At 64.6% G+C, this 54,895-nt stretch carries 60 protein-coding genes and 1 tRNA gene (2 of these 61 cut by a window edge); 33 read left to right on the forward strand and 28 right to left on the reverse strand.

Features of this window, described 5'->3' with window-relative positions:
* Positions 1-1,617 carry the 5' portion of a biosynthetic-type acetolactate synthase large subunit gene (ilvB, locus tag IEW58_RS04960; RefSeq protein WP_188644103.1) on the reverse strand. It extends 132 nt beyond the left edge of the window, so 1,617 of the gene's 1,749 nt are visible here — the first part of the coding sequence; its start codon is at positions 1,615-1,617; its stop codon lies off the left edge, out of view.
* A 119-nt stretch (positions 1,618-1,736) separates the two neighbouring features.
* On the reverse strand, positions 1,737-2,708 hold the full coding sequence (gene miaA / locus IEW58_RS04965; RefSeq protein WP_188644104.1) for a tRNA (adenosine(37)-N6)-dimethylallyltransferase MiaA: 972 nt from the start codon (positions 2,706-2,708) through the stop codon (positions 1,737-1,739).
* Between miaA and serB the strand changes: the two genes are divergently transcribed.
* Both serB and IEW58_RS04975 read left to right on the forward strand, forming a co-directional pair.
* On the forward strand, positions 2,701-3,585 hold the full coding sequence (gene serB, locus IEW58_RS04970; protein WP_229658440.1) for a phosphoserine phosphatase SerB: 885 nt from the start codon (positions 2,701-2,703) through the stop codon (positions 3,583-3,585). The two genes, miaA and serB, sit on opposite strands and share 8 nt — an antisense overlap.
* 61 nt (positions 3,586-3,646) lie before the next feature.
* Positions 3,647-4,486 (forward strand): Coq4 family protein, encoded by an 840-nt coding sequence (locus IEW58_RS04975; RefSeq protein ID WP_188644106.1) that lies wholly within the window; start codon positions 3,647-3,649, stop codon positions 4,484-4,486.
* Here IEW58_RS04975 and purL read toward each other — a convergent pair whose 3' ends face one another.
* Positions 4,487-6,676 carry a phosphoribosylformylglycinamidine synthase subunit PurL gene (gene purL / locus IEW58_RS04980; RefSeq protein WP_188644107.1) on the reverse strand — a complete coding sequence of 730 codons (2,190 nt, stop codon included), beginning with the start codon at positions 6,674-6,676 and terminating at the stop codon, positions 4,487-4,489.
* Between the two features lie 124 nt (positions 6,677-6,800).
* Here purL and IEW58_RS04985 point away from each other — a divergent pair, with 124 nt between their 5' ends.
* The 6 genes from IEW58_RS04985 (at position 6,801) to queA (ending at position 10,863) form a co-directional block, all read left to right on the forward strand.
* Entirely contained in the window at positions 6,801-7,268 is a 468-nt protein-coding gene (locus tag IEW58_RS04985; protein ID WP_188644108.1) for a YbjN domain-containing protein, read from the forward strand.
* A gap of 47 nt (positions 7,269-7,315) precedes the next feature.
* The gene (locus tag IEW58_RS04990; RefSeq protein WP_188644109.1) at positions 7,316-7,567 is read left to right on the forward strand and encodes an exodeoxyribonuclease VII small subunit; all 252 of its coding nucleotides are present in this window, start codon (positions 7,316-7,318) and stop codon (positions 7,565-7,567) included.
* Complete coding sequence (locus tag IEW58_RS04995; RefSeq protein ID WP_188644110.1) at positions 7,560-8,471, forward strand: polyprenyl synthetase family protein; 912 nt, start codon at positions 7,560-7,562, stop codon at positions 8,469-8,471. The genes IEW58_RS04990 and IEW58_RS04995 overlap by 8 nt, the downstream gene beginning before the upstream one ends.
* Before the next feature lies 1 nt (position 8,472).
* The gene (gene coaD / locus IEW58_RS05000; RefSeq protein WP_268237098.1) at positions 8,473-8,994 is read left to right on the forward strand and encodes a pantetheine-phosphate adenylyltransferase; all 522 of its coding nucleotides are present in this window, start codon (positions 8,473-8,475) and stop codon (positions 8,992-8,994) included.
* A gap of 75 nt (positions 8,995-9,069) precedes the next feature.
* Positions 9,070-9,795 carry a peptidylprolyl isomerase gene (locus IEW58_RS05005; protein ID WP_188644112.1) on the forward strand — a complete coding sequence of 242 codons (726 nt, stop codon included), beginning with the start codon at positions 9,070-9,072 and terminating at the stop codon, positions 9,793-9,795.
* 39 nt (positions 9,796-9,834) lie between these two features.
* Complete coding sequence (queA, locus tag IEW58_RS05010) at positions 9,835-10,863, forward strand: tRNA preQ1(34) S-adenosylmethionine ribosyltransferase-isomerase QueA (RefSeq protein WP_188644113.1); 1,029 nt, start codon at positions 9,835-9,837, stop codon at positions 10,861-10,863.
* Here queA and ygiD read toward each other — a convergent pair.
* Positions 10,860-11,711, reverse strand: coding sequence for a 4,5-DOPA-extradiol-dioxygenase (gene ygiD, locus IEW58_RS05015; RefSeq protein ID WP_188644114.1), 852 nt, complete (start codon positions 11,709-11,711; stop codon positions 10,860-10,862). The two genes, queA and ygiD, sit on opposite strands and share 4 nt — an antisense overlap.
* Before the next feature lie 91 nt (positions 11,712-11,802).
* On the opposite strand from ygiD, the gene IEW58_RS05020 reads away from it, so the two are divergent.
* From IEW58_RS05020 to IEW58_RS05040, 5 genes are read left to right on the forward strand one after another with little or no spacing between them, the layout of a single operon-like run.
* Positions 11,803-12,738: an ABC transporter ATP-binding protein gene (locus tag IEW58_RS05020; RefSeq protein WP_188644115.1), complete on the forward strand. Its 936-nt coding sequence runs from the start codon at positions 11,803-11,805 to the stop codon at positions 12,736-12,738.
* Positions 12,735-13,499, forward strand: a complete 765-nt coding sequence (locus IEW58_RS05025; RefSeq protein WP_188644116.1) for an ABC transporter permease — start codon at positions 12,735-12,737, stop codon at positions 13,497-13,499. Before IEW58_RS05020 ends, IEW58_RS05025 begins: the two co-directional genes overlap by 4 nt.
* Positions 13,500-13,542: 43 nt before the next feature.
* Positions 13,543-14,460 (forward strand): DUF481 domain-containing protein, encoded by a 918-nt coding sequence (locus tag IEW58_RS05030; protein ID WP_229658441.1) that lies wholly within the window; start codon positions 13,543-13,545, stop codon positions 14,458-14,460.
* 2 nt (positions 14,461-14,462) lie between these two features.
* The gene (tgt, locus tag IEW58_RS05035; protein WP_188644118.1) at positions 14,463-15,593 is read left to right on the forward strand and encodes a tRNA guanosine(34) transglycosylase Tgt; all 1,131 of its coding nucleotides are present in this window, start codon (positions 14,463-14,465) and stop codon (positions 15,591-15,593) included.
* Positions 15,590-16,285: an SDR family NAD(P)-dependent oxidoreductase gene (locus IEW58_RS05040; RefSeq protein ID WP_188644119.1), complete on the forward strand. Its 696-nt coding sequence runs from the start codon at positions 15,590-15,592 to the stop codon at positions 16,283-16,285. The genes tgt and IEW58_RS05040 overlap by 4 nt, the downstream gene beginning before the upstream one ends.
* 6 nt (positions 16,286-16,291) lie before the next feature.
* On the opposite strand, the gene IEW58_RS05045 is transcribed toward IEW58_RS05040, so the two are convergent.
* Both IEW58_RS05045 and rpsD read right to left on the reverse strand, forming a co-directional pair.
* A complete protein-coding gene (locus IEW58_RS05045; protein WP_188644120.1) occupies positions 16,292-16,462 on the reverse strand; it encodes a hypothetical protein in 171 nt (56 codons plus the stop codon).
* A 126-nt stretch (positions 16,463-16,588) separates the two neighbouring features.
* Positions 16,589-17,203, reverse strand: coding sequence for a 30S ribosomal protein S4 (gene rpsD, locus IEW58_RS05050; protein WP_188644121.1), 615 nt, complete (start codon positions 17,201-17,203; stop codon positions 16,589-16,591).
* Positions 17,204-17,401: 198 nt separating this feature from the next.
* Between rpsD and IEW58_RS05055 the strand changes: the two genes are divergently transcribed.
* Positions 17,402-17,713 (forward strand): chorismate mutase, encoded by a 312-nt coding sequence (locus IEW58_RS05055; RefSeq protein ID WP_188644122.1) that lies wholly within the window; start codon positions 17,402-17,404, stop codon positions 17,711-17,713.
* Here the strand turns inward: IEW58_RS05055 and IEW58_RS05060 are convergent.
* The 11 genes from IEW58_RS05060 to IEW58_RS05110 form a co-directional block, all read right to left on the reverse strand.
* Complete coding sequence (locus IEW58_RS05060) at positions 17,710-18,429, reverse strand: RNA methyltransferase (protein WP_188644123.1); 720 nt, start codon at positions 18,427-18,429, stop codon at positions 17,710-17,712. The genes IEW58_RS05055 and IEW58_RS05060 overlap by 4 nt on opposite strands.
* Positions 18,430-18,457: 28 nt before the next feature.
* Positions 18,458-18,922 carry a transcriptional regulator NrdR gene (nrdR, locus tag IEW58_RS05065; protein ID WP_188644124.1) on the reverse strand — a complete coding sequence of 155 codons (465 nt, stop codon included), beginning with the start codon at positions 18,920-18,922 and terminating at the stop codon, positions 18,458-18,460.
* Between the two features lie 9 nt (positions 18,923-18,931).
* Complete coding sequence (locus tag IEW58_RS05070; protein ID WP_188644125.1) at positions 18,932-19,159, reverse strand: hypothetical protein; 228 nt, start codon at positions 19,157-19,159, stop codon at positions 18,932-18,934.
* A 2-nt stretch (positions 19,160-19,161) separates the two neighbouring features.
* Positions 19,162-20,511, reverse strand: a complete 1,350-nt coding sequence (glyA, locus tag IEW58_RS05075; protein WP_188644126.1) for a serine hydroxymethyltransferase — start codon at positions 20,509-20,511, stop codon at positions 19,162-19,164.
* On the reverse strand, positions 20,508-20,960 hold the full coding sequence (gene rpiB / locus IEW58_RS05080) for a ribose 5-phosphate isomerase B (protein WP_188644127.1): 453 nt from the start codon (positions 20,958-20,960) through the stop codon (positions 20,508-20,510). Before rpiB ends, glyA begins: the two co-directional genes overlap by 4 nt.
* Before the next feature lie 80 nt (positions 20,961-21,040).
* On the reverse strand, positions 21,041-21,397 hold the full coding sequence (locus IEW58_RS05085) for a response regulator (RefSeq protein ID WP_188644128.1): 357 nt from the start codon (positions 21,395-21,397) through the stop codon (positions 21,041-21,043).
* On the reverse strand, positions 21,397-22,845 hold the full coding sequence (locus IEW58_RS05090) for a sensor histidine kinase (RefSeq protein ID WP_188644129.1): 1,449 nt from the start codon (positions 22,843-22,845) through the stop codon (positions 21,397-21,399). Before IEW58_RS05090 ends, IEW58_RS05085 begins: the two co-directional genes overlap by 1 nt.
* Positions 22,846-22,927: 82 nt before the next feature.
* The gene (gene rpoD / locus IEW58_RS05095; RefSeq protein WP_188644130.1) at positions 22,928-24,964 is read right to left on the reverse strand and encodes an RNA polymerase sigma factor RpoD; all 2,037 of its coding nucleotides are present in this window, start codon (positions 24,962-24,964) and stop codon (positions 22,928-22,930) included.
* 11 nt (positions 24,965-24,975) lie between these two features.
* The gene (dnaG, locus tag IEW58_RS05100) at positions 24,976-26,874 is read right to left on the reverse strand and encodes a DNA primase (RefSeq protein WP_188644131.1); all 1,899 of its coding nucleotides are present in this window, start codon (positions 26,872-26,874) and stop codon (positions 24,976-24,978) included.
* Between the two features lie 38 nt (positions 26,875-26,912).
* Entirely contained in the window at positions 26,913-27,635 is a 723-nt protein-coding gene (locus tag IEW58_RS05105) for a hypothetical protein (protein WP_188644132.1), read from the reverse strand.
* Between the two features lie 10 nt (positions 27,636-27,645).
* Positions 27,646-28,098 (reverse strand): GatB/YqeY domain-containing protein, encoded by a 453-nt coding sequence (locus tag IEW58_RS05110; protein ID WP_188644133.1) that lies wholly within the window; start codon positions 28,096-28,098, stop codon positions 27,646-27,648.
* A gap of 150 nt (positions 28,099-28,248) precedes the next feature.
* Between IEW58_RS05110 and carA the strand changes: the two genes are divergently transcribed.
* The 5 genes from carA to IEW58_RS05135 all read left to right on the forward strand — a co-directional run bounded on the left by carA (position 28,249) and on the right by IEW58_RS05135 (position 34,227).
* Positions 28,249-29,427, forward strand: a complete 1,179-nt coding sequence (gene carA, locus IEW58_RS05115) for a glutamine-hydrolyzing carbamoyl-phosphate synthase small subunit (protein ID WP_188644134.1) — start codon at positions 28,249-28,251, stop codon at positions 29,425-29,427.
* Positions 29,424-29,993 (forward strand): DUF6680 family protein, encoded by a 570-nt coding sequence (locus tag IEW58_RS05120; protein ID WP_188644135.1) that lies wholly within the window; start codon positions 29,424-29,426, stop codon positions 29,991-29,993. The genes carA and IEW58_RS05120 overlap by 4 nt, the downstream gene beginning before the upstream one ends.
* On the forward strand, positions 29,993-33,316 hold the full coding sequence (gene carB / locus IEW58_RS05125; protein ID WP_188644136.1) for a carbamoyl-phosphate synthase large subunit: 3,324 nt from the start codon (positions 29,993-29,995) through the stop codon (positions 33,314-33,316). Before IEW58_RS05120 ends, carB begins: the two co-directional genes overlap by 1 nt.
* Positions 33,317-33,423: 107 nt before the next feature.
* Positions 33,424-33,900: a transcription elongation factor GreA gene (gene greA / locus IEW58_RS05130; protein ID WP_188644137.1), complete on the forward strand. Its 477-nt coding sequence runs from the start codon at positions 33,424-33,426 to the stop codon at positions 33,898-33,900.
* A gap of 42 nt (positions 33,901-33,942) precedes the next feature.
* Positions 33,943-34,227: a hypothetical protein gene (locus tag IEW58_RS05135; protein ID WP_188644138.1), complete on the forward strand. Its 285-nt coding sequence runs from the start codon at positions 33,943-33,945 to the stop codon at positions 34,225-34,227.
* Between the two features lie 3 nt (positions 34,228-34,230).
* On the opposite strand, the gene IEW58_RS05140 is transcribed toward IEW58_RS05135, so the two are convergent.
* The 5 genes from IEW58_RS05140 to IEW58_RS05160 form a co-directional block, all read right to left on the reverse strand.
* Positions 34,231-34,464, reverse strand: coding sequence for a DUF4170 domain-containing protein (locus IEW58_RS05140; protein ID WP_188644139.1), 234 nt, complete (start codon positions 34,462-34,464; stop codon positions 34,231-34,233).
* Positions 34,465-34,580: 116 nt separating this feature from the next.
* Positions 34,581-35,075 carry a hypothetical protein gene (locus IEW58_RS05145; RefSeq protein ID WP_188644140.1) on the reverse strand — a complete coding sequence of 165 codons (495 nt, stop codon included), beginning with the start codon at positions 35,073-35,075 and terminating at the stop codon, positions 34,581-34,583.
* Positions 35,076-35,115: 40 nt separating this feature from the next.
* Positions 35,116-35,430, reverse strand: a complete 315-nt coding sequence (locus IEW58_RS05150) for a hypothetical protein (protein ID WP_188644141.1) — start codon at positions 35,428-35,430, stop codon at positions 35,116-35,118.
* A complete protein-coding gene (locus IEW58_RS05155; protein ID WP_188644142.1) occupies positions 35,427-35,831 on the reverse strand; it encodes a phage holin family protein in 405 nt (134 codons plus the stop codon). Before IEW58_RS05155 ends, IEW58_RS05150 begins: the two co-directional genes overlap by 4 nt.
* A gap of 23 nt (positions 35,832-35,854) precedes the next feature.
* Complete coding sequence (locus IEW58_RS05160) at positions 35,855-36,475, reverse strand: hypothetical protein (RefSeq protein ID WP_188644143.1); 621 nt, start codon at positions 36,473-36,475, stop codon at positions 35,855-35,857.
* A 169-nt stretch (positions 36,476-36,644) separates the two neighbouring features.
* On the opposite strand from IEW58_RS05160, the gene eno reads away from it, so the two are divergent.
* Positions 36,645-37,931, forward strand: coding sequence for a phosphopyruvate hydratase (gene eno, locus IEW58_RS05165; protein ID WP_188644144.1), 1,287 nt, complete (start codon positions 36,645-36,647; stop codon positions 37,929-37,931).
* Between the two features lie 115 nt (positions 37,932-38,046).
* Positions 38,047-40,128, forward strand: coding sequence for a M13 family metallopeptidase (locus tag IEW58_RS05170; protein WP_188644145.1), 2,082 nt, complete (start codon positions 38,047-38,049; stop codon positions 40,126-40,128).
* 19 nt (positions 40,129-40,147) lie between these two features.
* On the opposite strand, the gene IEW58_RS05175 is transcribed toward IEW58_RS05170, so the two are convergent.
* On the reverse strand, positions 40,148-40,459 hold the full coding sequence (locus IEW58_RS05175; protein WP_188644146.1) for a hypothetical protein: 312 nt from the start codon (positions 40,457-40,459) through the stop codon (positions 40,148-40,150).
* A 75-nt stretch (positions 40,460-40,534) separates the two neighbouring features.
* On the opposite strand from IEW58_RS05175, the gene IEW58_RS05180 reads away from it, so the two are divergent.
* Entirely contained in the window at positions 40,535-41,611 is a 1,077-nt protein-coding gene (locus IEW58_RS05180) for a phosphotransferase family protein (protein WP_188644147.1), read from the forward strand.
* Positions 41,612-41,613: 2 nt separating this feature from the next.
* On the forward strand, positions 41,614-42,684 hold the full coding sequence (locus IEW58_RS05185; RefSeq protein WP_188644148.1) for an Rv3169 family protein: 1,071 nt from the start codon (positions 41,614-41,616) through the stop codon (positions 42,682-42,684).
* Here the strand turns inward: IEW58_RS05185 and IEW58_RS05190 are convergent.
* The 3 genes from IEW58_RS05190 to IEW58_RS05200 form a co-directional block, all read right to left on the reverse strand.
* A complete protein-coding gene (locus IEW58_RS05190; protein ID WP_188644149.1) occupies positions 42,681-43,607 on the reverse strand; it encodes an aldo/keto reductase in 927 nt (308 codons plus the stop codon). The genes IEW58_RS05185 and IEW58_RS05190 overlap by 4 nt on opposite strands.
* Positions 43,604-44,023 carry a 6,7-dimethyl-8-ribityllumazine synthase gene (ribH, locus tag IEW58_RS05195; protein ID WP_188644150.1) on the reverse strand — a complete coding sequence of 140 codons (420 nt, stop codon included), beginning with the start codon at positions 44,021-44,023 and terminating at the stop codon, positions 43,604-43,606. Before ribH ends, IEW58_RS05190 begins: the two co-directional genes overlap by 4 nt.
* A gap of 20 nt (positions 44,024-44,043) precedes the next feature.
* Positions 44,044-44,133 (reverse strand) — tRNA-Ser (locus IEW58_RS05200).
* Between the two features lie 73 nt (positions 44,134-44,206).
* Between IEW58_RS05200 and IEW58_RS05205 the strand changes: the two genes are divergently transcribed.
* From IEW58_RS05205 to mazG, 10 genes are read left to right on the forward strand one after another with little or no spacing between them, the layout of a single operon-like run.
* Positions 44,207-45,241, forward strand: a complete 1,035-nt coding sequence (locus IEW58_RS05205) for a lytic murein transglycosylase (protein ID WP_188644151.1) — start codon at positions 44,207-44,209, stop codon at positions 45,239-45,241.
* On the forward strand, positions 45,225-46,175 hold the full coding sequence (locus tag IEW58_RS05210) for an SPOR domain-containing protein (RefSeq protein ID WP_188644152.1): 951 nt from the start codon (positions 45,225-45,227) through the stop codon (positions 46,173-46,175). The genes IEW58_RS05205 and IEW58_RS05210 overlap by 17 nt, the downstream gene beginning before the upstream one ends.
* Before the next feature lie 33 nt (positions 46,176-46,208).
* Positions 46,209-47,375 (forward strand): D-alanyl-D-alanine carboxypeptidase family protein, encoded by a 1,167-nt coding sequence (locus IEW58_RS05215; protein WP_229658442.1) that lies wholly within the window; start codon positions 46,209-46,211, stop codon positions 47,373-47,375.
* Positions 47,375-48,013, forward strand: a complete 639-nt coding sequence (tmk, locus tag IEW58_RS05220) for a dTMP kinase (RefSeq protein ID WP_188644153.1) — start codon at positions 47,375-47,377, stop codon at positions 48,011-48,013. Before IEW58_RS05215 ends, tmk begins: the two co-directional genes overlap by 1 nt.
* Positions 48,010-48,972: a DNA polymerase III delta subunit-related protein gene (locus IEW58_RS05225; protein WP_188644154.1), complete on the forward strand. Its 963-nt coding sequence runs from the start codon at positions 48,010-48,012 to the stop codon at positions 48,970-48,972. Before tmk ends, IEW58_RS05225 begins: the two co-directional genes overlap by 4 nt.
* Positions 48,965-50,527: a methionine--tRNA ligase gene (gene metG / locus IEW58_RS05230; protein ID WP_188644155.1), complete on the forward strand. Its 1,563-nt coding sequence runs from the start codon at positions 48,965-48,967 to the stop codon at positions 50,525-50,527. The genes IEW58_RS05225 and metG overlap by 8 nt, the downstream gene beginning before the upstream one ends.
* Positions 50,524-51,303, forward strand: a complete 780-nt coding sequence (locus tag IEW58_RS05235; protein ID WP_188644156.1) for a TatD family hydrolase — start codon at positions 50,524-50,526, stop codon at positions 51,301-51,303. The genes metG and IEW58_RS05235 overlap by 4 nt, the downstream gene beginning before the upstream one ends.
* On the forward strand, positions 51,300-52,067 hold the full coding sequence (locus IEW58_RS05240) for an MBL fold metallo-hydrolase (RefSeq protein ID WP_188644157.1): 768 nt from the start codon (positions 51,300-51,302) through the stop codon (positions 52,065-52,067). Before IEW58_RS05235 ends, IEW58_RS05240 begins: the two co-directional genes overlap by 4 nt.
* On the forward strand, positions 52,064-52,234 hold the full coding sequence (locus tag IEW58_RS05245) for a hypothetical protein (RefSeq protein WP_188644158.1): 171 nt from the start codon (positions 52,064-52,066) through the stop codon (positions 52,232-52,234). Before IEW58_RS05240 ends, IEW58_RS05245 begins: the two co-directional genes overlap by 4 nt.
* Before the next feature lie 49 nt (positions 52,235-52,283).
* Complete coding sequence (gene mazG / locus IEW58_RS05250) at positions 52,284-53,042, forward strand: nucleoside triphosphate pyrophosphohydrolase (RefSeq protein WP_188644159.1); 759 nt, start codon at positions 52,284-52,286, stop codon at positions 53,040-53,042.
* Here the strand turns inward: mazG and hflX are convergent.
* Together hflX and hfq are read right to left on the reverse strand one after the other, a co-directional pair.
* Positions 53,037-54,335, reverse strand: a complete 1,299-nt coding sequence (gene hflX, locus IEW58_RS05255) for a GTPase HflX (RefSeq protein WP_188645677.1) — start codon at positions 54,333-54,335, stop codon at positions 53,037-53,039. The two genes, mazG and hflX, sit on opposite strands and share 6 nt — an antisense overlap.
* A 17-nt stretch (positions 54,336-54,352) precedes the next feature.
* A protein-coding gene (hfq, locus tag IEW58_RS05260; protein WP_188644160.1) for an RNA chaperone Hfq crosses the window boundary here: on the reverse strand, positions 54,353-54,895 show its 3' portion. Its footprint extends 24 nt past the window's final position; only the last 543 of its 567 coding nucleotides appear in the window; its start codon lies beyond the right edge, outside the window; its stop codon occupies positions 54,353-54,355.

A 54,895-nucleotide genomic window follows, 5' to 3' on the forward strand; every position in this document is an offset into this window, starting at 1 on the left:
GATCACCGGTCCATCATGGTCGAGCATCGCCTGAATGCCGGCGTCCAGCCCGGCTTCATCTGAAATGCGGATGCCCTTCCACCCGTACGCTTCCGCCAGCTTCACGAAATCGGGCAGGCTGTCCGAATAGGAATGCGAATAGCGGCTTTCGTAGGTGAGTTCCTGCCACTGGCGAACCATGCCCATGTATTCGTTGTTGAGGATGAACACCTTGACCGGCAACCGGTACTGGCTGGCGGTGGCAAGCTCCTGGATGTTCATCTGGATCGATGCCTCGCCCGCGATGTCGATCACCAGCGCGTCGGGATTGCCGAGCTGGGCACCGATCGCGGCGGGCAGGCCGTAGCCCATCGTGCCTAGCCCGCCGCTCGTCAGCCACTTGTTGGGCGCATCGAAGCCGAAGTACTGCGCCGCCCACATCTGATGCTGGCCGACCTCGGTCGAAACGATCGGCGCGCGGTCGCGGGTGAGTGCGAACAGACGCTCGACCGCGTGCTGCGGCATGATCTCGGTTCGGGAAGGCGGGTAGGCCAGGGATTCCCGTGCCCGCCAGCCGGCGATCCGCGCCTTCCACTCGCCAAGGTCCTTCGCCCGGCGGCGGTCGCCCCAGGCGGTGAGCAACTGCTGGAGCACGGCGGCGCAATCGCCCACTAGCGCGACGTCCACCGGCACGATCTTGTTCACGCTGGCGCGGTCGATATCGATGTGGATCTTCTTGGAGCCCGGGCTGAATGCATCGAGGCGGCCGGTCACCCGGTCGTCGAACCGGGCGCCGATGCAGACCATCACGTCGCACCGGTTCATGGCCATGTTCGCTTCGTAGGTGCCATGCATGCCGAGCATGCCGAGCCAGTCCGGATGGTCGGCGGGGAATGCCCCGAGGCCCATCAGGGTGCTGGTGACCGGCGCGCCCGTGCGATCCTGCAGGACGCGCAGCAGCTCGCTGGCGCGCGGGCCGGAGTTGATCACCCCGCCGCCGGTGTAGAACACCGGCCGCTCGGCAGCCGCGATCAGCTCGATCGCCTGCCGAACCGAATCATCGGGCGCGGTGGTTGGCGGATTGAACCGGGCCGAGGGTAGGGGACCCGCCTCGCCACCGTGCCAGGTTGCCAGCGCCACCTGCACGTCCTTCGGAATGTCCACCAGCACGGGGCCGGGGCGGCCCGTCGTCGCAATGCGGAAGGCTTCCTCGATCGTCGCCTGAAGGCGCGATGGGTCCTTCACCAGGTAATTGTGCTTGGTGCAGTGGCGGGTGATGCCGATCGTGTCGGCTTCCTGGAAAGCGTCCGTTCCGATCAGGGGGGTGGCGACCTGACCGGTGATGATCACCATCGGGATCGAGTCCATGAAGGCATCGGCGATGCCGGTCACCGCGTTTGTCGCGCCGGGGCCGCTGGTGACGAGGACGACACCGGGTTTGCCGGTCGAGCGGGCATAGCCTTCCGCTGCATGGGCGGCGCCCGCTTCGTGACGGACCAGGATGTGGCGAATGCTGCTGTGCGCAAACAACTCGTCGTAGATCGGGAGCACCGCGCCGCCGGGATAGCCGAACACGAACTCGACGCCCTGGTTGACCAGGGTTTCGATCAAGATGTTGGCGCCGCTGCGCTCTTCCACCGCTCAATCCTTTCGTCGGCGGTCTAATCCGCCTCTTTCAAAAAATCGACCCGGCGCGGGGGGAGCGCGCCGAGTCGAAAGATGCTCTCGAGAGCAATCCGCCTATGAGACACATTATGTCATGTCAAGAGGACAAAAGGGAATAAAGTTTCAATTTTGTCGGCCCAACCAGAATCATCAACAGTGAATCTTGGCCAGTCCTCAGGTGGCTGGTTCCGGAACCAAGTGGCCTGCCGCTTGGCATACTGGCGGGTGGCGAGTTGGCCCTTTGCGATAGCCTCCTCCCGCGTGGTCAACCCTTCAAGCCATGCGGCGATCTCCGAAACGCCGATCGCCCGCATCACGGGGAGGGCCGGATCGAGCCTACGTGCCACCAGGGTCTCGACCTCTGCGACTGCCCCGGCATCGACCATGTTGGCAAAGCGCCGATCGCACCGCCCGAAGAGCCATTCTCGCTCGGCAGTGAGGATGACCGGCGAAAGCGTGACCTCGTTCGCTATTCCTCCGGAGCGCCGGGCCTGCCAGTAAGCCAACGTTTTCCCCGTCGACCGCACGACTTCGAGTGCGCGGGCAACGCGCGCGGTGTCATTCGGCGAAAGAACCCCGGCCCGCTCCGGGTCCTCCTGCACCAGGGAGGCATGAGCCTCGCTCACGTGCAATTCCCGGACGCTGGTTCGGACCTCGGGATCGATGGGGGGCACGGGTGCGATGCCTTCGATCAGGGTGCGCAAATACAACCCTGTGCCGCCGACCAGGATCGGAAGCGCCCCCACCGCGTGTGCGGTGGTAATCTCGGCACGCGCGGCGGCCGCCCAGTCGGCGGCGGAGCATGCGGTCGCCCCGTCCCAGGCGCCGAATAGCCGGTGCGCAATGCCTTGCATCTCCTGCTCGGAGGGGCGCGCGCTCAGCACTGCAAGGTCGGCATACACTTGCGCGCTATCCGCATTGATCACCACCGATGCGAGCCCGCGCTTTGCGCGCGCGAGCGCGAGGCCCACTGCCAGATCGCTCTTGCCGCTTGCGGTCGGCCCTGCGATGAGCGCCACCGGCGGTCGCTCGCCGCCCAATTCCGGAGGATTGTCAGTGCTCATCGCGCGGCTGATAGCAGACCCGCTCGACCTGGACATACGGCTCGATGCCGCGATCGCCGCGCTCGAAGGCGAGGGACTGCGGGTAGCAGCTGCGGCGATGCTCGATTTTTGCGGGGACGTGCTGCAGCTCTCACTGCCCGAGGGCGATCCTGCCATTCTGCGCCGGGTGCTGGACGCCCACTTCGCCCCCTCCGATGTGCTAGTTTCGGCGCGCGACATCTGCGTGCCGCGGTTGCTGGTTTCGGACATGGACTCCACCATGATCGGCCAGGAATGCATCGACGAACTGGCCGACTTTGCCGGCTTGCGGGACGAGGTTTCCGCCATCACCGAACGGGCGATGCAGGGCGAACTCGATTTCGCCAGCGCGCTGACCGAGCGCGTGGGCCTCCTCGCCGAGATGGCGGAGGACGTCATCGAGACCTGTTTGACCGACCGGATCCAGCCGATGGAGGGTGCGCGCACGCTCGTCGCCACGCTCAAGTCGAAAGGATGCCGCACGGTGCTGGTGACGGGCGGTTTCCATCACTTCGCCGACCCGGTCGCTGCGCAGCTCGGTTTCGAGCATGTGGTGGCCAACCGCTTGGCGGTGGCGGATGGGCGGCTGACGGGAACGCTCGCCGGGGGGATCACCGACAGTGCGGTCAAGAGGCAAGTGCTGATCGACGAGGCGGCCTTGATCGGGGAGGACGCGCCGACGCTGGCGATGGGTGACGGGGCGAATGACATACCCATGCTGCAAGCGGCGACCTGGGGCGTCGCCTACCATGCCAAGCCCAAAGCGCGGGCCGTGGCCGATGGCTGGATCGACCGGGGCGACCTCACCGCGGTTCTCGAACTTTTCGGCATCCCGCGCGACGAATGGGTTGCGGGGTGAAACCTCTTCCCCTGCGAAGCGATAACGCTATATTGACATAGCTGTCAGTAGAGGCGCCGCGATGACCGACCTGCAACCGCTTCCTTCGTCCGATCCATATCACGCGTGCGCCGCCGACGGCACGCTGTTCCGCAATCCGGCCCGGCGCCAGCCGAAGCGCGATGTGCGCAAGGCGCTGCGCAAGTTCAACGAGCTGATCAAGGACAAGGAGAACACCGCGCTGGTGTTCGAGATTTACGAATCACTGCCTTCGAAAAGCTTCATGCCGCGTGCGCAGGCTCTCACCCTGAGCGAGCGCGGCGAGACGCTTCGCCGCGAGGAGCCGTTCCTGCCGCCGCTGCTCGACGATCATGCGGCACTGCGCAAGCTGCCCAAGGGCTCGGTCGCGCACGCCTATTGCGACTTCATGGAGAGCGAGGGGCTTACCGCCGCAGGACTCGTCGCCGAATCCGAGAAGAACGGCCGTCCGCATTACGATGACCTCATCGAATGGTACGGCTTCCGCCAACGCGACACGCATGACCTGATGCACGTACTGACCGGCTATGGCCGCGACGCCTTGGGCGAACAGTGCGTGTTGCTGTTCACCCACGGCCAGCAGCCGGCGGCGGGGCACCTGCTGCTCGGTTATGCAGGCGCGCTCAACATCGTGAAGACGGTCAAGAGCAAGGCGCCGGTGTTCCGCGCGGTGCGTGAAGCGCATCGCCTGGGCAAGGCGTGCCCGCCGCTGGTGCACATGTCGATCCGCGAGCTGCTGGCGATGGATCTCGCCGAAGCGCGCGCGAAGCTCAACATAACGACGCCGGTCTGGTACCGGCGCTGCCACCAGATCTGGCGCAGCGAGGGCGTCGATCCCTACGACCTGCTGGCGAAGCAGGCCGTGGAAAAGCTGGCGGCCTAGTTACGCCATCCAGTCGCGGAAGAAGCTCTCGCTTGCCTCGCGCAGGTCGCTGAGCGCGACGGCCTGTTCCCCGATGACGAGGGAATCACCGCCAGTGGTTCCGATCCTCTCGAACGGCACCTTTGCGCGATCGAGTTCGACTCCCGGCGCGAGTGTGACGAGATAGCGCCCCTGGCTTTCGTTGAAGGCGAAGGCGCTGGTCATAGCGTCGACAGTCGCGCCGATCCCGCCAGCGAGCGCCATTTCCGCCAACGCAACCAGCAAGCCGCCATCGCTGACGTCGTGAACAGCGGTCACCTTGCCATCGGCGATGAGTTGGCGAACGATCTCTCCGTAAAGCCGCTCGTCCTTCAAATCGACGCGCGGCGGATCTCCGTCCTCGCGGCCGTGGATCTCGCGCAGCCAGAGCGATTGGCCGAGTTCGGGATAGTGGGCACCGATCGCCAGGATCGTTTCGCCTTCGGTCTTAAATGCAATGGTCGCCATCTGCGCGTAATCGGCGATCACGCCGACGCCGCCGATTGCGGGGGTGGGCAGGATCGCGCTCCCGCCACCGGTCGCCTTGCTTTCGTTGTAGAGTGATACGTTGCCGCTCACGATCGGGAAGTCGAGCGCGCGGCAGGCGTCGCCCATGCCCTCGAGGCAACCGGTGAGCTGGGCCATGATCTCCGGCCGCTGCGGATTCGCGAAATTCAGGCAGTTGGTCACCGCCAAGGGCTTCGCGCCGACCGCGCACAGGTTGCGGTATGCCTCCGCGATCGCCTGCTTGCCGCCTTCGTAAGGGTCCGCATAGCAATAGCGCGGGGTGCAGTCGGTCGTCATCGCCAGCGCCTTGCGCGAGCCATGGACGCGGACCACCGCGGCGTCGCCGCCCGATAGCTGAAGCGTGTCCGCGCCGACCTGGCTGTCGTACTGCTCCCAGATCCACCGCCGAGAGGCGAGGTCGGGGCAGGCCATCAGCTTGATGAGGTCGGATGCGATGTCGCCGCCTTCAGGCGCCTCGCCCAGCGGAGCAACCTTGGCCCACGCTTTGTACTCTTCGCGGCTCATGGCCGGGCGGTCATACAGCGGCGCGTCGGCGGCGAGCGGACCCAGGGGGATGTCGCACACGATCTCGCCCTGCCATTCGAGCACCATGTGCCCGGTATCGGTGACCTCGCCGATTACCGCGAAATCGAGTTCCCACTTGCGGAAGATCGCCTCGGCCTCCGCCTCGCGGCCGGGCTTCAGGACCATGAGCATCCGCTCCTGGCTTTCCGACAGCATCATCTCGTACGGCGTCATGCGTTCTTCGCGGCAGGGGACGTTGTCCATCACCAGCCGGATGCCGGCCTTGCCATTGGTCGCCATCTCGACGCTGGAGGAGGTGAGGCCTGCCGCGCCCATGTCCTGAATGGCGACGATCATGTCGGTCGCCATCAGTTCGAGGCAGGCTTCGATCAGCAGCTTCTCGGTAAACGGATCGCCGACCTGCACGGTCGGGCGCTTTGCCTCGGCATCGTCGCCGAAGTCGGCGCTGGCCATAGTCGCGCCGTGAATGCCGTCGCGCCCGGTCTTGGAACCGACATAGACGATCGGATTGCCCACGCCGGTGGCGGCGGAGTAGAAAATGCGGTCGGCATCGGCGACGCCCACCGTCATCGCGTTGACCAGGATGTTGCCGTCATATGCTTTGTGGAAGTTCGTCTCGCCCCCCACGGTCGGCACTCCCACGCAGTTGCCGTAACCGCCGATGCCGGCGACGACGCCCTGGACGAGATGCTTCATCTTCGGGTGGTCGGGCCGTCCGAACCGCAGCGCGTTCATGTTGGCAACGGGGCGCGCGCCCATGGTGAACACGTCGCGCAGGATGCCGCCGACGCCCGTTGCCGCGCCCTGGTACGGCTCGATGTAGCTCGGATGGTTGTGGCTCTCCATCTTGAAGATGGCGGCCTGTCCGTCGCCGATATCGATGACGCCCGCGTTCTCGCCCGGTCCGCATATCACCCACGGAGCCTCGGTTGGCAGCTTCTTCAGGTGGATGCGGCTCGACTTGTAGCTGCAGTGCTCCGACCACATGACCGAGAAAATGCCGAGTTCGACCAGGTTCGGTTCACGCCCCAACGCGTGCAGGACGCGGTCGTATTCCTCGGGGCTGAGCCCGTGCGCTTCGACGACTTCGGGGGTGATGGGGGCGGGGCTGTTCGACATGGCCGCCGCTTAGCGCCAGTGCCGGAAAGGCGCGAGTCCCAATGGCATGTTGCCGATGGATGGATGCGCGCTAGAACAGTTCAGGGGCGCCTGCCGGCAGCGGCACGGAAAAGGGGATTGCACGATGTTCAAACCGGTCTGCGCGCTGCTTGCCGCGCTTGCCTCTGTAGCGGCAATGCCGGCATCCGCGGCCGAGGTTCGCGCGCAGGATGTCGCATCGGTGGTTACGGCGATGAAGAAGGCGGGCTACAAGGCCGACCTGACCCAGGACGGGGTGGGCGACCCGATGATAACCAGCGCGCTCGATGGCACCAAGTTCGTGGTCCTGTTCTACAACTGCACCGAACACGTGGACTGCCGCACGATCCAGTTCAGTACCGGCTACACCGGCTCATCCGCCGATGTGAACGACATGAACAAGTGGAACAGCAGCCAGCGGTTCGGTCGTGCGTATATCGACGATGAGGGCGATCCTGCCCTGCAGATGGATATCGATCTCGACGACGGCGGAATCAGCCAGGCCCTGTTCGAGGACAACCTGGAATTCTGGGCCAGCCTTGTTCCGCGGTTCGAGGACGCTATCGGCAACTGACCGGAGAGCGGCTTGACCCGCGCTGGCGCGGAAGCCAAACCGCGCCAATGGACCAGACCGCAAACGGCATCGACACGCTGACCTTTGAAGACGCGCTTAGAGCGTTGGAGGATGTCGTTCGCAGGCTCGAAAGCGGCGAAGTGCCGCTCGATCAGTCGATAGAACTGTACGAGCGGGGGGAGGCGCTGCGCGCTCACTGCCAGGCGCGGCTCGACGCGGCCCAGGCGCGGATCGAGAAGATCGTCGCCGGGCCCGATGGCCGCGCCAGCCACGCGGTTCCGTTCGACAGCAATGATTGACCGGCTCGACGACGACGGAAGCCGCCTGGCGGACGCCCTGGCGCGCATCCAGCGCGAGGTGGATGCCGCGTTTTCCGGGTTTCTTCCGGTACCCGAGGACGCACGTTCCCGGTTGGTCGAGGCGATGCGCTATGCCGCGATCGGAGGCGGAAAACGCGTCCGCCCGCTGCTCACGGTCGCCACTGCCGCCATGTACGCGGTCCAGCGCGATGCGGCTGTCCGCGCGGGCTGCGCGGTAGAGGCGATCCACGTCTATTCGCTGGTTCACGACGATCTTCCCTGCATGGACGACGACGACCTGCGCCACGGGAAGCCGACGCTGCACAAGGCGTTCGACGAGGCGACCGCCGTGCTCGCCGGCGACTCGCTTCACGCATTGGCATTCGAAATCCTCTCGATGCCCGAGACATCTGCCGATCCCATCGTGCGGGCACAGCTGATCGCCGCGTTGGCGGGGGCAAGCGGCTGGAACGGGATGGCCGGCGGGCAGATGATGGATATCGCCGCCGAGGGGCAGGGATACGATCTGCCGACGATCACGCGGCTGCAGCAACTGAAGACCGGTGCGCTGCTCGGCGCGGCGGTGGAGATGGGTGCAATCCTGGGCCGGGTGCCCGAAGAAGGACGCTCGCACCTGCGCTACTATGCGCGGGACATCGGGCTGGCGTTTCAGATCGCGGACGACCTGCTCGACGTCGAGGGGGACGAGGCGGCCGCGGGCAAGGCGCTGCGCAAGGACGAAGATGCGGGCAAGGCGACTTTCGTCAGCCTGATGGGCGTTGAAGCCGCTCGCACCCAGGCCAATGCGCTAGTGACCCAGGCCGTCGGCCACCTCGCCGCGCATGGGCCCGAAGCCGACCTGCTGCGCGCACTGGCGCGATACATCGTTGAAAGGGACCGCTGAAGTGAACGCCTCAGGATCGCGCGAGCGGGTGGGCATCTACCCGGGCACATTCGACCCGATCACGCTCGGCCACATGGACATTATCGAGCGGGGCGCCACTCTGGTGGACCGGCTGATCGTGGCGGTGACGACCAATATCCAGAAGTCGCCGATGTTCACCGACGACGAGCGCATCGCTATCGTCCGCCGGGAGGTTTCCGCGATCGGCAACATCGAGGTGGTCGGGTTCAATTCGCTGCTGATGGACTTCGCCGAAAGCCAGGGGGCATCGGTGATCATCCGCGGCATCCGCGGCGTGACCGATTTCGAATACGAATATCAGCTGACGGGCATGAACCGGCAGCTCAACGACCGCATCGAGACGGTCTTTCTGATGGCGGACGTCAGCCTGCAACCGATCGCCAGCCGCCTGGTGAAGGAGATCGCCCATTATGGCGGTGACATCGCCAAGTTCGTGAGCCCCGCGGTGCGTCAGGACGTGATCGACCGGGTGGCCAACATGGGCCGCGCCGACCCGCGCTAACCATTCATTGAACCGACAGTCCGTGCCCGCTACAGCGCGGGCCAACTAGACAGCTATCAAAAAGACGGGATCTCCATGCTGAACCGCCTGCTCGCCCCTTCGGCGTTGGCTCCTTTGGCGCTTGCCGCGCTCGCGTTTTCCCTGCCTGCCAATGCGCAGGACGATGCAGCGGCGAGCCCCGCGGCCGATACCGCGGCTCCGGTTGCCGATGCACCGGCGGGACCGCGCACGTATGCGGCGATTGATTACGACATCACCCACGATCCCGAGAACATCCTGCTGCTCGACCTTTCCAACGGTCGCCGCGTCGCCATCCGGCTGATGCCGGACTGGGCCCCGAACCACGTCGAGCGGATCAAGACGCTGACCCGGCAAGGCTTCTATGACGGAGTGAAGTTTCACCGCGTGATCGAAGGTTTCATGGCGCAGACCGGCGACCCGACCGGCACCGGGCGTGGCGGCTCCTCGCTTCCCGACCTCAAGGCCGAATTCAACCCGATGCCGCACCTGCGCGGCACGATCTCGATGGCGCACGCCGCGAGCGACGATTCGGCGAACAGCCAGTTCTTCATCACCTTCTACCCGCGCTTCAGCCTGGACCGGAAGTACACCAACTTCGGACGGGTGATCGCGGGCATGGACGCGATTGACGCCATCCAGCGTGGTGAGCCGCCTGCGAACCCTACGGTCGTGCTCCAGGCTTCTATCGCGGCCGACGGCAAGCCTCAGGCGACCGCTGCTCCGGCCGCTCCGGAAAGCGCGATTACCGCCGACATGCTCAACGCGCCGCAATCGAACTGATCCTCCCCCCGCGCGGATTCCTCTGCTAGCGCGCCGCCGATGCGCGTTGACCTGTTCGATTTCGACCTCCCGCCCGAGCTGATCGCGCTGCGCCCCGCGCGCCCGCGCGATGCGGCGCGCATGCTCGTGGTAGCGGGCGATGCGCCTTTCGAAGACCGGTCGGTGCGCGACCTGCCCGGGCTGCTCCGCGCAGGCGACGTCCTCGTGTTCAACGACACTCGAGTGATCCCCGCGCAACTGGAGGGGATGCGTGGAGAGGCGCGGATCGGAGCGACCCTGCACAAGCGCATCGATCTCAGGCGCTGGCAGGCGTTCGTGCGTAATGCCAAGCGGCTGCGCGAAGGCGATCAGATCGTCTTTGGCGCCGATGTGACGGCAGTCGCCGAGGCGCGCTTTCCCGATGGCTCGTGGACTCTCGCGTTCGCCGGCGATGAGCCCGTCGAGGTACTGCTCGAGCGGGCCGGGCAAATGCCGCTGCCGCCCTACATCGCCGGCAAGCGTCCTACCGACGAGCAGGACCGTAGCGATTACCAGACGATGTTTGCCGCGCGCGACGGTGCGGTCGCCGCGCCGACCGCTGCGCTCCATTTTACGCCCGAACTGATCGCGCGTCTGGATGAGGCCGGCATCGGCCGCGAAACCCTCACGCTCCACGTCGGCGCGGGAACCTTCCTTCCGGTCAAGGCCGAGGACACGGAAGACCATGCGATGCACGCAGAGTGGGGCCGTATCGACGGCGCCACCGCCGATCGCCTCAACGCGGCGCGGGCGGCGGGCGGAAGGGTGATAGCGGTCGGGACAACCTCGCTGCGGCTCATCGAAAGTGCCGCGGACGAAACGGGGACGATCCGCCCGTTCGAGGGCGACACCTCGATCTTCATCACGCCAGGTTACCGCTTCCGCGGCATCGACGGGCTGATGACCAATTTCCACCTGCCCAGGTCGACGTTATTCATGCTGGTGTCAGCGCTCGTTGGACGTGAGCGGATGCAGGCAGCCTATGCCCATGCGATCGGGCGCGGTTACCGCTTCTATTCCTACGGCGATTCTTCGCTGCTGCTGCCTTAGGTGTTGGTCTGGTCCGCCGGTACGTTGGCCGGGATCTCCGCCGCGTCTTCGGGGCAGGTATTCAGCGAGATCGGCGGCCCGACGTTGTATCCGGTCATCGACAGCGAGCCCATCGCATAGCCCTCCAGGATCGGCTGCGCGCCTCCCCCCTCCGCCGCGGCGAGTCCCGCGGTGTAGAGCAGCGGAAGGAAGTGATCGGGGGTGGGCACCGCTCGCGCGTAGTCGGTGTGCTGGGTGAGATCGGCGATCCCGGCCGGATCGCGCCGCATCTGCTCGCGCGCCGCTTCGTCGAACCGGCGCGCCCAGGCGGTCCCCGCAGTCGGCTTGTCCCATTCGATGAGCCGCAAATTGTGCACGACGTTGCCGCTCGAGACGATCAGCACGCCCTTGTCGCGCAAGGCGGCGAGCCGGGCGCCCAGATCGAAATGGTAGGCGAGCGGCTTCGATGCGTTGAGCGAAAGCTGCACCACGGGGACGTCGGCGCGCGGAAAAAGGTGAGCGAGCACGCTCCAGGTGCCGTGGTCGAGACCCCATTGCTCGTGATCGAGGCCAACCCACTCCGGCTTGACCGCCTCGACGATCTCTCCCGCGACTTCCGGTGATCCCGGGGCCGGGTACTCGAAATCGAACAGCTCCTGCGGGAATCCGAAGAAATCGTGGATCGTGCGCGGTCTGGACATGGCGGTCACCGCGGTCGCGCCGATGTACCAATGCGCCGATATCACCAGGATCGCACGGGGCCGGGGCAGCGCCTCGCCAAGCTCGCGCCATGCGCGCGTGTATCCGTTGAGTTCGAGCGTATTCATTGGACTGCCGTGGCCGATGAACAGGGCAGGCAACTTCGTCATGGGCGGGTTCCGATCGCTTGCCCCTCCGACAAGCGATGTGGGACTCACGTTCTTGCTTGGCAAGCGCGCCCGGTGACGCCACTCGCAGATCATGGAGTCTATTCTGCGCACCGAGAAGCTGACCAAGGTCTATCCCAACGGCCTGAAGGCGCTGGACGAGGTCGACCTCGAGATTCGCCGAGGCGAGATCTTCGCGCTGCTGGGGCCGAACGGCGCGGGCAAGACCACCTTGATCGGCGCGGTCTGCGGGCTGGTGCGGGTGACGGGCGGCACAATCACCGCGTTCGGGCAGGACCTGTATCACCATTGGCGCAGCGCGCGGCGCCGCATCGGGCTGGTGCCGCAGGAACTGGGTTTCGACATGTTCGATACCGTCCAGCGCCAGGTCGCCTATTCCCGCGGGCTGTTCGGCTGCGCGCCCGATCCCGACCGGATCGAGGAGGTGCTGCGCTCGCTGAGCCTGTGGGACAAGCGCAAGGAACAGATCCGCGCGCTGTCTGGCGGGATGAAGCGCCGCGTGCTTATCGCCAAGGCTCTCAGCCACGATCCCGAACTGCTGTTCCTCGACGAGCCGACCGCGGGCGTCGATGTCGAATTGCGGCGCGACATGTGGCGGCAAATCGCCGCGCTGCGTGAACGCGGCACGACCGTGATCCTCACCACCCACTATATCGAAGAGGCGGAGGAAATGGCGGATCGAGTCGGCGTGATCGACAAGGGCCGCCTGCTGCTGGTGGACGAGAAGGACGCGATGATGGCGCGCATGGGCCGCACGGAGGCGCGCTTCCAGCTCGCCGCGCCGCTGGCCGAAGTGCCGCCATCGCTGTTCGCCTATCCGCTGCACCTCGAGGATGACGGCATGACGCTCGCTTATCGAGGCGGCGACGGGACGGGCAAGGGCAGGGCGGAAGTCGCCGCGCTGGCTCAGGCCCTCGCGCAACAGGGCATTGCATACACCGCGATCGACCAGAAGGCTTCCAGCCTGGAGGACATCTTCGTGGGCCTCGTCGAGGAGGGCGCAGCATGATCAACTGGCGTTCCACCTATGCGATCTACCGCAACGAACTGGTGCGCTTCATGCGCACCGTGTTCGGATCGTTGGTTTCCCCGGTCCTCACGACCAGCCTTTACTTCATCGTTTTCGGAGCGGCGATCGGCGGGCGGATGAACGCAGTCGGCGGGGTGGACTACGGCGCCTTTATTGTCCCGGGCCTGCTGATGCTGACGCTTCTTTCGGAAAGCACCAGCAACGCCAGCTTCGGCATCTACATGCCGCGTTTCACCGGGGCGATATACGAACTGCTGTCGGCGCCGGTGGGCGTCGCGGAAACGCTTCTCGGGTTCGTGGGAGCGGCGGCGACCAAGAGCCTGATCCTGGCCGCCGTCATCCTCGCGACCGCAACGCTGTTCGTCGACTACACCATCGCGCACCCCTTGTTCGCGCTCCTGTTCGTCGTCCTCGTTTCGGCGAGTTTTTCGCTGCTCGGTTTCATCCTCGGTGTCTGGGCAGAAGGGTTCGAGAAGCTGCAGCTCGTACCGATGCTGATCCTTACCCCGCTGACGTTTCTGGGCGGCACGTTCTATTCCATCGAGATGCTGGCCGAGCCCTGGCGCACGGTCGCGCTGATGAACCCTATCGTCTACCTAGTGAACGGACTGCGCTGGACCTTTTACGGCAAGGCGGACGTCAGCATCGTGGTTTCGCTGGGACTGACGCTGGCATTCCTCGCGATTTGCATTGCGGTCATCGCATGGATCTTCCGCACGGGGTGGCGGCTCCGAAGCTGAGCCGCTAGTTGCTGCCCGCATGTTTCGCGTCGCGCTTCCTTTGGTGCTGCTGTCTCTCACCGCCCCTCTACACGCTGCCTTGCCGGACCCGGTGCGGGCGATGATCGCCGCCGCGGTGGAAACCGGCGATGCGCGCAAGGTCGACATGGTCGTCGATCTGGCCAAGGCGACCAATCCTGACGCCAAGGACGAGATCGAGGCGATCTATTCCGAATTCCGCGATAACCAGGCACGGCTCGCCTCGCGCAAGCAGCGCGAGAAGGAAAAGGCGATCCGTTCGGCGGGGCTGTTCGACCTGTGGAAAGGGCGGGGCGAGGTGGGCGCGAACCGCTCGACCGGCAACACCGACACACTGGGCCTCAGCGGGGCGCTCGCCCTCGAACGTAGGGGCATCGCCTGGGACCACAAGCTGACCTTGCGGGCCGATTATCAGCGCAGCGGCGGCAGCACATCGCGCGAAAAGCTGTTTGCTGCCTACGAGCCGCGGTACGACATCAGCGAGGGCACGTTTGCCTACGGTCTGGCCCAGTACGATCGTGATCCGTTCCAGGGCTACACCGCGCGCTTTGCGCTTTCGGGCGGGGTCGGCGCGAAGCTGGTCGACTCCGGTGCGCTGGATCTGTCGCTCAAGGCCGGGCCGGCTCTGCGCATCACCCGTGGCACCGATGGGGCGAGCGACACCCGCCTGGCCGGGCTGCTCGGGCTCGACGTCGATTGGCGGATCACGGATCGCCTGACGCTGACCCAAGACACCAATGCCGTCACCGAAAGCGGCGGCGCGGCGACGTTGCTCGTCGATTCGCGCAGCACGACGTTGAACCTGGTCACCGGGCTCGAAGCGAAAGTCAGCGATAGGCTGAGCACTCGCTTCTCGTACGCAGTCGATTACGACAGCAACCCGCCGGCAGGCCGGGTGGCGACAGACACGATATCGCGCTTCAGCCTGGTCTACGGGTTCTGACCGTGGCGCCCCGCTTCGAATTCTCGGTGGATGCCACCGACGGCAAGGCGCGCACCGGCGTGCTGAGGATGCAGCGCGGGGATATCCGCACCCCGGCATTCATGCCGGTCGGCACCGCCGCGACGGTCAAGGCGATGAAGCCGGAGACCGTACGTGCGACGGGCGCGGACATCATCCTTGGCAACACTTACCACCTGATGCTTCGCCCCGGCGCGGAGCGTGTCGCGCGGCTGGGCGGCCTTCACAAGTTCATGAACTGGCCGCGCCCGATCCTCACCGACAGCGGCGGCTACCAGGTGATGAGCCTGGCGAACTTGCGGAAATTGAGCGAGGACGGGGTCTCTTTCCAGAGCCATATCGATGGTTCCCGCCACATGCTGACGCCCGAACGGTCGATGGAAATCCAGCGCTTGCTCGGCAGCGACATCGTGATGGCATTCGACGAATGCCCGCGGGCAGACCGTCCGCTTCCCGAGATCGAGTCGTCAATGAAGCGCTCGATGCGGTGGGCCGAACGCAGCCGAACAGCGTTCGACGCGGGTGAAGAGCATGCAGCGCGTTCCGCCCTGTTCGGGATCCAACAGGGCGCGCTCGACGAAGGACTGCGCGCCCACTCGGCCGAGGCATTGCAGGAGATCGGGTTCGACGGGTACGCCATCGGCGGCCTGGCAGTGGGGGAGGGCCAGGAGGCGATGTTCGCCACGCTCGATTTCGCGCCCGATCAATTGCCGGCCGACCGGCCCCGCTACCTGATGGGGGTGGGCAAGCCGGACGACCTCGTCGGCGCGGTTGGCCGCGGGGTGGACATGTTCGATTGCGTGTTGCCGACCCGATCGGGCCGCAACGGGCAGGCGTTCACCTGGAACGGCCCGCTCAACATCCGCAACGCCTTTCACGCCGAGGCCGAAGAGCCGCTCGATCCGCGTTGCGGGTGCGACGTGTGCTCCACCTACAGCCGCGCCTATCTCCACCATCTCAACAAGGCGGGCGAGATGCTCGGCGCGATGTTGATGACCGAGCATAACCTCTCGTTCTACCAACAGCTCATGCAGGCTATGCGGGATGCTATCGCCGGAGGAAGCTTCGCCCAGTTCGCGGCATCGTTCCTGAGCGACTACCGGGCCGGCAGGTGAGCTGGCGCCGCGCCGTCGTGATCGGCGCAAGCGGCGGGATCGGCAACGCGCTTGCCGGCATCCTGGAAAACGGCGGCAGCGAGGTTCTGCCCTTTTCCCGCTCGTCACGCGACGCGCAGCGCATCGATATCGAGGACGAGGCCAGCATCGCCGCCGCTGCAGCCCGGGTCGCTGAAGGTGGGCCGCCCGACCTGGTGTTCGTGGCCACCGGCGCTTTGACGATCGGCGGCAGCCCTCCCGAGAAGACCTGGCGCTCGCTCGATGCCGACCTCCTCGCGCGCAGCTATGCCATCAACGCGATAGGTCCGGCGCTGGTCGCAAAGCACTTCCTGCCAGTGCTTCCGCGGCAGGGGCGCTGCGCTTTCGCCGCGCTGGGCGCGCGGGTGGGCAGCATCGGCGACAATCGCCTCGGCGGATGGTACGGCTATCGAGCCTCGAAGGCGGCGCTGGCGATGCTCGTGCGAACGCTCGCGATCGAACTTGCCCGCAGCCGGCCCGAAGCGGTTTGCGTGGCGCTGCATCCGGGCACCGTCGACACCGGCCTCAGCAGGCCGTTCCAGGGCAACGTCGCCGAAGGCAGCCTGTTCACGCCGCGGCAGTCGGCGGAGCGGATGCTGCGCGTCCTGGAAGGCCTTTCACCCGCCGACAGCGGTGGTCATTTCGCGTGGGACGGCAGCCGCATCGCGCCGTGACGCGGTTCAGGCCGAGAAATCGCGGCTTTCCAGTTCCGTGCCCGGATAGGCGATGAATCGTCCTGTCAGGCGGTCAAGAAAGCCTGCTCCGATGCGGCAGGCGAACGCCTGAGCCTGCTTCAGATCGGTGTACCATTTGCCGGCGCGGTGAGGGGTTCGAAAGCGATAACGTGTCATTTCATCCCGACAATCTGGCTTTGCCGCGTCGGTTCCTAAGTTGCTGAAAGTTTGCGGCGAGATGATGCCGAAACGAAAAAGGGCGGCCGTTTCGGGCCGCCCTTTCGCAAAATCGTGGAAGCTGGATCAGCGCGAGTAGAACTCGACCACCAGGTTCGGTTCCATCGTGACCGGATAGGGCACTTCATCCAGCGTCGGAACGCGGCTGAAGGTTACCTTGTCGGTGCCGTCGGGGCTGACGTAATCGGGAATGTCGCGCTCGGGCAGGCTCTGCGCTTCGATGATCAGCGCCATTTCCTGGGCCTTGTCGCCCAGGCTGATGACGTCGCCAGCGGCAACCCGGCGGCTGGCGATGTTGCACTTCACGCCGTTGACGCGAATGTGGCCGTGCGAAACGATCTGGCGCGCGGCGAAGATCGTCGGCGCGAACTTGGCGCGGTAGACGATCATGTCGAGCCGCCGCTCGAGCAGGCCGATGAGGTTCTGGCCGGTGTCACCCTTCATGCGGGCGGCTTCGGCGTAAGTCGCCTTGAACTGCTTCTCGGTGACGTCGCCGTAGTAGCCCTTGAGCTTCTGCTTGGCGCGCAGCTGCAGGCCGAAGTCGCTGGTCTTGCCCTTGCGGCGCTGGCCATGCTGGCCCGGACCGTACGAACGGCGGTTGACCGGCGAGCTGGGGCGGCCCCAGATGTTCTCGCCCATGCGGCGGTCGAGTTTGTGCTTGGCGCTCTTGCGCTTCGACATGATATGTCCTTCATTTTGCTGGACCATCCCAATGATGGCCGTTCAACCCGGCATCGCCCGGCGGACCTGCTATGTCCGCCGCGATCTCCGCTTCACCGGGATACGGGATCAAATGCGAGGCGCGCGCATAGCAGGAACCGTGGGAAGGTCAAGGCAGCGGCCTCGACAAAGCCAGCCCGACCGGCCAACGCGCAGGCCATGATCGACACCCTCAAGCTGCCCGACGATTGCCAGACGATGCTGGAGGTGCGCGCGGGCGTCGACCAGACCGACCGCGAGCTGGTAGCGCTGCTCGAGCGCCGTTTCGGCTATATGCGCGCCGCCGCGCGGATCAAGCAGGACCGCGCCAGCGTGCGCGACGAAGCGCGCAAGGCCGCGGTTATCGAAGCGGCGGCGGATCGTGCTGCTGCGGCCGGACTGCCGCGTGAAGCGATCGCGGAGCTATGGGAAAGGCTGGTCGAAGCCTCGATCGCCTACGAATTCGACGAGTGGGATCGCTTGCGCCGCTAATCGCGGTCGGGTTTGCCGAGGTGGCTCAGCACGCCGCGCAGGGTCCTGACTTCGAGATGGTTCCAGCCCGGCTTGGTCAGCAAGCTGCGCAGGGTCCGCCGCGTGTGCGGCCGCCGGCTTTCGGGCCGGAAGAAACCCCTGGGCTCAAGCATTGTCTCGAGCTGGGCAATCATTCCCTCCAGATCTTCCTGGGGCGCGGGCGGCAGGAGATCTTCCTCGGTCGGGGTAGCGAGCGCTTCGCCCTTCGACCACTCATAAGCCACCAGGATCACGGCCTGGGCCAGGTTCAGCGAGCCGAATTCGGGATTGATGGGCACCGTCAGGATGGCCCGGGCGAGGGCGACGTCGTCGGTTTCCAGCCCTGATCGCTCGGGCCCGAACAGGATCGCGCTGCGCCCGGTCTGCGAATGGATTTCGCGCGCGGCGGCGTCCGGCGTCAGCACAGGCTTGGTCACCCCGCGCTTGCGCACCGTGGTTGCATAGACGTGCGCGCAATCCGCGACAGCCTCTGCGGTGGTGGCGAACACGCGGGCATTTTCCAGCACCACGTCCGCCCCGGAAGCAGCAGGCCCTGCAGAGGGATTGGGCCATCCGTCGCGCGGTTCGACAAGGCGCATCTCGGTGAGCCCGAAATTGAGCATGGCGCGTGCCGCCTTGCCGATATTCTCCCCCAGTTGGGGACGGACGAGGACGATGACGGGCGGTTGGTGCTTCATGAACCGGACAGCGTGGGCAAGGGAGGGATCAGCCAGCGCCGCCGAAGTCGCGCACATTGCTGGCGAATTCCTCGAAATCGCGGGCTTCTCCGAAATCGCGGTAGACCGAGGCGAACCGGATGTAGGCGACGCTGTCGATCTGGCGGAGGCCCTCCATGACCATCTCGCCGATCCGCGCCGAAGGCACCTCGCTTTCGCCCGAGGTTTCGACCTGCCGCTGAATGCCGCTGACCAGTTGGTCGATCCGCTCCTGCTCGATTCCCCGCTTGCGCACCGCGAGCGTGATCGACTGTTCGAGCTTGCGCCGGTCGAACGGCTCTCGCCGGTCGCCGGACTTCACCACGGTCACGTCGCGCAGTTGCACGCGTTCGAAAGTGGTGAAACGCGCGCCGCAGCTTTCGCACTGGCGGCGCCGGCGTATCGCGGTGCTGTCTTCGGCCGGGCGGCTGTCCTTGACCTGCGAATCGTCGTGCGCGCAAAAAGGACAGCGCATCCGCGACGCTTACTTCTTGACGCGGTTGTAGAGCGCGATGCCGGCTCCGGCGAGGAGGCCGACCGGAAGGCTGATCACAGGGAGCAGGGCGCCGGCTACCGCGCCGATCGCTGCGCCGGCGAGCACCGGCTTTGTCGAGGGATGGTGCATGCCTTCCTTGGCCATGCCGCTGACTTCGCTCTTGATGTCCTCGACCCAGTCCTGCTTGCCGCCGTCGTTCGGGTTATTCTGGTCCATTGTCATTGCCTTCCGGGATATACGGGAAATTGATCGCACAGTTCGCTGACGCGGCGGCGGACGCTTTGTTCCACCTGCGCATCGCCTTCGGGCCCATTGCGCGAGAGGCCATCGACCACTTCGGCGATCAGGCCGCCGATTGCGCGGAACTCATCCGGGCCGAAGCCGCGCGTCGTGCCGGCGGGCGTCCCGAGGCGGATGCCGCTGGTCACGAACGGGCTGCGCGTGTCGTAGGGAATGCCGTTCTTGTTGCAGGTCAGGTAGGCGCGGTCGAGGCCGTGCTCGGCAGCCTTGCCGGTCACGTCCTTGGGCGTCAGGTCCACCAGCATCGAATGGTTGTCGGTCCCGCCCGAGACGACCCGCAGGCCGCCGGCTTCGACACCCTCGGCCAGCGCACGCGCGTTCGCGACGATGCGGTGCGCGTAATCTGCGAAATCGGGCCGTAGCGCTTCTCCGAAAGCGACCGCCTTGGCCGCGACGACGTGCATCAGCGGGCCGCCCTGGAGGCCGGGAAAGACCGCCATGTTGAGCGGCTTCGACAGCGCCTCGTCGTTCCACAGGATCACGCCCGAGCGCGGGCCGCGCAAGCTCTTGTGCGTCGTGGTGGTGGTGACGTGAGCGTGGGGCACGGGGGAAGGGTGCGCGCCGCCGGCGACGAGACCGGCGATGTGGCTCATGTCGACGAGAAGGTACGCGCCCACCTCGTCGGCGATGCTGCGGAATGCTTCCCAGTCCCACACCCGCGAATAGGCGGTGCCGCCGGCGATGATGAGCTTGGGCTTGTGCTCCAGGGCGGTCGCGCGGACGGCGTCCATGTCGATCCGCTCGTCATCCTTGCGCACGCCGTAGCTCACCGGATTGAACCACTTGCCGCTCATGTTGACGGGCGAGCCGTGAGTCAGGTGGCCGCCCGAATTCAGGTCCAGGCCCATGAAGGTGTCGCCCGGCTGCAGCAGCGCCAGGAACACCGCCTGGTTCATCTGGCTGCCGCTGTTGGGCTGGACGTTGGCGAATTCGCACCCGAACAGCTTCCTGGCGCGCTCGATCGCGAGGTTTTCCACCACATCGGCATATTCGCAGCCGCCGTAGTAGCGCTTGCCGGGATAACCTTCGGCATACTTGTTGGTGAAGACCGATCCGGTCGCCTCGAGAACCGCGCGGCTCGTGATGTTCTCGCTCGCGATCAGCTCGATCCGGTTGCGCTGGCGGTCGAGTTCGTGGCGGATGGCCTGGGCGATCTCGGGGTCCGCCGTGGCAAGGTCGTCGCCCCAGAACCGGGCCAGCGGGTCGCTGGTCCCGGCGTCGGCGCGGGCGAGGGTGTCGGATGCGCCATCTGCGAAAGAGGGGGTCATGCCTGCTCCTTGAATGCGGGCGGTTGGCTGAGCTTGTCGACGCGCCGCTGGTGACGGCCGCCGGCGAATTCGGTTGTCAGGAATGCGCCGATGCAGGCCTTGGCCATGTCGATCCCGATCAGCCGCGCGCCCAATGCGATGACGTTCGCATCGTTGTGCTCGCGCGCGAGTGCGGCCGACAGGGGTTCCGACACCAGCGCGCAGCGCACGGCGGGGTTACGGTTGACCGAGATGGAAATGCCGATGCCCGATCCGCACAGGGCCACGCCGAGCCGGGCCGTCCCGTCCGCCACCACATCCGCCAGCTTGTAGCCGTAATCGGGGTAGTCGACGCTGTCGGGGCTGTCGGGTCCGAGATCGGCCACTTCATGGCCCTCTTCGATCAGCCATTCGCGCAGGCGGGCCTTGAGATCGAAAGCGGCGTGGTCGGAAGCGATGGCGATGCGCATGCGCGCGCCATAGTCGTTCCGCTTTCCTGCCGCCACCCGCAATGCAAAAGCTGGCCTTGCCTGCGGGCTTCGGTGTGGCCTCAGCCTTGGGAGAAGCGGGAGAACGCCTGGCGAATCGCCTCCAGATTGTAAGGCTTCGTGACCGTTGGCACCTTGGCGAAGGCAGCCTCGTGGAGGTTGTCTCCGTAGCCCGAGGCGAACACGAATGGGATGCCTTTCGAATTCAGCGACTCGGCAACGGGGAAGCTTTTCTCCCCGTGCACGTTCACGTCGAGGATCGCGGCGTCGAGCGGTTGTTCGGCCAAGGCCTCGTGCGCCTGGGCGAGCGTGGCGGCGACCACGGGGATGGCGCCGGCAATGTCGAGATGATCTTCAAGCGCCATGGCAATGATGGGCTCGTCCTCCAGAACGAGGATAGTCTTGCCTTCGAGGTCCATCAGCCGTTCTCTCCGATATTCGTCACGACGGTGCAATGCAGGCCCAGGGGATGGAAGTCGATGCTGGTCTTGGCGCTACCTTCGGCAGACAGGCCCCTCTCGATCAGGCGGGTGCCGAAACCGCGCCTTGCCGGTTGAACCACCGGCGGTCCGCCGCTTTCCCGCCAGTCGATCTCGAGCCGGCGCTTTCCCGGCTCTCCGGTCACTTGCCAGCGCACGTCTATCTTTCCCTCGGCGTTGGCGAGCGCGCCATACTTGAGCGCGTTCGTGCTCAGTTCGTGCACCAGCATGGCGAGTGAGACTGTCGTCTGCGGCGGGAGTGAAAGCGCAGGGCCGACGAGCGTGACGCGGTCTGCTTCGCTCCCCAGCGTCGCCTGGACGGCGCTTCGGATGGTGTCTTTCAGCCTGGCCGCTTCCCAATTTCTCTCGGTAAGCAGGCTGTGCGCCGCGGCCAAGGCGTTCAGCCGTGCATCCAGCGCCTTCAGCCCATCCGCCGCCGCATCGATGTTGCGAAAGGATTGTGCCGCCAGGCCCTGGACGATCGCCAGCGTGTTCTTCACCCGGTGATTGAGCTCGTTGATGAGCAGTTTCTGTGCTTCGGAGGCTTCCACCTCGTCGGTCACGTCATAACCCTGGACGAAAATCGCGGTAACGCTGCCAGCGTCGAAGATGGGTTGGTAGACGAACGTCAGGTAACGGCGGCTCAGGGCCTCCGATCCTTCGCTCCGCAACATGATCGGCTCGCGCTCACCTACGTAGACTTTGCCTTCCGCGCGAACGCGGTCGAGCAGGTCGATGAATCCCTGTTCGACGACCTCCGGCAAGGCATCTGCGGCTGCCTTGCCCATCAAGTCCCGCTCCCCGACCAGGCGGTGATAGGCGGCGTTCGCCATCAGAAAGACATGCCGCGACCCGCCCACCACGGCGACGAACCCCGGCGCCTGTTCGAACATCCGCCGGAACCGATCGCGTTCCTCGGCAAGATCGCGGTTGCGGGCCTGGATGGCATCCGCCCGCTGGACCAGGCCCGCTTCGTCGCGGGAGCGGCGCAGGCTGTGGAGTTCGGTGACGTCAACCGTGTGCTGAAGGATGAAAGCCAGACCCCCCGCCGAATCCTTCACCGGCGTGTGGGTAGCGCTCCAGTAACGCACTTCCATTTCACCGGCGGCGTTCGCGATGTCGTACCGGATCAGCGCGATTTCATCGCGCTCGCCCGTGCGCAGGACGCGGTCGAACGACTGGCTTAGAAGCTGGTGGCTCTCGCTTCCCGGATCGCTCGGGAACGCCTCGAACATCCTCTTGCCGAGTATGTCCTCGGCCCGGCGCAGGGTAGCAGCCAGGTAGGCGTCGTTCATCCAGACGATCGTCAGATCCCGATCCATGACAACGTAAGGATTGGGAGATCCGGCGAACAGCGAGGCGAAATCTATCGGAGGCAGTTCGCTCATATTCTGTCGCTGCATGAGTGGCGCTGCGCCACATGTCAAACGGGCCGCGCTTGAAAAAACGCGGCCCGAACGATTGCCTGACTTACTGGTCGAGGAAGCTGCGCATCTTCCGGCTTCGGCTCGGATGCTTCAGTTTCCTCAGCGCCTTTGCTTCGATTTGACGAATTCGTTCGCGCGTCACCGAAAATTGCTGGCCGACTTCTTCGAGCGTGTGATCGGTGTTCATCCCGATGCCGAAGCGCATGCGCAGCACGCGTTCCTCGCGCGGAGTGAGCGATGCCAGCACCCGAGTAACGGTTTCCTTGAGGTTCGACTGGATCGCCGCATCCACCGGGATGACCGCATTCTTGTCCTCGATGAAATCACCCAGGTGCGAATCTTCCTCGTCGCCGATCGGCGTTTCGAGGGAGATCGGCTCCTTGGCGATCTTCATCACCTTGCGCACCTTTTCGAGCGGCATCGACAGGCGCTCGGCCATTTCCTCGGGCGTCGGCTCGCGGCCGTGCTCGTGGAGGAACTGGCGGCTGGTGCGGACCAGCTTGTTGATCGTCTCGATCATATGGACCGGGATGCGAATCGTGCGCGCCTGGTCGGCGATCGAGCGGGTGATCGCCTGCCGGATCCACCAGGTCGCGTAAGTCGAGAACTTGTAGCCGCGGCGGTACTCGAACTTGTCGACCGCCTTCATCAGGCCGATATTCCCTTCCTGGATGAGGTCGAGGAATTGCAAGCCGCGGTTGGTGTATTTCTTGGCGATCGAGATCACCAGGCGCAGGTTCGCCTCGACCATTTCCTTCTTGGCGATGCGCGCCTCGCGCTCGCCCTTCTGGACCATGTTGACGATGCGCCGGAACTCGGGGAGCGACATGCCGGTCGCCGCCGCGATGTCCGCGATTTCGGCGCGGATGCGTTCGACCGCGTCGGCTTCCTTCTCGGCGAAGGCGGCCCACTTCTTGTCCTTCTTGGCATTCGCCTGCAGCCAGGAATCGTCGAGTTCGTTGCCGATGTAGGCATTGAGGAAATCGGCGCGCTTTACCTTGTGACGCTCGGCGAGGCGCAGCATCTGGCCGCCAAGCGTCGTCAGGCGGCGATTGAAGGCATAGAGGTTGTCGACCAGAAACTCGATCTTGGTCGCGTGGAACTGCACGCTCTCCACTTCCGCGGTGAGCTGCTCGCGCAGGTCCTCGTACTTCTTTTCCTTGGCCTTGGGGAATTCTTCGCCCCGGCCCAGAACGTCGACGCGTTCGGCCTGGAGTTTTTCGAACTTCTTGAAGAGGTCGGTGATACGGGCGAAAGTCTCGAGCGCCTCCGGCTTGAGCGCGGCTTCCATCTGGGCGAGCGAAAGAGTGTTATCCTCTTCCTCCTCCTCTTCGACGCGGCGCGAACGCGGTTCGCCGTCCTCGTCCTCGTCGGCCTCTTCTTCTTCCTCGACCTCTTCCTCCTCCTTGAAGGAAGGGCCGGCGGTCGCTTCGGAGATCTCGCCGTCGTCCTCGTCGTCCTCGGCGTCCTCGGTCATTTTCTCGACCGGCGGCTCCTTCGACAGCATGGCGTCGAGATCGAGAATCTCGCGCAGTTGCATTTCCTCGTTGTTGAGCGCTTCGGACCAATGGATGATCGCGTGGAAGGTGATCGGGCTTTCGCACAGGCCCATGATCATCATGTCGCGACCTGCTTCGATGCGCTTGGCGATGGCGATCTCGCCCTCGCGGCTGAGCAGCTCGACCGCCCCCATCTCGCGCAGGTACATCCGCACGGGATCGTCGGTGCGCTCGACGGTCTCTTTCTTCTTGGCCGCGGCGGCGGGCTTCGCCGGCTTGTTGGATGCGCCTTCCTCATCATCGTCTTCGTCGACGATTTCCTCGGCGTCTTCCTCGCTCTCCCCTTCGGCCTCGGCATCTTCGTCGGTTTCGACGATGTTGACGCCCATTTCGCTGATCGCGGACATCACGTCCTCGATCTGCTCGGACGACATCTCGTCCTGGGGCAGCGCCTCGTTGAGTTCGTCCACGGTGATGTAACCGCGGCGCTTGGCCTTCGCGATCAGCTTCTTCACCGACGCCTCGTTGAGGTCGATGAGCGGTGCGTCGTCCTTGCCGGTGGCGTCTTCTTGCGTGGCCATTTCGTCTCGCGTCATTCGTGATTCTCGTCCGGAGTGCCGGGGTCTGCCACCGGAGAGTCAAATTCGGGTTGAGCCGCGCGCGCGGCTCTGCGGCTCGCCATTAGCCCGAGTCGTTTCTCGAACGCCAGCTTTCGTTTAAGCAGCCGTTGCTGCTCGGCAAATGCGGCTTCCGGGTCGGTCTCGAAGCGCGCGGTGGCCGCTGCCAGGGCAGCTTCCAGCGCGGGCCGTTCGACCAGTAACGCCACGGCTTCGGCCAGGTCTTCGCGCGCGTCCCGCGGATCGGCGCCTTCATCGAGGAAGGCAAAGCGGCTTTTGTCCGGCGGCGGAGCGAACCCCTGTGGCGCGGATATGGGCGTGTCGCCCGCGTGTTCAAGCATTTCGGCCGCTTCGATCAGCGATTCGAGGGCAGGGCCGTTGCGCCCGTCGCTCGCGGCAAAGCTCGCGAGCGGATCGGCGTGAACGAGGATCTGGTCGGGGAAACGCAATAGCCCGGCGATCACGGCCCCTGCCAGGAGGTCGCGCGATCCCCCGTCCGCTGCCTTGCGGAGCCGGCCCGCTGCAGCCGGATCGAGAGCGGGCGCCATCGGCTTTCCGAACCCGCTTCTCCACTCGCGCCTCTCGCGGGGCGGGCGGGGCGGCTTGGGAGGGAAAGCAAATTCGGAAAACCTGTCGAGCAGTTCGCGGCGATAGAGCGCCTTGATGTCCGGATGCTGGATCGCCTCGCAATGATCAAGCAGCCGCGCCTTGAGACCCGCCTTCTCTTCCGGAGTGCGCAGCGGCGCGGCATCGCGCTCGAACGCCCACAGGGTGTCGATCATGCTGGCGGGGCTGGCGAGGAGGTCCTCCATCGCCTTTGCGCCCTGCTGCTTGATAAGGTCATCCGGGTCGAGGCCCGCGGGCAGTCGCACGATCGACAGGGTCTTGCCCGGAGCTAGCATCGGCAGCGCGCGGCTGATGCCCCGCATCGCCGCGCGTTGACCCGCGCTGTCGCCGTCGAAGCACAGGACCGGAGCATCGACCATCCGCCAGAGCAGTTCGAGGTGCCGCTCGGTGAGCGCGGTTCCCATCGGCGCGACGGCCTCTTCGAAACCGCCGGCGGCCATTGCGACCGCGTCCATCTGGCCTTCGACCACGATCATGCGCCCGCTCCGCCGCGCGGTGGGGCCAGCGCGGTGGAGGTTGAACAGCGTGCGCCCCTTGTCGAAAAGCGGAGTATCGGGCGAATTCAGATACTTGGGCGCGTCTTTCTTGTCCGCGTCGAGGATGCGTGCGGCGAAGGCGATCACCCGGCCGCGGGGATCGTGGATCGGGATGGTCAGTCTCTCGCGGAAGCGGTCGTAGGGCTCCTTGTCGTCCACTGCGATCAGCAGACCCGCCTCGACCAGCATGCCCCGGTCGAACTGGCTAAGCGCCTTCGCGATCGCGTTGCGCGCAGCCGGTGCGTAGCCGAAGCCGAAGCGCTCCAGGGTGTGCGCGTCGAACCCGCGTCCGGCGAGATACTCGCGCGCCTTCGCGCCGCCTGGCGTGTCGAGGTTGCCGCGGAACCAGTCCTGCGCCGCCTGCATCACGTCGTGGAGGCCCGCCTGTTGCTCGGCTCTCTTCGCGGCGCGCGGATCTGGGGCGGGAACTTCGAGGCCCGCCTCGGCGGCGAGCTCCTTGATCGCATCCATGAAGGAAAGGCCGCGCTGGTCGGTCATCCAGCGGATTACATCGCCATGCGCGCCGCAACCGAAGCAGTGGTAGAACCCTTTCTCGTCGCTGACGGTGAAGCTGGGCGACTTCTCGTTATGGAACGGGCAGCAGGCCTTCCACTCGCGGCCGGCGCGCTGGAGCTTGGTGGTGCGCATGACCACGCCGCTCAGCGTCACCCGCGCGCGCAGTTCGTCGAGCCATTGCGGGGAGAGCGCCATGCGCCCTCAATGCGGGCGAATCGCGCCCCGATGCAACCTCAAGCGCAGGCGTTGGCCACGCCTTCACGCGCTGCCGGATAAAATCCCATGCCAATCGCCTCGGTACTGTCGGCATCGAAGGCGTAGGCCTTGGCGGTTCCGGCCGGGGGCAGGGTGGACTGCCAGTAAAAGGTCAGCGGCTCCTTCTGCTCCCACTGGTTGCCGCCGTCGCCCGCGCTCACGGTCCAGACGATCCTGCCCGCATCGCATGAGACCACGACGTCAGCCTTGGGGCCGATAGCGGCGAGCGCTTCGGGCTTGGCGTAGCCGGCCTTGCCCGTGAAGCCGTGCGCCGGCATCGTCATGCGGAAGGCGGTCGCCCGCTCGATGTCGCTGGCGGTGTTGTGCGCGCCGATGCCGGTATCCTCGTCGTTGTCGCCGCCGGGATAGACCACCATCACGTAGGTATAGACGGTGCCAGCCGGCGCGATTTTCGGGTCGCACGGGTCCATGCCCTTGGGACAGGCGACGAAGCTGCGCAGGTCCGCGAAGCTACCGGCCGCGTTCGTCATGGCCACGGTCTTCTCGCCGATCCGGCCGCCAAGGGTGAATTCGGTCAGGTCGCCCGCAGGCAGCGCCTTGGCCTTGGCGACCGCCTCGCCATCGCTGTTCACGCGGTTGAGGTCGGTCACCTCCTGGTCCTGCACCTCGCGCTGGCTCGGTTCGTCCGAGCATCCGGCAGCCAGCAGCGCCAGTGCGCCCGCGGCGATCAGCTTCCTCATGGTTTCCCTCTTACGACAGTGCCTCTTTGACCAGCCGGCTGGCGGTCTGCATGTCGAGCACAGTGCCGTGGCGGGCCTTTAGTTCCGCCATCACGCGGCCCATATCCTTAATGGATTCAGCGTTTAAGGTTGACTTGATGTCCGCGATCGCGGCGCGGGTTTCGTCGTCCGAAAGCTGGGCGGGGAGGAACTCCTCGATAACCTTGAGTTCTTTCCGCTCCTGCTCGGCCAGTTCCTCGCGATTACCGTCAACATACATGGTTATCGACTCGCGCCGCTGCTTGGCCATCTTTTGCAGGACGTCGACCACCAGCGTGTCGTCGTCCGGCTGTGACGAGGCGGTTCGCAGCTCTATGTCCCGGTCCTTGAGCTTCGCGAGGATCAAGCGAACCGCGGCGAGGCGCTCCTTGTCGCCGCCTTTCATCGCCGCGATCTGGGCCTGCTTGATGGTGTCGCGGATCATGGAAATGCGCCTTTCGGATTGAAGCTGGAGGATGCGGCGGCCACTTAACCCGAGAAACGGCGCTTGGACAGGTTGACGAGTGCGGGCCGCGCGCCTAGCGGCTGGGACTTAGCAACATCGCCGGAAAACACCTGACTCGGAGCGCCACCCATGGCCGACGCCGCACATAGCCACGCGCAACCTGAAGGCGCGACCGGCGTGCTGGTATTGGCCGATGGAACCTGCATCTGGGGCAAGGGCTTCGGCGCAACCGGCAGCGCGGTGGGCGAGGTGTGCTTCAACACCGCGATGACCGGCTACCAGGAGGTGATGACCGATCCCTCCTACGCCGCGCAGATCGTCACCTTCACCTTTCCTCACATCGGTAACGTCGGCGCCAACGCCGAGGACGTCGAGAGCCAGGTCGAAGGCGCGGTCGGCTGCGTGGTGCGTGAGGCGGTTACCCCGCACTCGAACTTTCGCGCCGAGATGGAACTGGGCGACTGGCTCGCTGCCAAGGGCAAGATCGGCCTGTCGGGAGTCGATACCCGCGCGCTGACCCGCCGCATCCGGCTGGCCGGTGCCCCGAACGCAGTCATTGCGCACGATCCCAAGGACCGGTTCGACATCCCAGCGCTGGTGAAACGCGCGAAGGATTGGCCGGGGCTCGAAGGCATGGACCTCGCCGCCCGCGTCAGCCGCGAGGACCAGGAACAGTGGGGCGGCGGCTATTGGGAGCTCGGCAAGGGCTACAGCCGCGCATCGTGGACCGGCGAAGGCGGCAAGCCCAAGCCGCATGTCGTCGCCATCGACTACGGCAGCAAGGACAACATTTTCCGCAATCTCGCCAAGGCGGGAGCGCGGGTGACGGTGGTGCCGGCGCAGACCTCGCTCGCGGAAATCGAGGCACTGCAGCCCGATGGCGTGTTCCTCTCCAACGGCCCGGGCGACCCGGCGGCGACGGGTGAGTATGCGGTGCCGACCATTCGCGCGCTGCTCGACAAGGACGTGCCGATCTTCGGCATCTGCCTCGGCCACCAGATGCTCGGCCTCGCCGCCGGTGCGAAGACGAGCAAGATGCACCAGGGCCACCGCGGCGCGAACCATCCGGTCAAGCGGCTCAGCGACGGCGTGGTCGAGATCACCTCGATGAACCATGGTTTCGCGGTCGATAATCAGTCGTTGCCGGAGGGAGTGGAGGAGACGCACGTTAGCCTGTTCGATGGCTCCAATTGCGGCATTTCGCTCAAGGGCAAGCGCGCGTTTGGGGTGCAGTACCACCCTGAGGCGAGCCCCGGCCCGCAGGACAGTTTCTATTTATTCGAGAAGTTCGTGGGGATGTTGGGGTGAACGGAGACACCTTCCTTGGGCTTGAGCTCTATGAACTGCTCACCTTGCTGGGCATCATAGTCGGGCCAATAGTCGCCGTACTCATCACCCTTTGGATCGATGGAAGGCGTAAGGACCGCGATCAAAAGCTGACTATCTTGCGAATGCTGCTCGCAACCCGGCACGTTCCAGCTGACCCTTCCTTTCAACTCGCGATCAATCTGATCCCCGTTGAATTCGGTCGAAACAGGTCAGTTATGGATGCCTACAAAGAATTCATCGAAGCGATCAACGTTTCGCTCGATGGGGTGAACGATGAGCGGATTGTCAAGAACACTGAGACCAAGACGATCAGGCTCGTTTTTGAAATCGCACGATCCCTTGGGTTTGGTATTCGAGAAACTGATTTGCAGACGACTGGTTATGCCTCGTCTGGATGGGCCGAACGCGAGCGTCTGTTGATGGATTCCCAGAAGGCGATGCGTGACGTTGCCACCCAACTCATGCTGCAAACCAGATTGAACGCTGGCGCGCAGTTGTCTCTCGAAGAGAGGCGCTACATCGGAATCCCGGACGAGAGCCAATAATGCCCAAACGCACTGACATCTCTTCGATCCTCGTCATTGGCGCCGGGCCGATCGTCATCGGGCAGGCGTGCGAGTTCGATTATTCGGGCACGCAGGCGATCAAGGCTTTGAAGGAGGAGGGGTACCGGGTGATTCTGGTCAACTCCAACCCCGCCACGATCATGACCGATCCCGAGTTCGCCGACGCGACCTATGTCGAGCCGATCACGCCCGAGATCGTCGCGAAGATCATCGAGAAGGAGCGGCCCGACGCGCTGCTCCCGACGATGGGCGGGCAGACGGCGCTCAACACCGCGCTCGCGCTCTACAACGACGGCACGCTCGATCGCCTGGGCGTGCAGATGATCGGCGCCGATGCCGACGCGATCGACAAGGCCGAGAACCGCCAGCGCTTCCGCGAGGCGATGGACAAGATCGGCCTCGAAAGCGCGCGCAGCGGCGTTGCCAACACCGTCGAGCAGGCCTTTGAAGTGCTGGAGAGAACCGGCCTCCCGTCGATCATCCGGCCGAGCTTCACACTTGGCGGCACAGGCGGCGGCATCGCTTACAACAAGGCCGAGTTCGAGCGCATCGTGCGCGAAGGGCTTGACGCCAGCCCGACCACCGAAGTCCTGATCGAGGAATCACTGCTCGGCTGGAAAGAGTACGAGATGGAGGTCGTTCGCGACCGGAACGACAATGCCATCATCATCTGCTCGATCGAGAACGTCGACCCGATGGGGGTCCACACCGGGGACTCCATCACCGTCGCCCCGGCGCTGACGCTGACCGACAAGGAATACCAGATCATGCGTTCGGCGAGCATCGCCGTGCTGCGTGAAATCGGTGTCGAAACAGGCGGTTCGAACGTTCAGTTCGCAGTCAATCCGAAGGACGGGCGGCTGATCGTCATCGAGATGAACCCGCGCGTCTCGCGCTCGTCGGCGCTCGCCTCGAAGGCGACCGGCTTCCCGATCGCCCGCGTCGCCGCCAAGCTGGCGGTCGGCTACACCCTCGACGAGATCACCAACGAGATCACCGGGGCGACCCCCGCCGCGTTCGAACCGACGATCGACTACGTCGTCACCAAGATACCCCGCTTCGCGTTCGAGAAGTTCAAGGGCGCCAAGAACGACCTGTCGACCGCTATGAAGTCCGTCGGCGAAGTCATGGCGATCGGCCGCAATTTCCAGGAGAGCGTGCAGAAGGCCCTGCGCGGGCTTGAGACCGGCCTCGACGGATTCAACCGCGTGGTCGAGCTGGAAGGCGCGCCGCGGGACGAGATCTTCGCTTCCCTAAGCAAGCGCACGCCCGACCGCCTGCTCAAGGTGGCGCAGGCGTTTCGCGAGGAAATCGAGCTGGACGAGATCGCCCGCATCACCGGCTACGATCCGTGGTTCCTGCGCCAGATCGAAGAGATCATCTACGAGGAGAAGATGATCGATCACCACGGCCTGCCGCGCAACGCGCAGGAGATGCGGCGGCTGAAGGCGATGGGCTTTTCGGACCGGCGCCTCGCGACGCTGGCGGTGCGTTCGGTCGGTGTGGCGGGTGGGCTGGGGGAAACCCAGGCCAAGCGCGCCGGGTTGCTGCACGACACCTTGCGCGCAATGGCGGGGGCGACCAGCGAGAAGGAAGTGCGCCAGTTGCGCCGCAAGCTGGGCGTGTTCCCCGTGTTCAAGCGCATCGATAGCTGCGCCGCCGAATTCGAGGCGATCACGCCTTACATGTATTCGACCTACGAGGCGCCGACGTTTGGCGAACCGGAGGACGAGGCCATGCCGAGCGACCGGCGCAAGATCGTCATCCTGGGCGGCGGGCCCAACCGCATCGGGCAGGGCATCGAATTCGATTACTGCTGCGTGCACGCCTGCTTCGCGCTGACCGAGGCCGGCTACGAGACCATCATGGTCAACTGCAATCCTGAGACGGTGAGCACCGACTACGACACTTCGGACCGGCTTTATTTCGAGCCGCTAACTGCGGAGGACGTCCTGGAAATCCTCCGCGTCGAGCAGCAGAACGGGGAATTGGTTGGCGTCATCGTCCAGTTCGGCGGGCAGACCCCGCTCAAGCTCGCCCAGGCGCTGGAGGACGAGGGTATCCCGATCCTCGGCACTTCGCCCGATGCGATCGACCTGGCGGAAGACCGCGAGCGGTTCGCCAGGCTGGTGACAGACCTCAAGCTCAAGCAGCCGGCCAACGGCCTCGCCCGCACCCGCGACGAGGCGGCCGCGATTGCCAACCGGATCGGCTACCCGGTGCTTCTGCGGCCTTCCTACGTGCTCGGTGGCCGGGCAATGGAAATCGTCGACAGCGAGGCCCAGCTCGACAACTACATCGCCACCGCGGTGAACGTGTCGGGTGACAGCCCGGTGCTGGTTGACCAATACCTGCGCGATGCGATCGAGTGCGATGTCGATGCGCTGTGCGACGGCACCGAGGTGCGCATTGCCGGCGTGATGCAGCACATCGAAGAGGCCGGCGTCCATTCGGGCGACAGCGCCTGCACCCTGCCGCCTTACAGCCTGCCTCCGCAGATCGTTGCCGAGATGGAGCGCCAGGCCGCTGCGCTGGCCATAGCGCTGCGCGTGAAGGGGCTGATGAACATCCAGTTCGCGGTCAAGGACGGCGAAGTGTTCCTCATCGAGGTGAACCCGCGCGCGAGCCGCACGGTGCCCTTCGTCGCCAAGGCGATCGGGCAGCCGGTAGCCAAGATCGCAGCGCGCGTGATGGCGGGTGAAACCCTGGCCAGCTTCCCCCAGTTCAAGCGGGATTTCGATTACATGGCGGTCAAGGAGGCGGTATTCCCCTTCGCCCGTTTCCCCGGCGCCGACCCGGTCCTCACTCCGGAAATGAAATCGACCGGCGAGGTGATGGGCATCGATCGCGATTTCCCCACCGCGTTCCTGAAATCACAGCTTGGCGCGGGCGACCGCCTGCCGAGCGGGGGCGTGCTTTTCGTCTCCGTCAAAGACAGCGACAAGGCGGCCATCGTCCCCGCCGTGCGCGCCCTGATCGAGCACGGCTTCACTGCCATCGCCACGGCAGGGACCCAGCGTTACCTGGCCGACCAGGGCCTGCAGGTCGAACGCGTGAACAAGGTCGCGGAGGGTCAGCCTCATATCGTCGACAGGATCATCGACCACGAGGTCGCTCTGATCTTCAATACGACCGAAGGCTGGCAATCGCATCTGGACAGCCAGTCCATCCGCGCCAGCGCGCTTTCGGCGAAGGTCCCGTATTATACGACCGCGGCGGCGAGCCTGGCCGTGACGCGTGCGATAACGGAAGTTAACCCCAGCCAGCTTGAAGTGCGTCCGTTGCAAGACTATCATAGCTGAACCAGACAAGGCTCTCCCCCGACATCGCGACCGAACGGGGCTGTCCCACGGGCAGCCGGTTAGCGATTTCTTGTTGTCGGGGGGCGGGCAGAGAGAAAGATTGCAAGATGGCTACGATGGAAAAGGTGCCGATGCTGGCCGAGGGTTACGAGCGGCTTACCGCCGACCTGAAGGCCTATCGCGCGGAGCGTCCCAAGATCGTCGATGCGATCGAGGAAGCGCGCGCCCATGGCGACCTTTCCGAAAACGCGGAATACCACGCCGCCAAGGAGCGGCAGGGCCAGGTCGAGGCGCAGATCGCCGAGCTGGAAGACCGCATCAGCCGCGCGCAGATCATCGATCCGGCATCGCTTTCGGGCGACCGCATCGTGTTCGGCGCCACCGTCACCCTGCGCGATGACGAGGACAAGACCGTCAAGTACCAGATCGTCGGCCAGACCGAAGCGGATGCAAAGGTGGGGCGGATCAGCTACAACTCGCCCCTCGGCCGGGCGCTGATCACCCGCAAGGTGGGCGATGAAATCGAAGTGACGGTTCCCTCCGGCGACAAGTTCTACCTCGTCGAGAAGATCGAGTTCATTTAGGCATCGCTCCCGGTCCCGCTGTGGTCCGAAAGGGGAGCGAGCATGCCTGTACCGGCCCGACCGATCGCCGAGCGGCGGATCGTCGAACACTTCATGTCACTGGATGCCGTCGGCCCGGACTGCGCAATCGCGTATGCTTCCGGCCGCCCGGTCCGGAATAGCGCTTTCGAGCGGCTTCAGCGCGAACAGGTGTTGCGGTTGGTTCCGGGCGGGCGATGGTACCTCGATACGCCGACATGGACCAAGCGCCGCCGGGAACGGCGCACTCGTGCGGCCATCGCTTTGGTGGGTGTCCTGCTTGCCGCAGCGATCGGTAGCGCCCTTTAGACGCTACTGGTCGGCTGCTCCGGGATCGAGCAGCTTGTGCAGGTGCACGATGACGTATTTCATTTCGGCATCGTCGACCGTGCGCTGCGAAGCACTACGCCAGGCCTCGAGCGCACTAGGATAGTCCGGAAATACGCCGACCATGTCGATTGCGCCCAGATCCTGAAACTCGAGCTTGCGCGGATCGGTCACGCGTCCACCCATCACCAGGTGGAGCAGTTGCTTCTTTTCGGCCATTCGGATGTCCTGAATACTCTTGGGGAGGCGTCCGTCGAGGGACGATGCGGCAGCCCCATAAGCAAAGCGGCGCGGCAGGGAAACCCCGCCGCGCCGCTAATCACGCTGGCTAATGTTCAGTTCGACATGCGCGAGCGCAGGTTGCGCAGCGTGCGGCTGGCGCGCTTTCCGGCATGGCGGGTGAACTTCTCCGTAGCTTCGGAAACGTCGCCCGCCTCGCGCCGCACATTGCGGGCCCCTTCGCTCAACACTTCGCTGAGGGTCTCGCCCAGATCGCTCAGTCGGCTCTGGCCCGAGCGGGCGGCATCGCCGGCGTTCTCCATCGCCCGCGAACCGTAGGTAACCGCCAAATCGGCGATCACCGCGGCAAGAGCAGCTCCCCGCTTGGTCGCCTTCTTGCGCAGGCGTCGCCCTGGTCCTGGCACGAGTGAAGCTATGAGAACCCCAACCGCTACGCCGCCCAGTATGGTAGTGAGCGGGCGCTCCTTTACGAAGGAACTCGCCCCTTCGCCCGCTTCGCGAGCATAATCGCCCAGGGTACGCTGCTGATTGCGCTTTTGCGCCGCGTCAACTTTGCTTTTCAGCTCGTCGCGTTTGTCGTTGCTGGACACTGCTGCCACTCCTGAATGTTAATTGCTTGGGATTAGGATCCTAACGATCGCCGGCGTTCGGGCGTTCCGCGGCGCTTTCGTTGTTGCTCACGAGATCGAGCAGCGGGTGTCGTGCGAACCAGAGTACGATCGCGCCTACGAGCGTCGCTATGACGCCCTTGTTGTCCTCGGCCACGGCAACGGCTTCGTCGAGAACGTCCGCCGCGCCTTCGCTGATCCGGTCCTTGATCCGCGTCGGGATGCTTCGGCTGGCGAGGTCGGCACGAAGATGAGCGATATCCGCATCGACAACAGCGCGGGCAGCATCGCGGACCAGCCGATCATCGCGCATCGTACGCTCGAGAAGCTCGCTCATTTGCTACCCTCACGAAACGCTGAGGACACCGCGGCGAGGCGGCGCCTGGCCGCCAGGGCCAACACGATCCCGGCGACTATCAGAACGCCGAAGACGATCGCAGTGGCGCCCCATGGCCCGATGAGCGAGCTCAAAGCGAACACGAGGCCCACTACGAGTGCGATCAGCGCGAGGTGCGCCGCCATGAGCGCCGCCACCCCGTAAACTGCGCCCGAGCGCCCTCGAGCGACCGCGAAGGACGCCCGACTTTTCTGGAACTGAAGCTCAGCCTGGAGGTACGTCTTCCCGTCGTCGAGCAGCGTCTGGATGTCGTCGACTACCGACCCATCGCCATGAGCGGATCCGCCGGCCGGCGATCGCTCGCCGGCCAAGGGGTCAGGACGGGTGGATTGTTCGTTCAATTGCCCCTCCCGGGAAGGAAGGGTCAATCGTTCGAGCCGCGGAACATCCGCGCCAGGAGGAAACCGCCCACGGCCGCGATGCCTACCGCGAGGCCGGGGCTCTTCCGAACGAATTCGCGAGCGTCCTCTCCCAGCTCATCGACCGATTTCGCATCAAGCCGGGTCGATACGTCCTGCAAGGATCGCGAGGCCGAGCGGGCATAGTCGCCGTATTTCGCGCCCAGCTTTTCATCGACGGTCGGTGCGGTATCGAACACGGCGCGGCCGAGCGCCGAAATGGCCTCCGCCAGCTTGCCCTTGCCTTCGGTCGCCAGCTCGCCAGCCTTGCCCCGGGCCTGGTCGCCATAGTTCCTGGCTTCGGCTACCCAGTCTTCGCTCTGCGTCCGGGCCTGGTTGCGGTAGGCGGCGGCGCGGTCCGCCGCTTCGCTGCGCAGCGCAGCCGCGCCAGCTTTGGCTTCCTGCAGCGCGGCGTTGAAACGGCCCTTGGCCTCCGCAGTGTGACTTGCGGTAAGAGCGGCCGGTTCGGTTGCCGCCGCGGCAGTCGAACCCGTCGTGCCCGAGGACGCGGAATTTCCGCCCGAGGCGTTCTTGGCGGACGGCTTACGGGCAGCCTTGGGTTTGGGGGTCTGGTTCGTGTCTGCCATCGTTGTTTTCCTCATGCCCTCGGTTGCTTACAGGTAGTGCCCGGCGGTGCCGGACGGATCGAAACAGCAACGCAACTTGCGTCGCATAGTTCCGCCGCATAGAGCGCGGCTACAGTCGATATGGCACTGTCATAGTCGATTACAACACCAGTAAATATCCGGAGCCTTCATGACCGCGATCATCGACCTCCATGCACGCGAAATTCTTGACAGCCGGGGCAATCCCACGGTCGAGGTCGATGTCCTTCTGGAGGACGGCGGCTTTGGCCGTGCCGCGGTCCCCTCGGGCGCCAGCACGGGGGCGCACGAGGCAGTCGAGCTGCGCGACGGAGACAAGACTCGCTACCTTGGCAAGGGCGTCACGAAGGCGGTCGAGGCAGTCAATGGAACCTTGCGCGATCTGCTCGACGGGATCGACGCGGAGGACCAGCGCGAGATCGATCTCGCCATGATCGAGGCCGATGGCAGCGCCAACAAGGGCACCCTCGGCGCCAACGCCATCCTCGGGGTCAGCCTCGCGGTCGCCAAGGCCGCCGCCGATGCGCGGGGGCTGCCGCTGTACAGCTACATCGGTGGCGTGGCAGCGCACGTCCTGCCGGTGCCGATGATGAACATCATCAACGGCGGCGAGCACGCCGACAATCCGATCGATGTGCAGGAATTCATGATCATGCCGATTGGCGCGCCGACGCTCGCGGAAGGCGTGCGCTGGGGTGCGGAGGTGTTCCACACCCTCAAGAAGGCACTCCATGACAAGGGCCTGGCCACCGCGGTGGGTGACGAAGGCGGCTTTGCACCGGACCTTGCCAGCACTCGCGCGGCGCTCGACTTCGTCATGGCGTCGATCGAGCAGGCCGGCTTTCAGCCGGGCACCGACATCGCGCTCGCGCTCGACTGCGCGGCGACCGAGTACTTCAAGGGCGGCAGGTACGAGATGACGGGCGAGGGCATCTCGCTCACCTCGCAGGAAAAGGCGGCCTGGCTGGCGGACCTGTGCGATGCATACCCGATCCGTTCCATCGAGGACGGCATGAGCGAGGACGACTTCGAGGGGTGGAAGGGACTGACCGACCGCATCGGGAACAAGGTTCAGCTAGTGGGTGACGATCTGTTCGTCACCAATCCCGAACGCCTGCGCGTGGGGATCGGCAAGGGTCTGGCCAACTCGCTTCTGGTCAAGGTGAACCAGATCGGCACTCTCACCGAGACGCTGGAGGCCGTCGGCATCGCCCAGCGAGCCGGCTATACCGCGGTCATGAGCCATCGCTCGGGCGAGACTGAAGACACCACCATCGCCGACCTCGCCGTCGCCACCAACTGCGGACAGATCAAGACCGGAAGCCTTGCGCGTTCCGATCGGCTGGCGAAGTACAACCAGCTTATCCGCATCGAGGAAGAGCTGGGCGACAGTGCAGTCTACGCCGGCGCGGGATGCTTCGGCCGTCTCGCCCGATAGGTATCGACCAACGGCGACTGCGGGGCGACCGGCGCGATTGCGCCGGCGTGGGCGCGCGCCTAACGCTCCGACGCATGGATAAGCCGTGGGAGCGGCCTTGAGAGGAAAATCGCTGATGAACAATCGCCTGATCGCCGCGCTGCTGCTCGGCGTTGCCACGGCCACGCTCGGGCCGGTCGCCTGCGACATGAACAGCGCGACCAATGCCGTTGCCACGCCCGGCACCGAGCTTGGCATTCGCAAGGACTGGATGGACACCTCGGTCAAGCCGGGTGACGACTGGTTCCAGTATGCGGACGGCGGATGGTACAAGAAGACCGAGATACCCGCTGACCGTTCGAGCGTCGGCGGGTTCTTCATCGCGGATCAGCAGACGGAGAAGAACCTCGAGGCCCTGATCGCCGACATCCAGAAGTCGGAACCGGAAGAAGGCAGCGAGGCCGCCAAGGTCAAGGCGTTTTACAACGCCTACCTCGATACCAAGGCGATCGACGCCGCCGGCATGAAGCCGGTGCAGGCCGATCTCACGCGTTTCTCCCAGATCGCCGACAAGGCTGCGCTGTCCCAGGTCATCGGCAGCCAGACGCGCGCCGATGTCGACCCGCTCAATTCGACTGATTTCGAAACCGAGAACCTGTTCGGCGTGTTCGTCACCCAGGCGCTCAAAGGCGGCGACGTGGTGCCCTACATCCTGCAGGGCGGGCTGGGGATGCCCGAGCGCGAGTACTACCTCTCATCCGACCCCAAGATGGCGTCGATCCGCACGGCCTATCGGACTTATGTCGCAGACCTCCTTACGGCGGCCGGTATGGCCGACGCCGAAGCCAAGGCGCAGCGGATTTACGATCTCGAGATGAAGATCGCGCAAGCGCATGCGAGCCGAGAGGAAAGTGACGACTGGGCAACCGCGAGCAGCTTGTGGAAGCAGAGCGACTTTGCCTCCAAGGCTCCCGGCATGGATTGGGATGCCTTCTTCAAGGGCGCTAACCTTGCTGGGTATCAGACCTTCGACGCCTATCACCCGGGAGCGATCACCAAGCTCTCGGCGCTGGTAGCCAGCGAGCCGCTCGATGCATGGAAAGACTGGCTGGCGTTTCACCAGATCAACAGCCACACGGATGTCTTGCCGAGCAAGCTCGACCAGCTTCACTTCGCTTTCTACGGCGAGAAGCTGTTCGGCCAGGAAGCGCAGCGTCCGCGCGAGAAGCGCGCGCTCGCCGCGCTCAACGAATACATGGGCGACGCGCTCGGCAAGCTCTATGTCGAAAAGTACTTCCCGGCCTCGGCCAAGACCGAGATCCAGGGCATGGTCGGCAACATCAAGGATGCCTTCGCCAAGCGCATCGAGGCGCTCGATTGGATGGCGCCCGAAACCAAGGCCGAAGCCAAGAAGAAGGTCGAGACGATGGCCGTCGGAGTCGGTTATCCCGACACCTGGGTCGATTACTCGGGCCTGACGATCGACGAAGGCAGCCCCTACGACGCCGTGCTGGCCGCCGAAAAGGCGCGCTACGCCCAGCAGCTCGCCAAGGTTGGCAAGCCGCTCGACAAGAACGAGTGGTGGATGAACGCGCAGCTGGTGAACGCGGTCAACCTGCCGGTGCAGAATGCGCTCAACTTCCCCGCAGCGATCCTGCAGCCTCCGTTTTTCGATCCGAAGGCGGACCCCGCGTTCAATTACGGCGCAATCGGCGCGGTGATCGGGCACGAAATCAGCCACAGCTTCGACAACAACGGGGCTGCGTTCGATTCGTCGGGCGCGATGCGCAACTGGTGGACCGATGCCGACAAGGCGAAGTTCAACGAGGCAGGCAAGGCGCTCGCGGCGCAGTTCGATACCTACGAGCCGTTCCCCGGCCTGAACGTGAAGGGCGAACTTACACTGGGTGAGAACATCGCCGACATCGCCGGGCTGCAGGCAGCGTACGATGCATACCACGCTTCATTGAACGGCAAGGAAGCGCCGGTTATCGACGGCTTTACCGGCGACCAGCGCTTCTTCATCGCCTTTGCGCAAACCTGGGCGACCAAGATGCGCGAAGAGGCTCTTCGCCAGCGCATCGCGACCGACGGCCACGCGCCGGGCCAGTACCGCGCGTTGACGGTCCGCAACATGGACGAATGGTACAAGGCGTTCGACGTGAAGGAAGGCGACAAGCTATACCTGCCGCCGGAAAAGCGCGTGAAGGTCTGGTGATCGGAACCGGGGGAGGGGGCTAGGCCGCCTCCTCCGCCTCCACCTGTTTCTCGATCCGCTCGGCGACCGGCTCGAGCCGGTCCATGACCTTCCGGTTCTTCGGGCTGAGCAAGTACTGCCACACGCCGTAGGCGTTGATGAGGAGCAGCACCGCGTTCATCGCGGCGATGGGCAAGGCGTCGCTCGTCAGGCCCGAGACGACCCAGGTGATCGCCACCGCGCAGAACAGCACGAACCCGAAGCCGGTCACCCTGCGGCCCAGATCTGCCGCGACGAGGCCCGCGGCAAGCATCGTGCCGATCGCGGCAATCCATTCGAGTGGTCCGTCCATGCCGCCCTTCTTCCAAGCTCGATTGTCATAAGCCGCGGCAGCCCCTAGCGTTCCTGCGCGAACGAAGGAGAGGGCGTGAGCGAGTTTCCAACGCACCCTGGTGCGGTGACAGCAGAATGGCTGACCGAACGCCTGCGCGCAGCGGGTGAGTTGGACCAAGGCCGAGTAACATCAGTCGCGTGGCAGCCGATCGGCACCGGCCAGGTTGGCGATAGCGCGCGTTTCGCGCTTCAATACGAAGGGGGGGAGGGGCCCCCGACCCTCGCCGGAAAGTTTCCCGCCGAAGACGCGACCAGCCGCGGTACCGCCGCGGCCTTCGGCCTCTACGCCAAGGAGGTCGGCTTCTACCGCGAGCTGGCCCCGAAGCTCACTGTGCGGGTGCCGCGCACTTATGCGGCGGAAGTCGATGAGAGGGGCGCCGAGTTCGTCCTGCTGTTCGAAGACCTTGGGCCATGCCGTCAGGGCAACCAGCTCGAAAGCTGCTCGCTTGAAGATGCGCGCCACGCCATCCGGCAAGCAGCGGCGATCCATGCGCCGAGCTGGAACTTGCCCGAGCTGATCGATCACGAATGGCTGCACACGAAGCCCGAAGCGCTGGCCCAGATCAAGGCGCTATACCCGCAGGCGCACGCGATCTTCGCGGAGCGCTACGCCGATACGCTGGAGCCAGAGCTGATGCGCGTTTGCGCCGAGCTCAACGAGGCAAACGAGCATTGGTTTGGCCGCGAGGGGGGCGACCGCTGCCTGATCCACGGCGATTTCCGGGTCGATAACATGCTGTTCGATATCAAGGGCGGCGCAGAACCCATCGCGGTGCTCGACTGGCAAACTGTCGCGGTCGGCAGCGGGCTCACCGACATCGGCTACTTCCTCGGCTGCGGCATCGGCGATGCGTTGCGACGCGAAGCCGAACGCGAATTGATCGATCTCTATTGCAATGAAATGACGGCGCGCGGCGTTCCGCTCAGCCGCGACGCCGTGTGGGACGATTATCGTCTCGGTGCCTTGCACGGAGTTTCTACCGCCGTGTTCAGCGCCGCGTTCGTCGAACGCACCGATCGCGGCGACGCCAACTTCCTGTCGATGGCGCGCGGCGCCTGCGCACTCGCGTTGGCGCACGGCTCCATCGATCTACTCACTGGCAAGGGCTGACCATGCTTTCCAAGGGCGACGACTATCCGCTTCATCAGACTGCCGAGCCGGTCGCTTACGCCGGCACCGACCGCAATTTTTACGACCGTTACTTCTTCAACGGCTACGCGCCGGACGGTAGCGGCTTCTTCGCAGTCGCCTTTGGCGTATATCCCCATCTAGACGTGGCCGACGCGCACTTCTGCGCCATCCGTGAGGGCACTCAACACTGCCTTCACGCCAGCCGCAAGCTCGGGATGGAGCGCATGGACCTTACCTGCGGGCCGATCCGGATCGAGGTGATCGAGCCGCTCCAGAAGCTGCGTGTAATCGTCCAGGGCGAAGGTATCGCGGCAGACCTGACTTTCACAGGCCGGGCCTTCCCGATCGAGGAGCCGCGATTCACCTGGCGGGTCGGGCCGCGCACGATCATGGACTACACGCGGCTGACCCAGAACGGTCATTACGAAGGCTGGATCGAGATCGACGGCAAGCGCGAGATTGTCGCGTCCGGCACGGCCGGCACCCGCGACCGCAGCTGGGGGGTGCGCCCGGTCGGCGCTTCCGACCCACAGGCTGCAGGCGGCGGCATCCGCCAGTTCTTCTGGCAGTGGAGTCCGATCAATCTTCCCAAGCGCAGCCTGTTCTATCACCTCAACGCGCACCAGGACGGCACGCCCTGGAACACCCGCGCGGTGGTAGCTCCCGACGGGAACGGGGCCGAGGCGTTCAGCGAATTCGAGCATGCCACGATGCACGCGCCGCCTGCCGCAGGCACCCGCTGGCCATCCCGTGGGACGCTGAGCATCGGCGAGGAGCAATTCGAGCTGGAACCTGTCGGCCGTTTCCAGATGCGCGGCTTGGGTTACACTTCGCCGAGGTGGAACCACGGCCTTGATCACGGCACGCTCGAGATCGAGCGCGAAGACATCGATCTTGCTTCGGTGGACCCTGAGCGTCCGGACAACCTTCACGTGCAGCTGATCTGCCGCGTCACCGGTCCCGCTGGAGAAGCCGGCGCAGGCACTTTCGAGCAGCTTGCGATCGGGCCCTACGACCCGCTCGGGTTGCAGGGCCTTTCCGACCCGGCCTAGGCTGCGGCGGTGAGCCGGTCGATCTGGTCTTGGGACAGTTCGAGGCGGGTGAATTCCAGCAGTTCGTGAAGCTGCTCGACCGTCCGCGCGCTGGCGATCGGCGCCGGGATGCCCGGCTGCCGAACCAGCCACGCGAGCGCGATCGCCGGAAGGCTCGCGCCGGTTTCGGAGGCCACCTCGTCCATCACGGCAAGCACTTGCGGGCCGTTTCCGCCAGCGAGCTGCTTTGCCCGCTCGCCGCGAACCGATTTCGCGTAATCCGCCTCGCTCCGGTACTTGCCGGTCAGATAGCCCGAAGCGAGCCCGAAGAACGGGAGCATCGCGATGCCGCGTTCGGTCACCAGCCGCTGGAGATCCGGGCCATAGGCTTCGCGAGCGACGAGGTTGTATTCGTTCTGGAGCGCGGTGAACGGCGTTGCTCCGCTCGCCTCAGCTTGCGACACGGCCGCAGACAGACGGGCCGCGTCGAAGTTCGAAGCGCCTAGCGCGTGCACCTTGCCCGAGCGGACGGTGCCGTCGAATGCTTCGACGATTTGCGCGATGTCGAGTTCAGGATAATCCTTGTGCGCGTAATAAAGATCGACCCGGTCGGTCCGCAGCCGATCGAGCGAGGCGTCGAGCGACTGGAGCACGCGCGCGGGCTCGTACAGTTCGGCACCACCCAGCATCCCCGTCTTGGTGTGGATGCGCATGTCGTCCCGCACGCCGCTCTTGTCGAACCACTGGCCGAGCACGGTTTCCGATTCGCCGCCCTTGTGACCCGGAACCCACGCCGAATAGACGTCGGCGGTGTCGATCATCCGGCCGCCGGCTTCGTAGAACGCATCGAGCACAGCGAACGCCTCATCGCCCTTCGCCGTGAAGCCGAACACGTTGCCACCCAGCACGAGGGGAATGCCGGCGATGAAGTCCTGCTCGCTCATGCGTACTGCTCCTTGATCGTCAGCAGGGCCATTGCAGCCTTCGCCGCGTCCCCCCCCTTGTTTCCTTGCGAAGGGTCGGCCCGAACGAGCGCCTGTGCCTCGTTCTCGACCGTGAGGATCCCGTTGCCGACAGGAATGCCGTCCATCGTGAGCGCCATGATCCCGCGCGCGCTTTCGCCTGCGACGATTTCGAAGTGATATGTCTCGCCCCGGATCACGACGCCAATCGCCACGAACCCGTCGAAGCGATCGCCTTCCGACGCAAGCGAGATGGCGCCCGGTATCTCGAGCGCGCCGGGCACGACCATGACTTCGTATTCATGCCCGGCAGCCTTGAAAGCCGCGCCTGCGCCGGCAACGAGCATATCGTTGAGGTGACCATAAAACCGGGCTTCGACGATGAGGAAACGGGCCAAACGCTTTGCTCCAGAATCAATGGCGGACAGGGTGGGATTCGAACCCACGGTGAGCGTGAACCCACGGCGGTTTTCAAGACCGCTGCCTTAAACCACTCGGCCACCTGTCCGGCGAAGGGCTCGGCTAGCGCGACGAACTGCCGCTGTCACGAACCGTTTGCGGTTTGCCCCGTTGGACTGCCTATGCGACAAAGCATCATGCGTCTGACACTGCTTGGAATTCTCGCCTCCCTTGCCGCTGCCTGTTCGTCGGTACCGTCAGCGGCACAGGACCTGCCGTTCGATTCGTATTTGCAAATATTGATTGCCCGCGCGCGGGCCGAGGGGGTGAGCGAGCCTACCATCCGTAGAATGACGTACGACCTGACTCCCAACCAGCGGGTGATCACTCTCGATCGCGGTCAGCCGGGCACGCCGTCGAGCAGCGGAACCTTTCCGAGGGTGCAATCCTATCTTGACCAGCATGTCGATGCGGCGCGCATCGGTGGCGGTCGGCGCAACCTGCAGGCCCTCGGCCCGCTCGCCGCCAGGATCGAGGCGCGGTATGGCGTTCCGGCCCCGATTGTCGTCGCGATCTGGGGGCACGAGACTAATTACGGCAGCTACACGGGCGACTTCGACCTGGCCCGCAGTCTCGCCACGCTGGCCTGGGAGGGCCGGCGGCGCGAGTTGTTTGCCACCGAGTTCGTGGACCTGCTCAAGATTGCCGACCTCGGGGTCGATCGGGGAACGCTCAAGGGAAGCTGGGCCGGCGCCTTCGGCAACCCGCAGTTCTTGCCCAGCATTTACCTGCGTCTCGCACAGGATGGTGATGGCGACGGGCACCGCGACATCTGGAACAGCCGCGCCGACACGCTCGCCTCGATAGCCAACTATTTTCGCGACGCGGGATGGCGCCCGGGGCAGCCGTGGGGGGTCCAGGCGACGGTGCCCGGCGGGTTCAACTGGAACGCGGTTGAAAGTCCGATGAACTCGCCAGTATGCGGCCGGGTGCATGAACGGCACAGCCGATGGAAAACCGTGCGCGAGTGGAGGGCCCTGGGGGTCCAGCCTCAGGTTTACCTTGATGATTCGGTCATGGCCTCGCTGTTCCAGCCCGACGGCCCCGGAACGCGCGCCTGGCTCTTAACCGCAAATTATCGGGTCATCCTCGAATACAACTGCTCGAACTACTATGCGATGAGCGTGGGGTTACTTGCAGATGAGATTGCCCGCTGACGCCGCTTCCCGGCTTCTGATCTTTGGACTGGCCACAACCCTCGCTGGCTGCGGCGCCGGCGGCGATCGATCCGGCGTTTTGCCGGTTCCCGTCGCCGCGGCTGCTGTCAACGGACCGGCAGCCGATTATCCGATAGTACTTGGCGAACCCTTTTCCATCGACGGGGTTAACTACACCCCGGCTGACACCCTCAACTACGACGCCGTAGGTTACGCAGGGGTGGAAGACGGCAACGGGGTGACCGCGGCACACCGGACGTTGCCGCTGCCCAGTTATGTTGAGGTGACCTCCCTGGACACGGGCAAGACGATATTGGTCCGCATTGAACGGCGCGGGCCGATGACGGGTGGCAACCTCCTTGCTCTCTCTCCGGCCGCCGCATCGCAACTGGGCATTTCCGGCACTGCTCCTGTGCGCGTTCGCAGGGTCAACCCGAGTGAGGCCGAGCGCGCGGAACTACGAGCCGGGCGAGACGCGCCAGCGCGATTGGAGACGCCGAAGTCACTTGTCGAGGTACTGAGGCGAAAGCTGCCTGCAGTCGGCGCCACGAGCTTGCGCGACAATGGCCCGGCAACGGGCCGGAGCGGGGTCGCGCCTGCGGCCGGGATTACCGTGGAGGCCGATTCCTTCGAGGTTTCTCCCGTGCCCGCGGTCGCCGCCACGGGGGTGGCTCACATGTCAGACTCCGCACCGGCGCAAGCTTCCAAGGCAGAACCTTTCGCGAAAGGCGGCTTCGTCGTCCAGGTCGGCGCCTTTGCCAACCGCGCGAACGCCGAGCGCGCTGCCAAGGCCATTGACGGTTTCGTCAGCCCTTCCGGAAAGCTATTCCGCGTGCGCACCGGTCCTTTCGCCAAGCGCGCTCAGGCAGACGCGACGCTCGCCAAGGTGCGGAGCGCCGGTTATAGGGACGCGCGAGTCTACACCGCAGATTGAACCGCCGGCTTCCGCCCGGCGGCGGGAGCGCATTTGACCCAGTTCACGAAAACCCTCATCGCGGCTTGCGCGCTGGCGACCGGTGTCGCTGCTACGAGTGCCGAGGCTCCCGGTCCCTATCCCACCTTTGCGCCGCCTCCAGCCGACGTGCCCATCGCGCTGCTAGTCGATCTTTCGAGCGGTCAGACCCTTTATTCGCGTGAACCCGACCGCCGCTTCATGCCGGCCTCGATCACCAAGGTGATGACCGTCTTCACCGCGTTCGAACTGATCGACTCCGGCAAGATTTCTCCCGAGCAGCTCCTTATGGTGAGCGACGGAGCCTGGACCGAGTGGCATGGGGTGGGTTCGACGATGTTTCTGGATTTGCACCAGAGGGTCAGCGTCGATGCCCTGTTGCACGGCGTCACCACGGTATCCGCGAACGACGGCGCGGCGGTTCTGGGTGAAGGGCTCGCCGGATCACTTCCCAAGTGGACTGAGATGATGAACGCCAAGGCGCGCGAGATCGGCATGCGGGACAGCCACTTCGGCACGCCGAACGGATGGATGGACGAAGGACGCACTTTCGTCACGGCCCGTGACCTCGCCACCCTGGCTTCAGCCATGATCACCCGGCACCCGGACCTTTACGCGCGCTACTTCGGCAAGCGCTTGCTCAAGTTCAATGGCTTCGAGCAGCGCAATCATGATCCCGTCACCGGGGTCGTCGAAGGAGCGGACGGGATCAAGACCGGCTTTACAAACCAGGCAGGCTACGGCTTCGTTGGCAGCGCCGAGCGCGACGGGCGCCGGCTGGTGATGGTGATCGCCGGGGCTCCCAATGCGCGCACGCAGCACCAGGCTAGCCGCGAATTTCTTGAATGGGGATTCCAGGCTTATTCCGGCTCTCCTTTATTTTCCAAGGGTGCACTGGTGGGCCGGGCCCGTGTCCAGGGCGGGGCGGACCGTTCGGTTGGCCTGAAGGCGCCACTTGCAGTCGGTTACGATTTACCTTCCGGCCAGACCGGGAAGGTCAAGCTATCGATCCATTACGAAGGGCCGTTGCAGGCTCCCGTCGCCAAAGGCGAGCAGGTGGCGGAACTGGAAATAGCGGTCGAGGGGATGCGGCCCTCACGCGTGCCGCTGGTCGCCGCGCAGGATGTTCCCGAAGCAAACGGGTTCGAGCGACTGTTAAACGGAGTAGCCGGGATATTCTGATGGCGAAGGGGCAATTCATTGCCATCGAGGGCGGCGAGGGGAGCGGCAAGTCCACCCAGGCGAAACTCCTTGCCGAGGCGTTGAAAGCGCGCGGCCTTGATGTCGACCTTACGCGAGAACCGGGCGGCACCCCGGGGGCCGAGGCGATCAGGGGCCTGCTGCTTCATCCTCCCGGCGAAGGATGGGGCGCAGAGGCCGAAGCACTGCTCTTCGCCGCCGCGCGCGCCGACCACGTCGCTCGCCGGATCAAGCCGGCTCTGGAGGCGGGACGGTGGGTAGTGTGCGATCGTTTCGTGGATTCGAGCCGCGCATATCAGGGTGGCGCGGGCGGTGTGGGCGATGAAACCGTGCGCGCGTTGCACGAGATTGGCAGCGGCGGATTGCGACCCGATGTGACGCTGCTGATCGCAGTCGATCCGACTGTGGCATCTCGGCGTATAGCGCAGCGCGACGGAAATGCAGCAGATGCTATCGGTGGACGAGGGCAGCTCTATCACGCGGCCGTTGCGAGAGCATTTAAGGAAATGGCGGAAGCTGAGCCCCACAGGTTCGTTCTGGTCGACGGAAACGGCCCGCCCGAAGCTGTCCAGGCCCGGTTGATCGGAGCGCTGACTCCTATGCTGGAGCAGGATCGATGACCATGCTTGGCCATGAAGCCGCCTGGCTGGAATGGCGCAAGGCAATGGCCGGACCCCGGATGCACCACGCCTGGCTGCTGGCGGGCAAAAAGGGACTTGGCAAGTCGGCCTTCGCCCTCGCAGCGGCGCGCGAACTGGTGGCCGAAGCGGGCGTTGTCCAACCTACGGGCGCGCATCCCGATGTGTTCGTGCTGAGTCATCTGCCGAAGGATGACAGGGAAGAGAAAAAGCGAGAGGCGGGGCAGGAGTACGAGCTCGCCCGGAACATCAAGGTAGGGCAAATACGCGACATGCAGCGGCGCCTTGCGACCCGGCCCACGCTCGGAGCCCGCCGGGTCATCATCATCGACCCTGCCGACGACCTCGAGACCTCGGCTTCGAATGCTTTGCTCAAGAGCCTCGAGGAACCCCCGGCCGGAACGCATTTTCTTCTGATTGCGCACAGGCCCGCGCGGCTACTCCCGACCATCCGCTCGCGTTGCAGGGTGCTGCGCTTCGCACCCTTGCCTAACGAAGCGATCGACCGCCTGTTGGTGGAGCAATGCCCCGACACTGATCCCGCCACTCGCGAGGCGGCGGTGATTGCCGCTGCGGGATCGCCGGGAGCCGCGATGGAATTCGTTTCCCATGACCTCGGCCCGCTCGATGCACTCATGCGACGCATCACTGCCGATGGTGATCCGCAATTCACTCTGCGCGGGAAGCTCGCGGAGGCCATCGGCGCCCGTCCGGACCGGGCGCGGATAGCTGCCGCGCTGGACCTTGCTCGCGCAAGCATTGCCCGGATGTCGCAGGACGCGTCACGCGCTCAGCTGCCGTCTATCGTCGAGGCGCACGCCGAGCTCGTGAAGCTGGCCGGTCAGGCTCCGACCTACAACTTCGACCCTGGCTTGCTGGTCATGCAAATCGGCGGGTTGCTCGCCTCGGCCGGCGCGGCTAGCCACCCTGCCGATGCCTGATCCCTATTATCTCACTACCGCAATAAGCTATCCTAATGGGCGGCCGCATATCGGTCATGCCTACGAAGCCATCGCGGCCGACGTCATCGCCCGTTTCAAGGCGGCTCAGGGGTTCGATGTGCGGCTCGTTACCGGGACCGATGAACACGGCCTCAAAATGGACAAGACGGCCCGGGAGCAAGGTCGGGATACGCTCGGGTTCGCTACCGAGATGTCCAACTATTTCCGCGACATGTGCGACAAGCTTCACATAGGATATAGCGCTTTCCGCCGAACGACTGAAGACGCGCATCATGCAGCCAGCGTTGCGTTGTGGGAGAGTATGTCGAAAGCCGGCGATCTCTACCTGGACCGTTACGAAGGCTGGTATTCGATCCGTGACGAAGCGTTCTATGACGAAAGCGAGCTAACCGAAGGGGAGGGTGGGCGGAAGCTCTCGCCCCAGGGGACCCCGGTCGAATGGAACGTGGAGGAAAGCTGGTTCTTCCGGCTTTCGAAATATCGCGACTATCTCATTGAACTGAATGAGAGTCCGGGCTTTCTGGAGCCTGACAGCCGTCGCAACGAGGTGCTCGCCTTTCTCAAGGGGAATGAGCTGCGGGACCTGTCGGTTTCACGTACGAGCTTCGATTGGGGAGTGCCGGTGCCGGGCAGCCCTGGCCACGTGATGTACGTCTGGGTCGATGCTTTGACGACCTATCTCACGGGTATCGGGTTTCCAAATCGGGAGGGCGAATTCGAGCGGTTCTGGCCGGCGGACCTGCATCTCATCGGCAAGGACATCGTGCGTTTTCATGCGGTGTACTGGCCAGCCTTCCTCAAGAGCGCGGGACTTCCTCCGCCGAAGGCCATCTTCGGCCATGGGTTTCTCCTCCACCGGGGTGAGAAGATGTCGAAGTCGCTCGGGAACGTCGTCGATCCACTGGAACTGGCGGAACGGTTCGGCGTCGACCAGCTTCGCTATTTCCTGCTGGCCGAGGTCCCCTTCGGCAAGGACGGCGGTTTCTCCGCCGAGGGGATCGTCACCCGCTGCAACGCCGAGCTTGCAAACAGCTTCGGCAACCTGGCGCAGCGAGTGCTGTCGATGATCTTCAAGAATCTCGATGGAGAGCTGAGCCTTTTCGAAACCCGGCAAGAGGATGAAGAGCTGCACGCAGCGATTGCAATGGCAACACGGGATGAACTTCCCCGCGCCTTCGAGGCGCTTGACTTCTCGGTCGGCATCGAAGCGTGGATGCGCGCGGTCTTCGCCTGTAATCAGTATGTCGATGAACAGGCTCCCTGGACCCTGCGCAAGACGGATCCAGAGCGGATGCGCGCCGTTTTGCTGACTCTGTTCATGGCGGTTCGTGACCTGGCGATCGCAATCCGGCCCGTTGTTCCGTCCGCGGCAGATCGCCTGCTCGAGCAGATGGGAGTGCCTGCCGGCGAGCGGGATGCGGCTGCGCTTCAGGATTCGGGCTGGTTTTCACGCTTGGCCACTTCAGGCTTCCGCCTTGCCCAACCTGTCGGGGTATTTCCGAGACTGGAGCTGCCGGCAGAGGACGCGGCGTGAGGCTGATCGATAGCCATTGCCACCTGCAATACAAAGGCCTGGTCGACGATCAGGCGGCAGTGCTCGAGCGCGCGCGCCACGCTGGTGTGAGCGGAATGCTCAACATCTCGACCCGCCAGAGCGAGTGGGACGCGGTCATCGCGACCGCCGAGCGCGAGCCTGACGTGTGGGCGAGCGTCGGCATCCATCCTCATGAGGCCGATGCCCATGCGGATTTGGGCCGGGAGGCGCTGATCGCTGCTTCCAGCCATCCCAGAGTGATAGGCATCGGGGAAACCGGGCTGGACTATTACTATGACAAGTCCGACCGCGCAGTGCAGCGTGCCCTTTTCCGTATGCATATCGGCGTCGCGCGCGAAACTGGTTTGCCGATCATAATCCACACCCGCGATGCAGAAGAAGACACTTTAAGCATACTCGAAGATGAAATGGGGAAGGGCGCCTTCCTGGCTCTGATTCACTGCTTCACAGCTTCGTCCGCATTTGCTCGAAAAGTCTTGGACCTTGGCCTGACGATATCGCTGTCAGGTATCGTCACGTTCAAAAACGCTGCCGACTTGCAGGAAATCGCCGCAGGACTTCCCGCCCATCGTCTCCTCGTCGAGACAGACAGTCCGTTTCTCGCGCCGGTTCCGCACCGCGGCCGGGCGTGCGAGCCAGCCTTTGTCCGCGACACTGCTGCATTCGTTGCGCGGCTACGCGGTGCCACTATCGAAGAACTGGCTGAAACAACGACCAGCAACTTTTTCAATTTGTTCGCGAAAGCTTCCGCGTGAAACTAATCATGCTCGGGTCAGGCACCTCGACCGGGGTCCCGAGAGTCGGCGGCGATTGGGGGGAGTGCGATCCCGCTGAACCACGCAATCGCCGGACACGTGTATCCATCGTCGTCGAGAGCAGCGAAGGGAAACGGCTTCTTGTCGACACCTCGCCCGATCTTCGTCACCAGCTCCTCGCAAACGCGATCGACAAGGTCGATGGTGTCTTCTGGACTCACGACCACGCCGATCATTGCCATGGTATCGATGACCTGCGGGTCATGCGCTACGACAGGTCGGGGCCTCTGCCCGGCTTTGCCGGCGAAGAGACCGCTCGGAGACTGCGGGCTCGGTTCAGCTATGTTTTTGCTGGTGAGCATGGTTATCCGACGATCTGCGATCTCAACACGCTTGAGCGATTGAGAATTTTCGCAGGTTTCGGCGTTGGTCATTGCCTGATGCCGCACGGACCTGCGCGCTCAACCGCGTTCCGCTTCGATGCGGACGGCAAATCAATCGGTTACGCAACGGACTTCAGCGAGATCGTGCCAGACATGATCGAACTGTTCGACGATGTTGATCTGCTGATCAGCGATTGCCTGCGCCGCCGGCCGCATCCCACGCACGCTCATCTCGACATGGCGCTTGAACTTGCGACGCGCTGCCGTGCCAAGCGTACGGTCTTGACGCATCTCGACAAGAGCATGGATTATCAGTCGTTGGCAGTCGAATTGCCGGCGGGAGTCCAACCGGGTTATGACGGTCTGGAGATCGTCCTGTGACCGATCTTGGCGCGGTCCAGATTGTCGTCTTGCTCGGATGGCTGATCTTGGCCGGAAGCGCGATCGCCTCATATCGCCTCGGCTGGAAAGAGAATGTGCGTATGGGTCTGACTTGGGCTGGCATCTTCATTGCGGTGGCCTTGGCGTTCTCGCTGGTCGCCAGATGAACAAGCTCACGGTTCATCCGACTTTACATAATATATATTATCAACCTCAGTGACTGGCCAGATCGACCGCCTTCTCGCCATTATGGCTATCCTGCGTGGCCCCGATGGCTGCGAATGGGATCGCGAGCAGACCTTCTCGTCGATAGTCCCGCACACTATCGAGGAAGCCTACGAAGTCGCCGACGCTGTCGAGCGCGGTGATGTGAGTGACCTGCGCGATGAGCTTGGTGATTTGTTGTTTCAGGTCGTCTTCCAGGCGCGTATCGCGGAAGAAGGCGCGTTGTTCACCTTCGATGACGTGGCCCGCTCGATCGCTGACAAGCTCGAGGAGAGACATCCGCATATCTTTTCCGGTGATCTGCCGGGCCCAGGGTCGCGGGAGGAACGATGGGAGGCGCTGAAGGCGTCCGAGCGCGAGAGAAAGGGAGCGACGAGCGCCTTGGATGGCGTGGCGGCCGCGCTACCGGCGCTGATGCGGGCCGATAAGCTGCAAAAGCGCGCTGCCCGCGTGGGATTCGACTGGCCCGATCGCCGAGGGCCGGCGGACAAGCTGATTGAAGAACTTGAAGAACTCGACCGGGCTACGCTCTCGGAGCAGATGGAGGAGGCAGGCGATCTGCTGTTCGCTGCCGTCAACGTGGTGCGTGCCTACGGCATTGCTCCGGAGGAGGCCCTTCGGGCGGCCAATTCCAAGTTCGAGCGACGTTTCCGCGCGATGGAGGAGATCGCAGGTCCGGGCTTCGCCGGGTTATCGCTCGACCAACAGGAAGCGCTGTGGAAGGAGGTCAAGGAACGCGAAAAGTCATAAGGCTTCGTATTGGCCCATCTCCTTGGGATTGAGCCGAACGGCGAGGCGCCGCAGTGGGCCATCAGGACCGGCTCCGGCGTCCTCCTCTTCCAGCACTTCCCCATGGGCATGCAGCCAGGCGATGCGGCGCCCCTCGCTCGCTGGAAGGACGAACTCGTGGACGTGGGCGTGCTGTGTCAATAGCTCGCTTAACCGCTGGAGCAATTCGGGCACTCCCTCGCCGGTTTCGGCCGAGATGACGATTGCAGCCTCATCGCCCGCGGCGGCGCCACGTATTTCGCGCGCTTCCTCCGGCGAGAGAAGATCGATCTTGTTCCAGATCTCGATAATCCGGATTGCTGAGTCCCCTTCCCGGCCGGTCACGCCGAGATCGCCCAGAACCTCCAGCACCTGGGCTTTCTGAGCTGCGGTCGACGGGTTCGCGATGTCTCGCACGTGGAGTATCAGATCCGCGCCCGTAACTTCTTCAAGTGTTGCGCGGAAGGCGGCGACGAGTTGCGTGGGAAGGTCGGAGATGAAGCCCACCGTGTCGGACAGGATTGCCTTCTCAACACCGGGCAGCGCGACGGCGCGCATAGTTGGGTCCAGGGTGGCGAAGAGAAGATCCTCCGCCATCACGTCGGCCCCGGTCAGGCGGTTGAACAAGGTAGATTTTCCCGCGTTGGTGTAGCCGACCAGGGCAATGATCGGCCAAGGCGCCCTGCCCCGGCGATCCCGATGGAGCGCGCGGGTCTTGCGCACGCTTTCGAGCTCCTTGCGCAGCCTGCCCATGCGTTGGCGGATCATCCTTCGGTCCGCCTCGATCTGCGTTTCACCCGGTCCGCCGAGAAATCCGAAGCCGCCCCGCTGGCGTTCGAGGTGGGTCCAGGACCGCACCAGCCGACTCTGCTGGTAATCAAGATGGGCGAGCTCGACCTGCAGCCGCCCTTCCGCGGTAGCAGCTCGCTCTCCGAAGATCTCGAGGATCAGCCCCGTCCGGTCGATTACCTTGCGCTTGAGCCGGTCCTCGAGATTGCGCTGCTGGATCGGCGTCAGGGCGCCATCCACGACGACCAGTTCGGCATCGTGCTGCTCGCATGCCGTGGCGATGTTGTCGACTTGACCCGAGCCGAACAGCGTGCCCGGGCGAACCTGCCGGACCGGAATGACGGAAGCGTCGGCAATTACGATGCCGATGGCTTCGGCCAGGCCGCATGCCTCCTCAAGCCGCGCTTCCGGCTCCAGATCGTGGTGGCGTCCGCGCACATCGGGACACACGACCAAGGCCCGCGCGCCGCGCGAAACCTCACCCAGCAGGTTCTCGTCGAAGCTCAGTCGCCGTCGCCTTCAAATTCGCCGCTGAGATCCACCAGCGTGGCAGGCTGAATGGTGGAGACTGCATGCTTGTAGGCGAGCTGCACGTACCCTTCCCGCTCGAGCAGCATGCAAAAGAGATCGTAAGCCGCGATCTTGCCCTGCAGCATTACGCCGTTGACCAGGAACATGGTTACTTGCACCCCGGCCTCGCGCACGCGGCTGAGGAAGACGTCCTGAAGGAGCCTTTGCCTCGCGTTCGAACCCTGGCTTGCGAACTGGCCAGCATCGATTGGCTGGCCGGGCATGATCGTGGATACGGCATGCTTGTAAACAAGCTGCGATTGCCCGTCCCGCCGCAGCAGGATCGAGAAATTGTCGAACCAGGTTACGATACCCTGCAGCTTGACGCCCTTGACCAGAAACATGGTGACCGGGGTCTTGCTCTTGCGCAGCAGGTTGAGGAATGCGTCCTGCAGACTCTGCTGTTTACCGCCGGCGACAGGCGGCTGCGCTTCAGGCTCTGGAGCTGGGCGAGAGCGCGCGGTGAGCGTGCGGGG

It is taken from the genome of Tsuneonella deserti (genome assembly GCF_014644315.1).
GTDB classification, from domain to species: Bacteria; Pseudomonadota; Alphaproteobacteria; order Sphingomonadales; family Sphingomonadaceae; genus Tsuneonella; species Tsuneonella deserti.

Excerpts from the sequence above, each read along its gene's own strand:
- miaA (WP_188644104.1), bottom strand. The coding sequence starts at position 2,708 with ATGAGCACTGACAATCCTCCGGAATTGGGCGGCGAGCGACCGCCGGTG.
- IEW58_RS04975 (WP_188644106.1), top strand. The coding sequence starts at position 3,647 with ATGACCGACCTGCAACCGCTTCCTTCGTCCGATCCATATCACGCGTGC.
- purL (WP_188644107.1), bottom strand. The coding sequence starts at position 6,676 with ATGTCGAACAGCCCCGCCCCCATCACCCCCGAAGTCGTCGAAGCGCAC.
- IEW58_RS04985 (WP_188644108.1), top strand. The coding sequence starts at position 6,801 with ATGTTCAAACCGGTCTGCGCGCTGCTTGCCGCGCTTGCCTCTGTAGCG.
- IEW58_RS04990 (WP_188644109.1), top strand. The coding sequence starts at position 7,316 with ATGGACCAGACCGCAAACGGCATCGACACGCTGACCTTTGAAGACGCG.
- IEW58_RS04995 (WP_188644110.1), top strand. The coding sequence starts at position 7,560 with ATGATTGACCGGCTCGACGACGACGGAAGCCGCCTGGCGGACGCCCTG.
- IEW58_RS05005 (WP_188644112.1), top strand. The coding sequence starts at position 9,070 with ATGCTGAACCGCCTGCTCGCCCCTTCGGCGTTGGCTCCTTTGGCGCTT.
- queA (WP_188644113.1), top strand. The coding sequence starts at position 9,835 with ATGCGCGTTGACCTGTTCGATTTCGACCTCCCGCCCGAGCTGATCGCG.
- ygiD (WP_188644114.1), bottom strand. The coding sequence starts at position 11,711 with ATGACGAAGTTGCCTGCCCTGTTCATCGGCCACGGCAGTCCAATGAAT.
- IEW58_RS05020 (WP_188644115.1), top strand. The coding sequence starts at position 11,803 with ATGGAGTCTATTCTGCGCACCGAGAAGCTGACCAAGGTCTATCCCAAC.
- IEW58_RS05025 (WP_188644116.1), top strand. The coding sequence starts at position 12,735 with ATGATCAACTGGCGTTCCACCTATGCGATCTACCGCAACGAACTGGTG.
- IEW58_RS05045 (WP_188644120.1), bottom strand. The coding sequence starts at position 16,462 with ATGACACGTTATCGCTTTCGAACCCCTCACCGCGCCGGCAAATGGTAC.
- rpsD (WP_188644121.1), bottom strand. The coding sequence starts at position 17,203 with ATGTCGAAGCGCAAGAGCGCCAAGCACAAACTCGACCGCCGCATGGGC.
- IEW58_RS05055 (WP_188644122.1), top strand. The coding sequence starts at position 17,402 with ATGATCGACACCCTCAAGCTGCCCGACGATTGCCAGACGATGCTGGAG.
- IEW58_RS05060 (WP_188644123.1), bottom strand. The coding sequence starts at position 18,429 with ATGAAGCACCAACCGCCCGTCATCGTCCTCGTCCGTCCCCAACTGGGG.
- nrdR (WP_188644124.1), bottom strand. The coding sequence starts at position 18,922 with ATGCGCTGTCCTTTTTGCGCGCACGACGATTCGCAGGTCAAGGACAGC.
- IEW58_RS05070 (WP_188644125.1), bottom strand. The coding sequence starts at position 19,159 with ATGGACCAGAATAACCCGAACGACGGCGGCAAGCAGGACTGGGTCGAG.
- glyA (WP_188644126.1), bottom strand. The coding sequence starts at position 20,511 with ATGACCCCCTCTTTCGCAGATGGCGCATCCGACACCCTCGCCCGCGCC.
- rpiB (WP_188644127.1), bottom strand. The coding sequence starts at position 20,960 with ATGCGCATCGCCATCGCTTCCGACCACGCCGCTTTCGATCTCAAGGCC.
- IEW58_RS05085 (WP_188644128.1), bottom strand. The coding sequence starts at position 21,397 with ATGGACCTCGAAGGCAAGACTATCCTCGTTCTGGAGGACGAGCCCATC.
- IEW58_RS05090 (WP_188644129.1), bottom strand. The coding sequence starts at position 22,845 with ATGAGCGAACTGCCTCCGATAGATTTCGCCTCGCTGTTCGCCGGATCT.
- rpoD (WP_188644130.1), bottom strand. The coding sequence starts at position 24,964 with ATGGCCACGCAAGAAGACGCCACCGGCAAGGACGACGCACCGCTCATC.
- dnaG (WP_188644131.1), bottom strand. The coding sequence starts at position 26,874 with ATGGCGCTCTCCCCGCAATGGCTCGACGAACTGCGCGCGCGGGTGACG.
- IEW58_RS05105 (WP_188644132.1), bottom strand. The coding sequence starts at position 27,635 with ATGAGGAAGCTGATCGCCGCGGGCGCACTGGCGCTGCTGGCTGCCGGA.
- IEW58_RS05110 (WP_188644133.1), bottom strand. The coding sequence starts at position 28,098 with ATGATCCGCGACACCATCAAGCAGGCCCAGATCGCGGCGATGAAAGGC.
- carA (WP_188644134.1), top strand. The coding sequence starts at position 28,249 with ATGGCCGACGCCGCACATAGCCACGCGCAACCTGAAGGCGCGACCGGC.
- carB (WP_188644136.1), top strand. The coding sequence starts at position 29,993 with ATGCCCAAACGCACTGACATCTCTTCGATCCTCGTCATTGGCGCCGGG.
- greA (WP_188644137.1), top strand. The coding sequence starts at position 33,424 with ATGGCTACGATGGAAAAGGTGCCGATGCTGGCCGAGGGTTACGAGCGG.
- IEW58_RS05135 (WP_188644138.1), top strand. The coding sequence starts at position 33,943 with ATGCCTGTACCGGCCCGACCGATCGCCGAGCGGCGGATCGTCGAACAC.
- IEW58_RS05140 (WP_188644139.1), bottom strand. The coding sequence starts at position 34,464 with ATGGCCGAAAAGAAGCAACTGCTCCACCTGGTGATGGGTGGACGCGTG.
- IEW58_RS05150 (WP_188644141.1), bottom strand. The coding sequence starts at position 35,430 with ATGAGCGAGCTTCTCGAGCGTACGATGCGCGATGATCGGCTGGTCCGC.
- IEW58_RS05160 (WP_188644143.1), bottom strand. The coding sequence starts at position 36,475 with ATGGCAGACACGAACCAGACCCCCAAACCCAAGGCTGCCCGTAAGCCG.
- eno (WP_188644144.1), top strand. The coding sequence starts at position 36,645 with ATGACCGCGATCATCGACCTCCATGCACGCGAAATTCTTGACAGCCGG.
- IEW58_RS05170 (WP_188644145.1), top strand. The coding sequence starts at position 38,047 with ATGAACAATCGCCTGATCGCCGCGCTGCTGCTCGGCGTTGCCACGGCC.
- IEW58_RS05175 (WP_188644146.1), bottom strand. The coding sequence starts at position 40,459 with ATGGACGGACCACTCGAATGGATTGCCGCGATCGGCACGATGCTTGCC.
- IEW58_RS05185 (WP_188644148.1), top strand. The coding sequence starts at position 41,614 with ATGCTTTCCAAGGGCGACGACTATCCGCTTCATCAGACTGCCGAGCCG.
- IEW58_RS05190 (WP_188644149.1), bottom strand. The coding sequence starts at position 43,607 with ATGAGCGAGCAGGACTTCATCGCCGGCATTCCCCTCGTGCTGGGTGGC.
- IEW58_RS05205 (WP_188644151.1), top strand. The coding sequence starts at position 44,207 with ATGCGACAAAGCATCATGCGTCTGACACTGCTTGGAATTCTCGCCTCC.
- IEW58_RS05210 (WP_188644152.1), top strand. The coding sequence starts at position 45,225 with ATGAGATTGCCCGCTGACGCCGCTTCCCGGCTTCTGATCTTTGGACTG.
- tmk (WP_188644153.1), top strand. The coding sequence starts at position 47,375 with ATGGCGAAGGGGCAATTCATTGCCATCGAGGGCGGCGAGGGGAGCGGC.
- IEW58_RS05225 (WP_188644154.1), top strand. The coding sequence starts at position 48,010 with ATGACCATGCTTGGCCATGAAGCCGCCTGGCTGGAATGGCGCAAGGCA.
- metG (WP_188644155.1), top strand. The coding sequence starts at position 48,965 with ATGCCTGATCCCTATTATCTCACTACCGCAATAAGCTATCCTAATGGG.